We start from the raw sequence: 57,671 nt of genomic DNA, 5'->3' as shown, positions 1-57,671 counted from the left end.
TGCCACACCGGGCATTTGTCCGGATCGCCGGGATCGGTGCGGCGAACCCGCGCCGGATCGGTCGGCATGGTGCGCACTTTCTTCGCGATGGTCTCGGCATCTTCACGCAAGCCGATCGTGTTGCCATATGACTTCGACATCTTGGCGCCATCGAGTCCCGGCATCCGCGACGCTCCGGTCAACAGCACCTGCGGCTCGACCAGGATGATCTTGCGCGCGCCTTCCAGATAACCGAACAGCCGTTCGCGGTCGTTCATGGACAGGCTCTGCGATTCCTGCAGCATCGCACGCGCCTTTTCGAGCGCCTCGTCGTCGCCTTCCTGCTGATACGCGACGCGCAGTTCGTGATAGAGCTTCGCGCGTTTGCCGCCGAGTTTCTTCGCGGCGTCGAGCGCCTTCTCCTCGAAATCCGCCTCGCGCCCGTACAGGTAATTGAAGCGCCGCGCGATCTCTCGGGTCATCTCGACGTGCGGCACCTGATCCTCGCCGACCGGCACGAGCGACGCGCGATACAGCAGGATGTCGGCCGCCATCAGCACCGGGTAACCGAGGAAGCCGTACGTGGTCAGGTCCTTTTCCTTCAGCTTCTCGATCTGCTCTTTGTAGGTCGGCACGCGTTCGAGCCAGCCGAGCGGCGTGCCCATGCCGAGCAGCAGCGCGAGTTCGGCATGTTCGGGCACGCGACTCTGGATAAAGAGCGTGGCTTGCGCCGGATCGATACCGGACGCGAGCCAGTCGATCAGCACTTCCCACACGTTCTTCTCGATGACTTCGGGCGTTTCGTAGTGGGTCGTCAGCGCGTGCCAGTCGACGACCGCGAAAAAGCACGGGTACTCGGACTGCAGCCGCACCCAGTTCTTGAGCACGCCGTGGTAGTGGCCTAGATGCAGCGAGCCGGTCGGCCGCATGCCGGAGAAGATACGGTCAGGGAACATGGATTTATTGTAAAAGCGAGGCAAGGGGATTCAGGACGGCCGACACCGCGACATAGCCGGCGCTCACCAGCGGCCCGAGCCAGAAACGCGTCAGAGTGCCGGTCACGACAAGCGCCATCACGATGAAAAAACCGTAGGGTTCGAGCCGCGACAGCATGATCGAAGCGCGTACGGGCAGCAGCGCCATCAGCACGCGTCCGCCGTCGAGCGGCGGCAAGGGAAACAGGTTGAGCACACCGAGCACCAGGTTCACGCCAACACCGGCTGCGGCCATGCGCGTAAAAAACGGTTCGTTGACGCTGAACGACGCCAGCAGCACCGCGAAGATGCCCCAGATGAGCGCCTGCACGAAATTGCTCGCCGGTCCGGCGGCTGCGACCCACAAACTGCCCCAGCGCGGGTTGCGCAGATTACCGAATGCAACCGGGACGGGCTTCGCGTAGCCGAACATGAACGCGCCGCTCGTGACGAAATACAGGATCAGCGGGATGGCGAGGGTGCCGATCGGGTCGATGTGGCGCATCGGGTTGACCGACACGCGGCCGAGTACGTAAGCCGTGTTGTCGCCCAGCAGGCGGGCCGCGTAGCCGTGAGCAGCCTCGTGCAGCGTGATCGCGAAGATCACGGGGAGCGCGTAGACCGCGATAGTTTGTATCAGGGAGGAATCCATAGCTCGCTATTGTATCAAGCAGTTGTGGCGCCACTCGGTGGCGGACGGTTTGCGTTCGCCCAAGGGCCGTGGGGTTGCGAGCGTCGAGGCGAATGACATTGCGCTTGGGCGATTTCCCTGAGCGCAATGTCGTCGCCTCAATGTGCAATCGTACGTGAGCGCACGTGAGTGCGCTGCGTCATTGCGGATTTTCGGCGGTGAGGCCGAACGGTTCCAGGCTGCCTCGGCCGGGGCGCACCAGTACGGGCTCTTCGCCGGTCAGGTCGATCACGGTGGAAGGTTCCATGGCGCACGCGCCGGCGTCGATAACCAGATCGATCTGCTTTTGCAGCCGCTCGCGAATCTCTTCGGCGTCGTTGAGCGGATGGGTGTCGGGCGGCAGGATCAGCGTCGAGCCGAGCAACGGCTGCCCCAGCGCTTCGAGCAACGCCAGCGTGATCGCGTGATTGGGCACGCGCAGGCCGATCGTCTTGCGCGACGGGTGTGAAAGGCGCCGGGGCACTTCCTTCGTCGCCTGCAGGACAAACACGTAAGGTCCGGGAGTAACCGATTTAATCAGACGATAGTTGCGGTTATCGACAATCGCGAAATTCGCTAATTCCGATAAATCGCGTACCAGCAGCGAGAGCAATTGCTTCTCGTCGAGTCCGCGAATCCGCCGGATGCGTTCAACGGCATCCTTGTCGTCGAGGTGGCACGCGAGCGCGTAGCTCGAATCGGTTGGCAACGCGACAATACCGCCATCGTTGATGATCTGCACCGCCTGGTTGATCAGGCGCGGCTGCGGATTGTCAGGATGAATTCGAAAGAATTGAGACATGACCAGATGACGTAAGTGGGTTGTCCGGATTTACCTGCAAACCGGCGCCAATGCGTTTAGCGATTTACGTTTTTACGCGCCAGGCGCACTAAGCGCATCAAGCACACCAACCATTACGCCCGTGGTTTCAAGCTGGATACCAGATGAAAGGCGCCGGGCGGTTCTAATGCGAACACGCGAGAATACCCGCAAATGCGTGGAGTTGCGCGACAAACAGAGGTGGATGAATGCAAGGATCGTGCGCGGTTTTTTGCGTTTTCCAACGCTGCCAACTCTGAGCCGGAGAGGCCACCTGCTATTTAGAGCAGGGACTCCCACACGGGCTTGAGATCGGCGGGAAGCGGCGGCAGTTGGCCAAGGTCGATACGCCCCTCGCCCGCCGCGTGAAAATCCGAACCGCGCGACGCGTAGAAGCCGTATCGACGCGCTACTTCCGCATATTCGCGATATTGATCCGGCGTGTGGCTTCCCGTCACGACTTCAATGGCGCGGCCGCCGAGCTGAATAAATTCATCGAAGAAAGCGATGAATTCGACCGGCGAGAAATCGTAGCGGCCAGGATGCGCGATCACCGCCTCGCCGCCCGCCGCCTTGATCCATTTCATGGCGTCAGCGAGTTTGGACCAGCGATGGCCGACATATCCCGGCTTGCCGTCGCCGAGATATTTCGAGAACACGTCCGAGGTGGATTGCGCGTAGCCCTTCTCCACCAGATAGCGTGCGAAATGCGTGCGCGAGATCATGGCGGGATCGTTCACATACTGCAGCGCGCCTTCGTATGTGTCCGGGATGCCGACCGCGGCAAGCGCCTCGCCTATTGCTTCACCTCGAGCCCGGCGGCCGCTGCGCGTCTCCGCCAGGCCATCAATCAGCTCCTGATTGTCCACATCCACGTTCAGCCCGACGATATGCACCGTCCGCCCCGCCCACGTCACCGAAATCTCCACCCCGCTGAGATAGCCCATGCCGAGCGCTTCTGCCGCTGCACGCGCCTCACGCTGACCGCCAAGCTGATCGTGGTCGGTGAGCGCCCACAACGTCACACCGCCCGCGTGAGCACGCGCGGCGACCTCCGCGGGAGCGAGTTGGCCGTCGGAAACGGTGGAGTGGCAATGCAGATCGGCGTTCATCATCAGGCTCTAGGGGTTATCCGCCATTCTACTGCAACGCGTCAAAGCGGTTATGTCGCCGACCGATCGGTCGAACGCATAATTTCGGGCCGCCAACCTTACGCGCAAAACGCCTCGATCAGCGCCGCGACCCGCTCCGGCTGGTCGTGATGCAGCATGTGACCGGCGTGATCGACGATCTCTTCGCGCCAGTCCGCAAACGCCTTGAAGCGCTGCTTGAATTCATCGATAGGAACGTTAGCGGCAATCATCGCGAGGGTCGGTGAAGCCAGCGCTTCAACGTGCAGGACCTTCGCCTGCACCTTCGACCAAACGGCCATCACCTCAGCCAGCCGATACAGCAATGGTCCACGCATTTTGTGCGCTGGATCGGCTAACAGATGGTAACGGCCGGCATCGTCGAGCTTCGCCCAGTGTTGCGCCAGAAAATGCGCTTTCGCCATCGGCAGGCGCGGATTCGTGCGGATCAGCCGATGGGCGACATCGTCGAGCGTCGCGTACGTGTTGAGCGAAGGCGGTGCGCGCAAGTCGTCCAGCCATTGCGCGATCCGCGCGGGCGAACGCTTCGCTTCAGCCGGCGCCATGCCGAACCCCTCCAGATCGACCACGCGCCGCACCCGCTCCGGCCGCACGCCCGCGTACAGGCAAACGACGTTCGCACCCATGCTGTGGCCGACCAGGTTCACCGGCTCGCCATGTAGAGAAGCAGGCGCGTAGTGGTCGAGCAGCGCATCGAGATCGGCGAGATAGTCCTGGAACCAGTAGTGGCCGCTTTTACCCTCCGCCACGGGCCAGTCCGAAAGCCCGAAACCACGAGCATCAGGAGCGATCACCTGCCAGTCGCGCGTGAGGGCATCGACGACGAATTGGAACGACGCGGAAATATCCATCCAGCCATGCAGCATGAAGAGCGTGGGCGCGTCGGGCGATCCCCAGCGGCGGACGTGCAGTCGCGTGCCGCGCGTGGTAACGAATTCGGAAACGGGGGGTTTAAGAGAAGTCATCGGGGAATCGGCGCTGTTTCAATGGAATCGATGTCATCAAGGCCCGCGAGCGCGCGCAATTCGGCTTCATCGAAACCGGCGTCGCGGCGTGCTTCGAAGTTAAACGGGCCGCGTAATTTTGGCGCGTGATATTGCTCGGCGAGCTGCGCGTAGGTGGTGTGCGGATCGGCGCCGGCTTCGCTGCACAGGTGCCGGAACCAATGGTTGCCGATCAGCACGTGGCCGATTTCATCGCGGAGAATCACGTCGAGAATGGCCGCCGATGCGTGGTCGCCCGCTTGCGCGAGGCGCCGGCGAATGGGCGGCGAAGCGTCCAGGCCACGCGCCTCCAGCGTACGCGGCACGAGCGCCATGCGGGCCAGCACGTCGCCGCAGGTGCGCTCGGCCATCTCCCACAGGCCATCGTGAGCGGGAAAATCGCCGTACCGATGGCCAAATTCCGCCAAACGCGCGCTCAGCAACGAAAAGTGGCGCGCTTCCTCGGCCGCGACCTTGAACCAGTCGCGATAAAACGCCTCGGGCATCGAGGGAAAACGCCAGACCGCATCGAGCGCGAGGTTGATCGCATTGAACTCGATATGCGCGAGCGCATGCAGCAACACCGCCCGCCCCGCGTCCGACTGCATGCTGCGGCGCTTCAGCGACGACGGCGCAACGAGCTCCGGCGCCGCCGGGCGGCCGGGAAGATCGAGTGGATCGGGGATATCAGCGGTGGTGTCCAGCGTGGTGTCACCCGCTAGCAAACGCTCGTAGAACTGCCGGGCGGCGCTTGCCTTGGTCGCGGGATCGCGCTCCCGGAGCAGCGCAAGCGCAGTCGGCCGGACGCTGTTGGACGCTGAATAATCGAACTGTTCGGACATGATTCCAGGGTGCCTGTGAACGGCAAGGGGTAGAGGCGACGCCGCAGGTTGCGCCACGGCCCGCGCGAGCCGGTATGAAACCGCTAAATCAGGTCCATGAAACCCGGGGCGCGTGTCGCTTTTCCGCAACCGGCTAAAATAGCACTTTCCGCGGGCGATTTTTGGCTTGAGGCGCGCCGGGGCCGCAGTCTATAGCATCGGCACAACCGGCCTGACATCACCCGCGACTGCAATTTCAATCGATTGTACCGGCCACGCCTGCGGGCCAATCCGCGCGTCATGGCTCACGTCAAGCCCTCACAGGAGACACAGTGGCAATCTACAAGCTCGGCGATGCCGCCCCGACCATCCACGAAAGCGTCTTCGTCGCGGATACCGCGACCATCATCGGCCGTGTGACGCTCGAAGAAAACTCGAGCGTCTGGTTCGGCGCGGCCCTGCGCGGCGACAACGAGCCCATCGTGCTCGGCCGCGGCAGCAACATCCAGGAAGGCGCGGTGCTGCATACCGACCCTGGGTATCCGCTGACCATTGAAGCCAACGTGACGATCGGCCATCAGGCCATGCTGCACGGCTGCACGATCAAGGAAGGCGCGCTCATCGGAATTCAGGCCGTGGTCTTGAATGGTGCGGTAATCGGCCGCAATTGCCTGGTTGGCGCGGGCGCCGTGGTGACCGAAGGTAAAACCTTCCCCGACAACACCCTGATCCTCGGCTCGCCCGCGAAAGCCGTGCGCGAGCTCACGGAAGCAGATATTGCCCAGATGCAGGCGGGTACGCGTGGTTACGCGGAACGCCGCGAATTTTACAAGGCGCAACTCGTGCGTATCGGCTGAACGCCGGTTGACACGCGTTACGCCGTCGATGAAAGGACTCAAGCGTGGTTCAAGACCAGCTGCAAAAATTCATGTTCAACGCGGCGCCGGTGCGCGGCGAGATTGTCTCGTTGCGCGACACGTGGCAGGAAGTGCTCACGCGCCGCTCGTACCCCACGCCCGTGCGCAATGTGCTCGGCGAAATGATGGCCGCGTGCGCGCTGCTGTCGGCGAATCTCAAGTTCGACGGCACGCTGATCATGCAGATCTACGGCGACGGACCGGTGACCATGCTTGTCGTGCAATGCAATTCAGACCTGTCGCTGCGGGCAACCGCGAAGCTGGCTGAGTCCATAGAAGGCGCGAGCGAGGCACCCGTGCCGATCACCGACGACATGACCCTCCCCGACCTGCTCAACCGCAACGGCCAGGGCCGCTGCGTGATCACGCTCGATCCGCGCGACAAGAAGCCAGGGCAGCAGGCGTACCAGGGTATTGTGCCGCTGAGCGGCGAGCACGGGCCGCTGGCGTCGATGGCGGAGGTGCTGGAACACTACATGCATCACTCCGAGCAGCTCGACACGCGCATGTGGCTCGCGGCGAACACCGAGCGCGCCGTGGGCATGCTGCTGCAAAAGCTTCCCGGCGATGGCGGTATCGTCCCGCATCCAGGTGAACACGACGCCGATACGTGGCAGCGCGTGTGCCATCTCGGCGGTACGCTGTCCAATGAGGAGTTGCTGAAGGAAGACCCGGAAACGGTGTTCAAGCGGCTCTTCTGGCAGGAAAACGTGCAGCATTTCGAGCCGGCGCAAGCGCGTTTCGAATGCACGTGTTCGCGCGAGAAAGTGGGCGGCATGCTCAAGATGCTGGGCCGTGGCGAAGTGGACAGCGTGGTTGAAGAACGCGGCAGCGTAGAAGTGCACTGCGAGTTCTGCAACCAGCGCTACGAGTTCGATCCGGTGGACGTGGCGCAACTTTTTGTCGCTGGGGAAATCTCACAAGGTGTGAGCCCGGCGCCGGATCAACGGCATTAACAACGGCATTAAGTCCGTGTCGTCGCTGCCTCTGTAACAAGACGTCGCAGGATGGATGTTTGACGTCCTGCGACGTGGCATGATCCGTGTCCGCTTAGTGTCCGGCCCGCTGGAGGTCGAAATGAAACCCTTGGGATGTGTATCGAAGAAACTGGTCGTCGCGTTGTCCGGCGCGACGCTCCTCGCGCTCGGCGGTTGCATGATGGACCCGCCGGGGCCATCGCCAATTTATAGCCGGTTACCGGCCCCGCAGAATCAGGCGCCGCAGCCGCTGTCGAAGGACGAGCAGGAGCGTTACAACCAGATCGACCGGCAAGTGCTGGCCGAACAGCAACAGGCAATGGCCGCCGATGCCGCCGCACAGGCGTACTGGCAATACTATCGCGCGCCGGTCACGGTGTACGGCGGATACTCCAGCGGTGGCTGGGGCAACCGCTGGGGCACGGGCTTCGGCTACGGATACCCGGGATATTATTGGTAGCGTCCCGGACGCGTATTGTTTGGCAGCAAAGCCATGGCGCACAACAAAAAGCCGTTTCAACTCACGTTGCAACGGCTTTTCTACATGCTTTGCTTCGATTTTCGAACTGAACGCTAGCCACCCTGCTTCTTCTTGGCCGCGTCCAGTTTGTCCTGGGTCGCTTGCCGTTCGAACGCGCGCCGCTCTTCCTTCGAACGCGACACTGGATTTGGCACCACGCGCAGCGGCGCTGCAGACACTTGCCCCCGCGTGGACACAGCCGATTGCGCGTTCACCGAATTAGCAGGAGCCGGAGAGTTCGGCGAGACGAACTGCACGAATGCCTCGCTGTCTTTCATCATGCCCATCTCGTAACGCGCCCGTTCTTCAACAGCCGCAGTGCCGTTCTGCAAGTCCGCCACTTCGCCCTGCACACGTTCGTTCCGCAACTTCAGGTCGACATTTTTCTTCGTCTGGTTGAGCAGTTGCTGCTGCAGTTCGTGGACGCGCAACCAGCCACCGTGTCCCCACCACAGCGGATACTGGATCATCGCCAGCAGCAGCATCAGAACAAAGGTGACAATCCGCATTTAAGAGGCGAGAAAAACGCTAACACTTCAACTGAATTTGGCGCTGCCTCGCATTCATCTGAACACGAGGCAGCGGACTGAATAAATCGGCGGCCGTCCGGACTAACGTCCATTCCGACCGAAGCTTTAGCGCAGATTGTAGAACGCCGACTTACCCGGATAACTCGCGATATCGCCGAGATCTTCTTCAATACGCAGCAACTGGTTGTACTTCGAGATCCGGTCGCTACGCGACAACGAACCCGTCTTGATCTGGCCAGCGTTCAAACCAACCGCGATATCCGCAATCGTCGAATCTTCAGTTTCGCCCGAACGATGCGAAATCACGGCAGTGTAACCCGCGCGCTTCGCCATTTCGATTGCCGCGAATGTTTCCGTCAGCGTGCCGATCTGGTTGATCTTGATCAGGATCGAATTGGCGATGCCTTTATCGATGCCTTCTTTCAGGATGCGTGTGTTCGTCACGAACAGATCGTCGCCGACGAGTTGAATCTTCTTGCCGAGTTTATCGGTGAGAATCTTCCAGCCGTCCCAGTCGCTTTCATGCATGCCGTCTTCGATCGAAACGATCGGGAATTTATCGGCGAGTGTGGCGAGATAATCGGTGAATTCCGTCGACGACAACTGCAGGCCTTCACCCGCGAGTTGATATTTGCCGTCGTGGTAAAACTCGCTTGCAGCGCAGTCGAGAGCAAGCAGAACGTCTTCGCCCGCGCGATAACCAGCCTTTTCGATTGCCTGAACAATGGTCGACAGGCACTCGTCGTTGCTGCCGAAGTTCGGCGCGAAACCGCCTTCGTCGCCCACTGCCGTGCTCATGCCGCGGTCGCTCAGGATCTTCTTCAACGCGTGGAACACTTCAGCGCCGCAACGCAGCGCTTCGCGGAAGGTCGGTTGGCTGACCGGGACAATCATGAATTCCTGGATATCCAGGCTGTTATTCGCGTGCGCGCCGCCGTTCACGATGTTCATCATGGGAACGGGCAACTGCATGGCTCCCGAGCCGCCGAAGTAGCGGTACAGCGGCAAGCCGGCTTCTTCGGCTGCGGCCTTCGCGACTGCCATGGATACTGCCAGCATTGCGTTGGCGCCGAGGCGCGACTTGTTGTCGGTGCCGTCGAGTTCAAGCAGGGTCTTATCGAGGAAGGCCTGTTCCGATGCATCGAGACCCATGATGGCTTCGGAGATTTCAGTGTTGATGTGTTCGACTGCCTTCAGCACGCCCTTGCCGCCGTAGCGGCCGGCTTCGCCGTCGCGCAATTCGATCGCTTCGCGCGATCCGGTCGATGCACCCGACGGCACTGCGGCGCGGCCCATCGTGCCTGATTCCAGCAGGACGTCACATTCGACGGTGGGGTTGCCGCGCGAGTCGAGAATCTCGCGACCGATGATATCTACGATAGCACTCATGGTTTCCTCAAGAAATGACGATGAATCAAGTCAGACAGCAGGTCGGTTAACATCTTGCCGGCGCGCGAGCACGCGGCTTCAGAGGCCAACGACCACCTTCATGTTCAGTTCTGCTGCGCCCGCTCGCACGTGGCGCGCCGCTTCGTATTGTGCGAAGTGATACCATTTTTTGGCCGTCTCGTTGTCAGCACATTAGTCAGCACATTCGAGTACGACCGAGGGTGGGCACATTGATTCTTCGAGCGCCTCGCTCTGTGCGCGACGCACCAGAAACTTACCACCGTATGCTTCAATCGCCTGCATTGATAGTGGCTGATAAGCGGCAAATTTCTCGGGGCCGGTGACGTTCGCGTTCATGAAGACGTAACCTTCGTCATGACACTCCTCTTGGCCGATGCGTTGCGGATGTTGATGCTGAGCGAACGCTCACGCTTAAAAGCAAGCGGCGTTCGCAGCGTCCTTAACTGAAATCGTTCTCGAGGAACGGTCCGCGCTTCACGGCCCGATCCAGCGCGACGAGTGTCTCCAACAGCGCTTCCATTCTATGCAGCGGTACGGCATTCGGCCCGTCGGACTTCGCGTTCGCCGGGTCCGGATGCGTCTCCATGAAAACACCCGCTACGCCGGTGGCAATCGCGGCACGCGCCAGCACCGGCACGAACTCGCGCTGACCGCCCGAGCTCGTGCCCTGCCCGCCCGGCAACTGGACGGAATGCGTGGCGTCGAAGACGACCGGCGCGTTGGTTTCCCGCATGATCGCGAGCGAGCGCATGTCGGAAACCAGATTGTTATAACCGAACGACACGCCGCGTTCGCAGGCCATGAAACGGTCATCGGACAAACCGGCTTCGCGGGCGGCGTCGCGGGCTTTGTCGATGACGTTCTTCATGTCGTGCGGCGCGAGAAACTGGCCCTTCTTGATGTTGACCGGTTTGCCCGAGCGCGCGCACGCGTGGATGAAATCGGTCTGGCGGCACAGGAAGGCGGGCGTCTGCAACACGTCCACGACCGATGCAACCGCTTCGATCTCGTGCTCCGAGTGGACGTCGGTAAGAACCGGCAAACCGAGTTGCCTCTTCACTTCGCCAAGAATCCGCAGGCCTTCGTCCATGCCAAGACCGCGAAACGACTTGCCAGAACTGCGATTGGCCTTGTCGTACGACGATTTGTAGATGAACGGCACGCCCACTTTCGCGCAGATTTCCTTCAGGCGGCCGGCGACGTCGATTGTCATTTGCTCCGATTCGACCACGCACGTGCCCGCAATCAGAAAGAACGGCTGGTCGAGACCGACCTCGAAATCACACAGCTTCATGCTTGCGCTCCGACGGAAACCGCAACAGCCGGCGCGGGTGTAGCGTCGGCGGCAACTCCAGGTTGTACCGCTGCCTGACCGTTCGCCTTCAGCGCCAGATGATGGGCGCGCGCCGCTTCGACGAATTCCTTGAAGAGCGGATGGCCATCGCGCGGTGACGACGTGAATTCCGGGTGGAACTGCACGCCGACAAACCACGGGTGCATGGATTCCGGCAGCTCCATCATTTCAGGCAGATCTTCGCTCGGCGTACGCGCGCTGATCACCAGCCCGCCCGCCTCGAGTTGCGGCACGAAGCGGTTGTTCACTTCATACCGATGCCGATGGCGCTCGTTCACGTCCGTGCCGTAGATGCGTGCTGCCATGGTGCCCGGCTTGATCGGACATTTTTGTGAACCGAGGCGCATCGTGCCGCCCAGGTCCGACTCTTCCGTGCGCTTTTCAACGCGGCCCGCGCGGTCGTACCACTCGGTGATCAGCGCAACGACCGGGTTGGTAGTCGATGAATCGAATTCCGTGCTGTTGGCATCCGTCAGGCCGGCGACGTCGCGAGCGAATTCGATCACGGCCAGTTGCATGCCGAGGCAAATGCCGAGGTACGGTGTCTTCGATTCGCGTGCATAGCGGATCGCCTTCATCTTGCCTTCCGTCCCGCGCGCGCCGAAGCCGCCCGGCACGAGCACGGCGTCCAGATGCTTCAGGCCGGCAACGCCATCCGTTTCGATCTGCTCGGAATCGATGTATTCAATGTTGACCTTCGTCGACGTATGAATGGACGCGTGCTTCAGCGCCTCGATCAGCGACTTGTACGACTCGGTCAGCTCCACATACTTGCCGACCATGCCGATGGTGACTTCGTTCTTCGGGTTCTCGAGCTTCTGGACGAGGCCTGCCCACATGCTGAGGTCGGCGGGTTTCGCCGAGAGCTTCAGCTCTTCGCAGATGATGTTGTCGAGGCCCTGGTCGTGCAGCATCTGCGGAATCTTGTAGATGCTGTCCACGTCCCACACCGAAATGACCGCGTCTTCCGGCACATTGGAGAAGAGCGAGATCTTCTGGCGTTCGTCGACGGGAATCGGACGATCCGCGCGGCACAGCAGCACGTGCGGCGAGATACCGATTTCGCGCAGCTTCTGCACGCTATGCTGCGTGGGCTTCGTCTTGAGCTCGCCCGCCGTCGCGATGTACGGCACGAGCGTCAGATGCACGAAACACGCGCTGTTACGGCCGAGCCGCAGGCTCATCTGGCGCGCGGCTTCAAGGAACGGCAGCGATTCGATGTCACCCACCGTCCCGCCAATTTCCACGATAGCCACATCCGGCTCGCCGCACGTGGCCGCAGCCGCGCCGCGTTGCAGGAACGCCTGGATTTCGTTGGTGATGTGCGGAATAACCTGCACCGTCTTGCCGAGATACTCGCCGCGGCGTTCCTTGCGGATCACCGACTCGTAGATCTGACCGGTCGTGAAGTTATTGGCCTTGCGCATCTTCGTACTGATGAAGCGCTCGTAGTGGCCGAGGTCGAGGTCCGTTTCCGCACCGTCTTCCGTCACGAACACTTCCCCGTGCTGAAACGGGCTCATCGTGCCGGGGTCGACGTTGATGTAGGGATCGAGCTTTAGGAGGGTGACTTTCAGACCGCGCGATTCGAGGATCGCGGCGAGGGAAGCGGCGGCAATACCCTTGCCGAGGGAAGACACTACGCCGCCGGTGACGAATACATATTTGGTCATCGCTAGGTGCTCGCGGGAAAAACGGATTATACCCGAAAGGAGCCCCGGAACCCAGAGCCGGACGGGGCTGATTTACATCGCGCGGCGGGCCTCGATCGCGGGTTTATCGGCGGCTGGGATGTGGCTTAGACGTTCTCTTGTCGCGGTCCTCGCAGCCCGTTAAGCGTGCGCTGCAATGCGCGCGCCGTTTCCACCGGGTGTTCCATCGGAAACAAATGACTGCCCTCGATCCACTCGAGATGCCCGCCCGCAATACGCCGCGTCATGTCCAGCCCGACCTGCCGCACTTCCTTCGAATGCGTTCCCGCGATAAAACCAACCGGCACCGGCACGCCATGCGCGACCCGCGCACCGAGGGTGCGCGGCAATGTCTTGTAGATGCGGAATTCGACCTCGCGATCGAAAGCGAGCTTGCGGGGGCTATTGATCGGGCTCGCGGCTTCATGCATGCCGCTCATGTTGTTCAGGCCACCCCCGCTGCCCGCCTCCGCCGGAATCGCGAAGTCAATGTAATCCGACAGCATCCGCTCGTCCCAGCGGGCAAAGGCGCTTTTTGCGTGAAAGTGGCGCCACGCGTCTTCCCGGCTCGGCCAGTGCGTACGCCGGTTTTTAGTCGCGGCGGCGGGCGAAAGCCGCGTGTCGAGCCCGGTCCATTGCGATATGCGCAGCAAATTGCTGCGCCAGCCGGCAATCACCGGCGAATCCAGCATCACGACGCCCTTCACCCATTGCGGCCGCTTGAGCGCCGCCATCAGCGACAGATAACCGCCCAGCGAATGCCCGACGAGCCACACTTTCGCGTCGTCCGGGCGCCTGGCGTCGATGTCCTCGAGCAGTTGATCCACCAGATGCGGCCAGTCACGCGTCACCGGGAAGCGCGGATCGTGACCGAAACACTCGACCGCGCGAATCTCGTAGTCGTCGGCGAGTTCGGCGAAGATCGTCCGGTATGTCGATGCGGGAAACCCGTTCGCGTGCGAAAAATGCAGGATGTCTTTCAAGCGCCGTGCCCTCTCTTTCTTAATGTCTCGTGTTCCAAGTCCCGTCCACCGTCCCATCCAGTAGCGCGCGTGCGTCTGCCTGAAACGTTCGATGGAGACCTCCGCGGCGACATCCATACGCGCCGCACCGTCTTCGTCGCTGCGAGACAACTCGATATCACGCAGTCGATACCGCGCGAAAACCGTCGGGTGCGGATGGTTAAAACGGTTGCGGTAGCCTACCTGAAATACTGCGATGCGCGGCTTCGCGGCGTCGAGGAAAGCTTCAGTCGAGGACGTCTTGCTGCCGTGATGCGGTACCACCAGCACATCGGCCCGAAGTAGATCGGCGTCACGTTGCCCGAGTTGCTACAACTGGCGCTCGACGTCGGCTTCAATGTCAGCGGCCAGCAGCGCCGAGCGCCCCGCGGCGCTCGTCACGTTCAGCACGCATGAAGTCGCGTTCGGTTTGGGCGCGAGCGGTCCGCCCGGCGGCCACAGCACGTCGAAAACCACGCCGTCCCATTGCCAGCGCTGCCCCGCGACGCAGCGCAACAAAGCGCTGCCACTTTCATGTGCCGCTCTCCACAGCGCCTCGCGCGGGCGCAACGACGCCAGGAATTGCCGGACGCGAATACTCTCCAGCACCGCGGGCGCACCGCCTGAGTGATCGGAATCGAAATGGCTGACCATCAGGGTGTCGAGGGTGAAAAGGCCGCGGGCGAACAGGTATGGCACGACGATGCGTTCGCCCGCGCGGGTGGATTCGGGACCCGGGCCGGCGTCGAACAGCAAGGTGTGATGCATGGTTTCGACGACAATGGCAGAACCTTGGACGATGTCCAGCGCCGTCACGCGAAACGCGCCGTTTGGCGGCGCGTGTGACACAGGGAACGCCAGCGGCAACCACGTCAGCGGCGCGGCGAACCGCAGTGGCCAGCCGCGGGGAGCAAGCGCCCATATCACCCCGAACGCCGCCGCTGCAAGCGCAAAACCGTCCGGCTGCGGCAAACGCCAGAGGGTCCATGCCGGTCCCGACAAATGGGCGAGCGCGTCGAACATCGGGGTTAATAAGCCATGCGCGGCGCGGTACGCAAGTACGTCGAGCGGCGCTGGCAGCAAGACAGCCACGAGCACTACAGGCGTGACAAGAAAGCTGATCCACGGAATAGCGAACGCGTTGGCGAGCGGTCCCAGCAATGGAATCTGGAAGAACCAGTACGCGGTGAGCGGCGCAAGACCGATCGTTATTGCGTACTGCACGCGCGCGCTGGATGCGATTGCGCGGCCGATACGCCGGATCGTGCGTTTGAGCCACGCGAGCAGACGAATGCCGATTCGCCGGGTCACATCGCCAAGGCGATCGCGAATCTGGAGGCGTGGCCGAACTTCAGTTTCGTCGCCGGGTTCGCTCGAGGTTGGATCCTCGTTTGCCTGAGGTACCGCGAATTCCTCCGCGAATCCGACCGATGCCCTGCGTCCCCGCGATGCAATCGCGAACAGGATTGCCGCCACGGCGCAGAACGACAGCCAGAATCCCGCCGCCGTCACGGCCCACGGATCGGCGAACAGCACCAGCGCCACCGCCAGCGCCCACGCGAGCGCCAGAGAAGACGCAGGCCGCCGGCCGCTCAGTACCGCGAGCGCGACGAAACACAGCATCCACATCGACCGTTGTGCGCGGACGTTGAAGCCCGCGAGCGCTGCGTAGAACGCGGCAAATACCGCCGCGCCGGCCGCTGCCGCTTTTTGCGCGGACACGATCAGCGGTGCGGGCAACCCGCGCCAGCGGACACGTCGCCATAACCCGCCGCTCAAAAGCGCCGCGAGGCGCGCGACAAAGCCACTGTGCAGCCCGGAAATTGCCACGAGATGACTCGTGCCCGTCGCGCGCAGCAAGGTCCAGTCGGCGTCGCTGACGACGTCTTGCGCGCCGACCGCCAGCGCCACCACGATTCCTCGATGCGGCGCGCCGTCGAGCGACGTTAGAACCCTTTCGCGTAACCGCGCACGCCAGCGGTCGATCGTCAGCGCAAAGCCATGTGCGTCCGTGGGCAATCGCCGCGCCGCACCCGGCGCCGATACGTAACCGGTCGCGCGAATATTGCGGGCAAGCAGCGCCGCTTCGGCATCGCGGCCACGAAAATTTGCGTTGCCAAACGGACGTTTTAATCGTGCGACCAGCGTCCATCGCTGACCGGCACACAGAGCAGGCGGCGGCGCGGCGGCAGGACCGCGTTTGGATGCATCGACGGCCATCCACGACAGTTGCACGACACGCGCAAAGTTCGTCAACGCGGCATCGTTCGATTCGGCTTCAAACAGGAACCGTGTGCCGTCGGCGCCTTGTAGCGGCAATCCGCGCACGAACCCGGTCAGCTCGATATTGCGATTCTCGAACGCGACGGGCAACGCGCGCTGCAAGCGCGTGTCCGCTCGCCAGGCGGCATAACCGAAACCGACAACAAACGCAGCCGCAATCATCGATACCGCGCGAAACTGGTGGAAGCAAAACGCGAGCGCGCAGACAAGCCCAAGCATGAGCACAAGCGCGCACACAATACATATACGCCCGGCAACGCGGCCTGTTGCTGCAAGCACGCGATTCCCAGCGCAAAGCCGATCAAGATACCTCGCACGCCCGCTCCTCAAAAACCCGACGCGAGCGCAAACGCATCGAAGGGAGAAACGGTCCCTTCAATGCCTGCAATCGAATGAAAACGAGGAACTGATTATGCGGAAATAAGGCCGAGCCGCGGCAACGCGGCGTGCGCGTTAGCCGTTGTGCCTAGAGAAAGCGTTTCTCTGTCGATGCCGCGCAATTCTGCAAGCACCCGCGCGATACCGGGCACCTGATCCGGCGCATTGCGATGCTTGTAGAGCCATGAAGGCGCGATATCGGGTGCATCGGTTTCGAGCACGATCGCGGCCAGCGGCAACTCTGCGGCCAGACGTCGAATCTGGCGTGCGCGTTCGAAGGTGAGATTGCCGCCGAAACCCAGGCGCATGCCTTGTGCGATGAACGCTTCGGCCTGCTGAAAACTGCCGTTGAACGCATGCGCGATACCGAGCTTGACGGAAAACATGCGCAGGCCCTTGAGCACTTTGTCCTGCGACTTGCGCACATGGCAGATCACCGGCAAATCGAAATCACGCGCGAGCTTGAGCTGCTCAAAATAGAAGAAAGTTTGACGCGCATCGTCGAGGCCGGGTACGAAATAATCCAGCCCGATCTCGCCGATACCCACAAAACGCGGATCACCCATGCTCGCGGCAATCTGCTCGCGCAACACGCGCAGATCGTCGTCCTGCGCACGCGGCGTGAACAAAGGATGAATGCCGAGCGCGTAAGCCCCCCCTTCAATCCGGTGCGCAAGCTCGCGCACGCGGTCGAAGTTCTCGCGCTCCACGCCCGGAATCACGATCCGCTGCACACCCTCTTTCAACGCCGATGCCGCGACGTCATCGCGGTCGGCATCGAACTCGGATGCATCGAGATGGCAGTGGGTATCGATCCACATGAAACCTCCTCGGCGGTTAAACGGGAACGACCGGCTCCTCGAACAGCACGCCGTCGCGCAAGCGCATGATCCGGTCGCAACGCGCGGCGAGATCGGGATCGTGCGTGACGATCACGAAGCTCGTTTCCAGCGTCTCCGACAACTCCAGCATCAAGTTGAACACAGTGTCCGCGGTGGCGCCGTCGAGATTGCCGGTCGGCTCATCGGCGAGCACGCATGCCGGATGCGTGACCAGCGCGCGGGCGATTGCCACGCGCTGACGCTCGCCGCCCGACAGCTCGCCCGGGCGATGTTTTGCCCGATGGCCGATACCGACGCGCTCGAGTATCGTCATGGCCTGCTCGCGTGCATCGGCTTCGCTCAGGCGGCGAATCCGCAGCGGCATGGCGACGTTATCGAGCGCGCTGAATTCGGCCAGCAAATGATGGAACTGATACACGAAACCCAGCGCGCGATTGCGCAGCTCGTTGCGTTCGCGTTCGCGCAATGCGGTGAACGGTTTGCCCAGCAGTGAAACCTTGCCGGCGCTCGGTTCATCGAGACCGCCGAGCACGTGAAGCAACGTGCTTTTCCCCGATCCCGACGCGCCGACGATCGCCAGCTTCTCACCGCGCCGGACCTGCAGTTCCGCGTTGTCCAGCACTTGCACGTTGAAGCCGCCCTGCACGAAAGTCTTCGAAATCGCCGATGCTTCCAGCACGATGCCGTTGTTGTTATCACTCATAGCGCAACGCCTCCGCCGGACGAACCTTCGCGCCGCGCCAGCTCGGATAGAGCGTCGCGAGCGATGACAATACGAAAGCGATAAGGCCGATCCGCGCGACGTCGGCGGGGACGAGTTCAGACGGCAATTCGCTGATGAAATATACCGATGGCGGCAGGAACTGCACGCCGATCAAATGCTCGATCATGGGCACGAGCCACGGAATGCTCCACGCGATAAGACACCCCAGCGACACGCCGATCGCCGTGCCAATGAAGCCAATCGTCACGCCCTGGATCACGAAAATCTTCATGATCGAACCGGGCTGCGCGCCCAGTGTCCGAAGAATGGCGATGTCCGCTTGTTTGTCGGTCACGGTCATCACCAGCGACGACACCAGATTGAACGCCGCCACCGCAATAATCAGCGTCAGGATAATGAACATCATGCGTTTTTCGATCTGCACGGCCGAGAACCAGGTCTTGTTCTGCTGCGTCCAGTCGCGGATATAAAGGTCGCCGGAAAGCGTCCGCGACAGTTGCCGCGCGACTTCCGGTGCACGCTGCATGTCCTTCAGCTTTAAGCGCACGCCCGACGGCGCGGGCAGCCGGAACAGCGCCTGCGCATCGGCGATGGAAATCAGCGCCAGCGTGGAGTCGTATTCATAGTGTCCCGACTCGAACACGCCGACCACGGTGAACTGCTTGAGCCGCGGGAGCATGCCCGCCGGCGTGATCGTGCCTTCGGGTGCGACGAGCGTGATCTTGTCGCCCGTGGTCACGCCGAGATTGGTCGCCAGATCCGCGCCCAGCACAATGCCGAAGCTGCCCGGCACGAGATCGGTGAGCTTGCCGCCCCGCATCTCCTTGCCAATATCGGAGACTTGCGGTTCCAGCGACGGCTCCACGCCTCGCAACGCCACGCCGCTGACGGCGCCTTGCCGCGTCAGGAGGGCCTGCGCATCCACATACGGCGCCGCGCCAATCACCTGCGGATTCTTGCGCGCTTCCTGCGCGGTCAGTTGCCAGTTGGGCATGGACCCGGTCGGCGAGAATATCTCGACGTGCGCCAGCACGGACAGCATGCGGTCGCGGACCTCTTTCTGGAACCCGTTCATCACCGAGAGCACCACGATCAGCGCGGCGACGCCGAGAGCGATGCCGGCCATCGATACCAGCGCGATGAACGAGATGAAACCGTTGCCGGTGGTGCGTTTGCCGGCGCGGGTATAGCGCCAGCCGATCTGCCATTCATAGGGAAGTTTCAAGCGATTCCTTTTCAGCGTTCTAACGTTCTTCGATCTTTACATCGCGCAATCGACGCGCAGCTGAACCTTGCGACTTGCGCCATTTTTATAACCTGACCCTGTCGATCCAGGGTGGCAATAACAACGCCTTCTCAATCCATACCGCATCGATCAAGCGCGAGCCGGACACACCGGTCGTCTGCGATCAAGCGCGAAGTTTGCCACACAATTCTTAGCCACTCCTTTAGCCCGGATGACGTGGCGAAGCGAAGAACGACGGCGCAAGCCACCATGCTGGCCATTCGGACGATTTCGCGCGCGAATGTCGCAGTTCATACTCGCCAGACTCACCCACACGGCAATCTGCCTTCGAAAACACAGCCTCAGCCGTTGCAACGGTTCATCACACAACCCTTGACGTATTACGTCAAACGTTATACGATAAACATAATGATACGAACGTTCCGATGCAAGGACACTCAAGCACTTTACGAAGGCGGAGCGCCAAAACGGTTTCGGGCAATCGCTGATGTCGCGATCAGAAGGCTCAGTGCACTGGACGCCTCAGTAGAACTGCGCGATCTGAAATCGCCGCCCGGCAACCGGCTCGAATCCCTTTCGGGCGACCGGCGCGGTCAGCTCAGCGTCAGGATCAACGGCCAATGGCGCGTTTGTTTCAAATGGACGACGAAGGGTCCGGTCGACGTCGAAATCATCGACTACCACTGAATAGGGAAGCACATGTCCAAGAACGGCATGCGTCCGGTTCATCCGGGCGAGGTATTGCGGGAAGATTATCTGGTTCCGCTTGAAATGAGCGTGAACGCACTGGGGCTGGCGCTGAACGTGCCCGCTACGCGTCTGCATGAAATCGTGAAGGAACGGCGCGGCGTCACGGCCGACACAGCCTATCGCCTTGCACGCTACTTCGACTCAACGCCTGAGTTCTGGCTGAATCTCCAAGCCATGTATGACCTGAAAACATTGCCAACGCGCAGTGAAATCGATCGCAAGGTCGAACCGCGCGAGTTGTCGCGGACGTAATGCGCAATGCACGTAATGCATCAAACCGGCCTGTAGGAACGATGCGCGGCGCCCTGACTCCGGGTGTTGCGCAAGGCCTTCGGACCTGAATCGGCGACCTGTCCGCGAGCGCTGGAATTCGCACCGGCATGCAACAGGCGCACCTCGACCGCTACAGCGCGGCTTCCGCTTTGGAGGAGTCCGGCACCAACTTCCCGTTTCCGGCAGCTATCCGCGGATTACGCGTTACGCGTCGCTATGAGGCAAAGGGCAAGCACCCGGAAAACACCGGGTCTTTGCCATACAATGCCCAGCATCATGCCCACGCACAAGCTCCCCGATCTTCACCTTCTCTTACCGTTCGCGCTGCCATCGGCTGCGGATGCCGCCACTGCGCTGCACAAGCTGGACCGTCCCGCACTCGACCGCCTGCTTGCCCGCGCGACGCTCGATGAGCGCGTGATCGGCGAAGATTTCCAGCGCACGCTGCCGCACGAACGCTGGATTGCGCGGCAATTCGGCGTGGTGAATGAAGCTCCCGGGCGAGCCACCGACGAAGCGCCGCTCGCACCCTATATGTTGCTCGCCGACGGCGGGACGCCAGGCGACGCTATCTGGGCATGCGTCGAACCGGTGCACGTGCGGATTGCGCGGGACCATCTGGTGCTGATCGATCCGGCGACGCTGGGTATCGACGATCACGAAGCCCGTACCCTCTTCGATGTCGTCAAGCCGTTGATAGAAGACCTCGGATTGACCATCCAGGCGCCGCAACCGGTGCGCTGGTACGTCGCGGGGTCGAATCTCGGCACGTTGGCGGGCGCGTCGCCATTGCGTGCGAGCGGGCGCAACATCGAAATCTGGTTGCCGCATGAAGCCGGCACCGGCGAACGCTCGCGGGCCTGGATGAAGCTGCAGAACGAAGTGCAGATGGCGTGGTTCGAACATCCGCTCAACGAAGCGCGTGAAGCGCGTGGCCTGCCCGCGATCAATTCCATCTGGCTGCACGCGCAAGGCGCGTTGCACAGCGTGACGAGTCCGTTCGCGCGGGTGATGTCAAACGCAGCGGCCACACGCGGCCTCGGGCTCGCCGCCGATGTCGTCCCGGAAACGCCACCCGCATCGTTCGCGGCTTTTGGCGCCGGGCAACCCCAAAGCGAAGGCCCTGTGCTCGTCGAGCTCGATTCATTCTCCGCGCCGTTCATCGAACAGGACTGGGCGCGCTGGAACGACGCACTCGGCACGCTGGAGCGCGACTGGTTCGCGCCCGCCCTCGCCGCGCTCGAAAATGGCACGCTCGGCACGTTGCGCCTGACTTTGTGCAGCGACACCGGCTCGGTGTCGCTGACCGTCACGCGCGGCGCGTTGCGCAAATTCTGGCGGCGGCGTCCGATTGCTGCTTTATTTATCGAATGAGTTATCGAACAAAGCGAATGAAACGAATGCTCACCGGCCTGTCCGCATGACCCGAATCGTCACCCGTGCGCCCTCTCCCGCCGATGCCGCCGTCCTCGTGCGACATGGCGTTCATCCCGTCATTGCACGGCTGTATGCATCGCGTGGCGTGTGTTCGCCGGACGAGATCGAAACCGAGCTGAAGAAATTGCACGCGCCCATCGGGCTGAAAGGCTGCGATGAAGCCGCCGTCGTTCTCGCCGATGCGCTCGCGGCGAAACGCCGCATGCTGGTCGTGGCCGACTACGACTGCGACGGCGCAACCGCCTGTGCCGTCGCGGTGCGCGGCTTGCGGATGTTCGGCGCGCAGATCGATTACCTGGTGCCGAACCGTTTCGAATACGGCTATGGGCTGACGCCGGAGATCGTCGCGCTGGCGGCTAGCCGGGCGAGCGGGAAACCCGATCTGCTGATCACCGTGGACAACGGCATTGCCAGCGTGGACGGCGTCGAGGCGGCGAATGCGCTCGGCATCGACGTGCTGGTGACCGATCACCATTTACCCGGCGACGACTTGCCGCCGGCGCGCGCGATCGTGAATCCGAACCAGCCGGGTTGCACGTTTCCAAGCAAGTGCATTGCGGGCGTGGGCGTGATTTTCTACGTGCTGCTGGCATTGCGGGCGGAGTTACGCCGTCGCAATGCCTTCACTGATATCGCTCCCGAACCGCGTCTGGACGGTCTGCTCGATCTGGTGGCGCTGGGCACCGTCGCCGACGTCGTGAAGCTCGATCCGAACAACCGGATCCTGGTCGCGCAGGGGTTGAAGCGGATTCGCGCGGGGCGGATGCAGCCGGGGATCGCGGCGCTGTTTCGCGCGGCGGCGCGCGATGCGCGCGCCGCGTCGGGGTTCGATCTGGGTTTTGCGCTCGGGCCACGGCTGAATGCGGCGGGACGGTTATCGGATATGTCGTTGGGAATCGAATGTCTGATCACCGATGACATCGGCCGCGCGTGGGAATTGGCGCAGCAACTGGATTCGATCAATCGCGAACGACGCGAGATCGAGGCCGGGATGCAGGAGCAGGCGCTTGAAGAACTTGCCGATATCGATCCAGCAGATTCCGCCACGCTGACGCTGTTTAATCCGGCCTGGCACCAGGGTGTGATCGGGATTGTCGCGGGGCGGTTGAAGGAGAAGTTTCACCGGCCGTCGTTCACGTTTGCTCATGCCGATGAGAGCGGGGTTTTATCGAAGGGATCGGGGCGGTCGATTCCCGGGTTCCATCTGCGCGACGCTGTCGACCTGATTTCCAAGCGCGAGCCCGGGATGATCGTGAAATTCGGCGGTCACGCAATGGCCGCAGGGATGACGATCGTAACCGCCGATATCCCACGCTTTGCTGCGGCGTTTGAGGCCGTTGGGCGGGAGTGGCTGACATCGGATGCGTTGTCGCGGGTGGTCGAGACCGATGGCGAGCTCGAGGACGCCTATTTCACGCCGCAGTTTGTCGAACTGATCGATGGCGCGGTTTGGGGGCAAGGGTTTCCGGCGCCGGTGTTTTCCGGGGAGTTCGAGGTTGCGTCGCAAGCGCTGGTCAAGGACAAGCACCTGAAGCTGCAATTGCGGCGCGGGCAGCAGCGGTTCAACGCCATCTGGTTCAATCATACGGAAACGCTTCCGGCCCGCACGGTCGTGGCGTATCGGCTGGTTTCCGATACCTGGAACGGCGTGGCCCGCGTACAGATGATCGTCGAGCATGCGCTGGGGTAACGCCGGGGTAACGTGTAGCACCGCCCCCCAGCGCCCGCGGCCTTCCCCGCCCAGCGCGCCTTCCTCCTTAAGCTATAATTTCCCTCTTACTCAAAAAACCCAGAAAACGATCGAAATGGAAGCGGAACGTCTAAACGCAATCGAGAACCTCCTCGCCGACCTGCGCCGTCGCGCCGGCGAGCTCCGGGGGTATCTTTGACTACGACGCCAAGGCCCTGCGCCTCGACGAAGTCAACCGGGTACTAGAAGACCCGAACGTCTGGAACGACTCGAAAAACGCCCAGGCTCTGGGCCGCGAGAAAAAGCTGCTGGACAACGTCGTCACGACGATCACGGACCTCGATAACGATCTGCGCGACACGCAAGATCTCTTCGACATGGCCCGCGAAGAAAACGACGAAGACACGCTCGTCTCCTGCGAAGCGGACACGGCGGCGCTCCAAAAACGCGTGGAAGACATGGAGTTCCGCCGGATGTTCTCGAACCCGGCCGACCCGAACAACTGCTTCATCGATATCCAGGCCGGCGCCGGCGGCACGGAAGCGTGCGACTGGGCGGCAATGCTGATGCGCCAGTACCTGCGCTATTGCGAACGCAAAGGCTTCAAGACCGAAGTGCTGGAAGAATCCGACGGTGACGTCGCCGGCATCAAGAGCGCGACCATCAAGGTGGAAGGTGAATACGCCTACGGCTTCCTGCGCACCGAAACGGGCGTTCACCGCCTCGTGCGCAAGTCGCCGTTCGATTCATCGGGCGGACGCCATACGTCGTTTTCTTCGATCTTCGTGTATCCGGAAGTCGACGACTCCATCGAAATCGATATCAATCCGGCTGACATTCGCACCGACACATATCGCGCGTCCGGCGCGGGCGGCCAGCACATCAACAAGACCGATTCCGCCGTGCGCCTGACTCACGCGCCGACCGGCATTGTCGTGCAGTGCCAGAACGACCGCTCGCAGCACCGTAACCGCGCCGAAGCCATGCAGATGCTGAAAGCGAAGCTCTACGAGTTCGAAATGCGCAAGCGTCAGGTCGAACAGGACAAGCTCGAATCGAGTAAAACCGATGTGGGCTGGGGTCACCAGATCCGCTCCTACGTGCTCGATAACAGCCGTATCAAGGACCTGCGGACCAACGTGGAAATCAGCAATACGAAAGCCGTGCTCGACGGCGACCTGGACGATTTCATCGGCGCAAGCCTTAAACAGGGCGTATAAGCGAACGGCGCGGCTTCGGCCGCGGCGTCCTTAATGCGCCGCCGCGCCAGCCACGCCGTATCGTCTCGCTTGGACTCCCTTAGCAACGTATTGCAGCATTGCATCGCTAATATTTGCGACCATCCGTGTGGCCTGTGTTTCGCCGTTGTCGTTCACATCCCACGACCCAGCCGCATTCATCGCACTCACAGCCAAACACATCATGACCGAACCGACTCAGCCGGGCGCCGTTCCCGAACTGGAAGAAAACCAGATCCTCGCCGAGCGCCGCGACAAACTCCGTGCGCTGCGCGAGCAGGGAAACGCGTATCCGAACGATTTCCGTCCGACGCACCAGGCCGCCGCGCTGCAATCCGGCTACGCCGACAAAGACAAGGAAGCGCTCGAAGCCGAGCCGCTGCAAGTCGCCATCGCGGGCCGGATGATGTTGAAACGCGTGATGGGCAAAGCAAGTTTTGCGACGGTGCAGGACGGCAGCGGCCAGATCCAGTTCTTCATCACGCCCGCCGACGTCGGCCAGGACGTCTACGACGCGTTCAAGAAATGGGATCTCGGCGACATCATCGCGTCAAAGGGTGTCCTGTTTCGCACGAACAAGGGCGAGCTGTCGGTGCGATGCACGGAACTGCGCCTGCTGACGAAATCACTGCGCCCTCTTCCCGATAAATTCCACGGCCTCGCCGATCAGGAAATGCGCTATCGCCAGCGTTATGTCGACCTGATCGTGACGCCGGAAACGCGCCAGACCTTCCTCGCGCGCACGAAGGCGTTCGCCTCGATCCGCAGTTTCATGGCGAAGGCGGATTTCATGGAAGTGGAAACGCCGATGCTGCACCCCATTCCCGGCGGCGCTGCAGCGAAGCCGTTCGTCACGCATCACAACGCGCTCGACATGCAGATGTTCCTGCGTATTGCGCCCGAGTTGTATTTGAAGCGGCTGGTGGTCGGCGGCTTCGAGCGCGTGTTCGAGATCAACCGGAATTTCCGTAACGAAGGGGTGTCGCCGCGACACAACCCCGAGTTCACGATGATGGAGTTCTACGCCGCGTACACGGACTACACGTGGATCATGGACTTCACTGAAGAGCTGATCCGCCAGGCTGCCATCGACGCGCGCGGCAACGCGAACATCGTGTATCAAGGGCGTGAACTGGATTTATCGAAGCCGTTTCACCGGTTGACGATCTGCGAGGCCATTCAGAAATATGCGCCGCAATACACGAACGAACAACTCGCCGATGCCGCGTTCCTGCGCACTGAGCTGAAGAAGTTCGGCGTCGATGCTTCGCAGCCGCAGTTCCTGAATGCGGGCGTGGGCGCATTGCAACTCGCGCTGTTCGAGGAAACCGCGGAGTCGCAATTGTGGGAGCCGACGTTTATCGTCGACTATCCGCTGGAAGTGTCGCCGCTTGCGCGGGCATCCGATACGGTCCCGGGGATCACGGAACGCTTTGAGTTGTTCATTGTGGGACGTGAGATCGCGAACGGCTTCTCGGAGCTGAACGATCCGGAAGATCAGGCCGCGCGTTTCCAGAAACAAGTCGACCAGAAAGATGCCGGCGACGAAGAAGCCATGTTCTACGACGCCGACTATATTCGCGCGCTGGAACACGGCATGCCGCCGACGGGCGGCTGCGGGATCGGTATCGACCGCTTGGTCATGCTGCTCACCGACAGCCCGAGCATTCGCGATGTCATCCTGTTCCCGCATCTGCGCCGCGAAGACTGATTTTCGTGCGGTGATGGCGAGTTTGTAAAAAAGGCGCTTTCGCGCCTTTTTTACGTCCTGACGTGTAGCGCAGATTGTAACTTTTGGTAAAAACCGCCGGGCAAGGCTACCGGGCCAGGCGTATCCGGTCTGGAAAACCCTTACAAAACAAGGCCGCACGGTGCTGGTCTTTCCCGGTGCACTTCTTGCGTTGAATGGTTGCCTGAAAACGTTACAAATTGACAAACCTTACGCTTCGATTTGTCCGACACTGCTTTCGTGAAGCAACGTCACATCCAGTAACGTCATACTCTGCCTTGAGACGGAGGTCCAAAAATGGATAACAGCAACAACAATATGACCACACCAAATTCACCGAATCCTGGCGCTCCGCGCGACCGCAAGATTCATCCGCTGGTCGCGACCGCCGCGGGTGCGGTCATTATCGCGAGTCTCGCTGCTACGGCAGCCGTTACCGGCCTGTTTCCGAAAGCGTCAAGCACGTCGCCGCTGAACGACCAGACCCAGGCGGCACAAGTCGCCACGCAACCCGCGCAACCGGTTGCCCCCACAGCAGCTCAACAGCAGCAGGCGCAGCAGGATCAACTCGCCGAACAGCAAGCACAGCAGCAAGCACAACAGCGCGCGGCAGCTTTGGCAGCGCAGCAGCAACAACAGCAACAGCCGGCGCCTCAGGTGGCGCAACAGCCGCCTGTACAGCAGCCCAACTACGCACAGCAGCCACAACCGGCGCAACCCGCCTATTGCTCGACCTGCGGCACGGTAGAGGCAATCTCGGCTGTGAAGCATGAAGGCCAGGGAACCGGTATCGGCGCGGTAGGTGGCGCGGTGGCGGGTGGTCTTATCGGTAATCAGTTTGGACGTGGGGGCGGTCGTACCGGCATGACGATCCTTGGCGCGCTCGGCGGTGGTCTGGGCGGCAATGCGATCGAAAAACACATACGCAGCACAACCGATTATTCGGTGCGCGTGCATATGGAAAACGGCAAGACGCGTTACTTCACGTATCACGAGGCGCCGCCGTTTAGCCAGGGTCAGCGCGTGCGTATCGAAAACGGCGCACTGGTCGCGGGCTGAGTTGTAGTCCGGGTTCAAGCCAGGCCATAAAAGCAAAACGGCGATTCCTGACGGAATCGCCGTTTTGCTTTGTCTGCAGTAAGCTGCGCCAGACTTAATAATCCGCGTCTTCAATCCACGCCGCCTGGATCGCTTCGAGAATCTTCTCGTTGGACCTCTCGGGGTCGTCGTCAAAACCCGGCAACTCCATCACCCAGCGATGCAAATCCGTAAATCGCACGAATTGCGGATCGACGCTCTGATGCGCGTCGGTCAGTGCCATCGCGATATCCTGCGTGTCTGTCCACTTCATGGCAAGCGCTCCTGTCTCGTGGTCGCTGATTTAAGCTCAGTGATTCTCTTTGGCGTGGTTGATGGTGTAGCGCGGGATCTCGACTACCAGATCCTCGTCGGCGGGAACCATCGCCTGACATGATAACCGCGACGTCGGCTCAAGTCCCCAGGCCTTGTCGAGCAAATCGTCCTCGTCTTCTTCCGACGGCACAAGCGCGTTGAAACCCTCACGAATGATCACGTGACACGTCGTGCACGCGCACGATTTTTCGCACGCATGTTCGATCTCGATGCCGTTCTCCAGCAAGTTGTCGCAAATGCTCTTCGACATATCCGCGTCAATCACCGCACCATCCGGACACAACTCGACGTGGGGTAATACTACGATCTGAGGCATGAATTCTTTCCGTTCTTTGTACGTGAGGGGCTCGGCGAATGATCAGACTTCGTCCAGCCTGCGGCCGGCAAGCGCGCGGCGAATGCTTTTGTTCATGCGGCGGGCCGCGAATTCATCGGTGGCTGCGGCAAGTTCCTTCGTTGCCGCTTCGATGGCATCGACGCTGTCGCCGTTCGTGACGGCCGCAAGCTTGACGATCAGCGCCTCGATGTTCGCGCGCTCCGCTTCATCCAGCAGTTCGCCGTCCACGCCAAGCGCCGCCTGCGATGCTTCCACCAGACGCTGCGCGTCGACCTGCGCCTCGCGCAGCGCGCGGGCGCGCATGTCGACTTCGGCGGTCGTGAAGCTTTCCTCCAGCATGCGGGCGACTTCGTCGTCGGCGAGACCATAGGAAGGCTTCACTACCACCGACGCCTCTACACCCGACAGTTGTTCGCGCGCGAACACGGACAGCAAACCGTCCGCGTCCACCTGATACGTCACGCGGATGCGCGCAGCGCCTGCGGCCATTGGAGGAATACCGCGCAATTCAAAGCGCGCAAGCGAACGGCAGTCGGAGACAAGCTCGCGCTCGCCTTGCACGACGTGGATTGCCATCGCCGTCTGGCCGTCTTTGAACGTGGTGAAATCCTGCGCGCGCGCGACCGGAATGGTCGAGTTGCGCGGGATGATTTTCTCGGTCAACCCGCCCATGGTCTCAACGCCGAGCGACAGCGGAATGACATCGAGGAGCAGCCAGTCATCGCCCTCTCCGCGACGATTTCCCGCCAGCAGATCCGCCTGGATCGCCGCACCGAGCGCCACGACCTGATCCGGGTCGAGGTTGATCAAAGGCGGCTGGCCGAAATACGTTTCCACAGCGCGGCGGATCACCGGCATGCGCGTGGCACCGCCGACCAGCACCACGCCCTTGATCTCGGACGGCGAGACCTTGGCGTCGCGCAAGGCCTTGCGCGTGGGGGTCAGCGTGCGGGCGACCAGCGCCTCGGTCAGCGTGGCGAAATCGCCTTCGGTGATCGTAAAGTCGATCTGTTGGCCGTCCGACAACGTGAGCTGAATTGCAGCCTCTGGCGCATCGGACAGCGCCTCTTTCGCCGTTCGCACGCGGTCCAGCAGCAAACGCACGTCTTCCGGCGCGGCCGGCGTCACCTTCGCTTTGACCAATACGTGCCGATACAGCGCCGCATCGAAATCATCGCCGCCGAGCGCGGAATCGCCGCCCGCCGCGAGCACTTCGAACACGCCCTTCGTGAGCTTGAGAATCGACAGGTCGAAAGTGCCGCCGCCCAGGTCATACACGGCGTACAAACCCTCCGATGCATTGTCCAGCCCGTACGCAATCGCCGCGGCGGTCGGTTCGTTCAGCAAGCGCAACACGTTCAGACCAGCGAGTTTTGCCGCGTCTTTCGTGGCTTGCCGCTGGGCTTCATCGAAGTAAGCAGGCACCGTGATCACCGCGCCGACGAGTTCGTCGGCGAGCGTGTCTTCCGCGCGATACCGCAGCGTGGCCAAGATTTCCGCCGATACTTCCACCGGGCTTTTGACGCCATCGATCGTGCGAATCTGCACCATGCCCGGCGCATCGACGAAATCGTACGGCGCGTTCTCTGCCCCTTCCACGTCGCTCTTGCCGCGGCCCATGAAGCGTTTCACCGACACAATCGTGTTGCGCGGATCGAGCGCCGCCTCCTCCTTCGCCACGCGGCCGATACGCCGGCCGCCCTTCTCCAGATACCGGACCACCGACGGCAGCAGGTAATGGCCGTCTTCGTCGGGCAGCACTTCGGCCACGCTGTTGCGCACGGCGGCCACCAGCGAATTGGTCGTACCGAGATCGATGCCCACGGCTACCCGCCGCTGATGCGGCGCCGGAGCCATGCCGGGTTCTGAAATTTGCAGTAAAGCCATTGTTGATCTATTGGGGGTTGGTGTCGTCTGGTTTTGGTCGAACTTAATCGAGCCTCTCGATCTGCACGCCGATCTCGCTCGCCACGCGTTCGATAAACATCAGCTGGCGCACGGCTTCGCTCGCAGCCTGATCCGAGTGGCTATCGATCAACGCCGCCAGTTTCTCGAAGCGAATACGTTCCTGATCGCGGAGTTCATCGAGTAAAGCCTCCAGCGCGCCAAGATTCCTGGCGTCCGCCGCGTCCTCTATATTCTCGCGCCATTCCATCTGCTGCATCAGGAAAGCCGGCTCCATGGCGGTGTTGTTCTCCGCGTCGGCATGCACGCCGCGCAGCGACAACATATAAGTCGCCCGTTTCAGCGGGTCGCGCAGCGTCTGATACGCCTCGTTCGCGCGCGTGGCCCACTGCATCGCGATGCGTTTTTGCGCGTCGCCAGCGGCGGCAAAACGATCGGGATGGACCTGCGCCTGCACCGTGCGATACGCGTCGTCGAGCGTTTTTGCATCGATGGCGTAAGTCGGCGGAAGGTCGAACAGATCGAAGTGACTGTCGTTGAGCGTTGCCATAGGAACAATGAGCAGAAGCAGGAAATTAAGCGGAAGTCGGTAAAGTTCGAAGCAAACTTTGAAAAGCAGCGGCGCTAAAGAAAAAGGCGGCACGCGCCGCCTCTTTTCTGTTCTTGTGCAACGCTATACGCGAAACGATTCGCCGCAACCGCACTCGTCTTTCACGTTCGGGTTATTGAACTTGAAACCTTCGTTGAGCCCTTCGCGCGCAAAATCCAGTTCGGTGCCATCGATATAAGCCAGGCTCTTCGGATCGACAATGATCTTCACGCCCGCCGACTCGAACACCTGGTCTTCAGGCGCGAGTTCGTCCACATACTCGAGCTTGTAAGCCAGGCCCGAGCAGCCGGTCGTGCGCACGCCAAGACGCAGGCCGACGCCCTTGCCGCGTCGAACCAGATACTTCTGCACGTGCTGTGCTGCCTTGTCCGTCAACGTGATTGCCATAGTCTCTCTTCAGCAGCCGCTCGTCCGGAGTCAATCTCTTCTCCGGTCGCGTGCTGCAACCTTGCTTTGAATCGAAAACCAGAGCGCTCGAGCCAACTATTGCCGAAGCGCCCTTCCCAAATACTGCGGATCCCTGGATCCCTATTCCAAATACTGCGGATCCCTGGATCCCTATTTACGCGGCGTGTTGCTTCGCTTCAACCGGAGCAGCTTCTGCTGCGCCCGCGCCATGACGTTGCTTGTAATCGGCAACGGCGGCCTTGATTGCGTCTTCAGCCAGGATCGAACAGTGGATCTTCACCGGCGGCAGCGCCAGTTCTTCAGCGATATGCGTGTTCTTGATGGTCAACGCCTGATCCAGTGTCTTGCCCTTCACCCACTCGGTCACAAGCGAGCTGGAGGCAATAGCCGAACCGCAGCCGTACGTCTTGAACTTCGCATCTTCGATCACACCATCCGCGCCTACGCGGATTTGCAGCTTCATCACGTCGCCGCATGCCGGCGCGCCGACCATGCCGGTGCCCACCGTGTCGTCGTCCTTGCCGAACGAACCGACATTGCGCGGGTTTTCGTAGTGGTCCAGAACCTTGTCGCTATAAGCCATGATCAAACTCCTTCAATTCGTATGCGTGTGCGTTCGCGTGTGTGTTCTAACGTGAGCGCAATTGAGCCGCCATCAAGCGGCCCGACAAGCGCTTAATGCGCAGCCCACTGGATCGATGAAATGTCGATACCGTCTTTATGCATTTCCCAAAGCGGCGACAGATCGCGCAACTTCTGGATCTTGCCCTTCAGCAAGTTGATCACGTAATCGACGTCCTGTTCGGTCGTAAAGCGGCCAACCGTAAAACGGATCGAGCTGTGCGCGAGTTCGTCGTTGCGGCCGAGCGCCCGCAGCACATAAGACGGCTCCAGCGAAGCCGACGTACATGCCGAACCCGACGACACCGCCACGTCCTTGACCGCCATGATCAGCGACTCGCCTTCCACGAAGTTGAAGCTGATGTTGAGGTTATGCGGCACACGGGCTTCCATGTCACCGTTCACATAAACCTCTTCCATGTCCTTCAAGCCGTTGAGCAAGCGATCGCGCAACATGCGCACACGCTCGTTTTCGACGGCCATTTCTTCACGCGCAATCCGGAAAGCCTCGCCCATGCCGACGATCTGATGCGTGGCCAGCGTGCCCGAACGCATACCGCGCTCGTGACCGCCGCCGTGCATTTGCGCTTCGATACGAATCCGCGGCTTGCGGCGTACGAACAACGCGCCGATACCCTTCGGACCGTAAGTCTTATGCGCCGAAAACGACATCAGGTCGACTTTCTGCTTTTGCAGATCGATCTCGATCTTGCCGGTGGCCTGCGCTGCATCGACGTGAAACACAATGCCCTTCGCACGCGTGATCTCGCCGATCGCGGTCACGTCCTGGATCACGCCGATCTCATTGTTCACGCTCATCACCGAAACCAGGATGGTGTCCGGACGGATAGCTGCCTGAAGCTTGTCCAGGTCGAGCAAACCGTCGTCCTTCACATCCAGGTACGTGACTTCAAAGCCTTCGCGTTCGAGTTCACGGCAGGTGTCGAGCACAGCCTTGTGCTCGGTCTTCACCGTGATGATGTGCTTGCCTTTGCTCTTGTAGAAATGCGCCGCGCCCTTGATGGCGAGGTTGTCCGATTCGGTTGCACCCGACGTCCAGATGATTTCGCGCGGGTCGCAATTGACCAGCTTCGCGACGTTCTCACGCGCTTCCTCGACCGCCCGCTCCGCGTCCCAACCGTATTGGTGGCTACGCGACGCCGGATTGCCGAACTGCTCGCGCAAGTACGGAATCATCTTATCCACCACGCGCGGATCGACAGGAGTCGTCGCGCTGTAGTCCATGTAAATGGGCAGGTGGGGAATGTCATTGTTCATCAGTTGCTCCGGGGATTTAACTCAATTGGCTCGTTCAAGGCGAGACGGCCGCGTCTAACCAGCTACGCGGCAGCCGTCAGCCGGCCAGGTTGAAAACGGAATTCGGTCCTTTCGGCGCCACGCGCACAGGCTCCACGCCCGCCGATTCGGCACGGCGATCGCGCAATACCGCCGGCGATCCATCGCGCGCACGCTGCTGGTCGACGAGGTCTTTCAGCGAGACCGAGTCGAGGTACTCGACCATCTTCTGATTGAGCGTGGACCAGAGTTCGTGGGTCATGCAGTGGCCGTCATGCTGCTTGGTGCCTTCGCAAGCACCCTTGCCACCACATTGCGTGGCGTCGATAGGCTCGTCCACCGCAATGATGATGTCCGCCACCGTCACGTTCTCGGCACGGCGAGCAAGATTGTATCCACCGCCCGGACCGCGCACCGACTCGACAATCTCGTGCCGGCGCAACTTGCCGAACAATTGTTCGAGATAGGACAACGAGATATGCTGGCGCTGGCTGATTCCTGCCAGCGTCACCGGGCCCTGCTCCTGGCGCAATGCCAGGTCGATCATCGCCGTGACAGCGAAACGGCCTTTCGTGGTGAGTCTCATAATTTGTAAGCTACCGGGGGCTACCGCTAATACTTGATGAGTTTGCTCAAGTATAAATAGCCTACGGATTTAGTCAAGTATCCGCAGGCATTTTCTTAGGAATTTGCTGAGAACATTGCACCTATTGAAACTTGCTGGCGAGCGCGGCGCATCAGGTCACCAACTGCGTACGAAGTGCCTTCAGCAAGCCTTCGCAGGCATCCTCACACTGGTCGAGCACACGCTCGAAACCTTCGTCGCCGCCAAAATACGGGTCGACCACCACGCGGCTGTCGTCGCGGGTCGCGAATTCCATCAGCAACCGGATCTTGTCGCGATATTCCGGCGGACACGCTTCGGTCAGCGCGACAGCGTTGGCGTCGTCCATCGCGATGAGCAGATCGAAGCGCGCGAAATCTTCAGCACCGATCTGCCGCCCGCGCAGCAGCGACAAGTCATAACCCCGCTTCCTTGCGGCGCGCTGGGCACGCTCGTCGGGCGGCTGGTCGATATGCCAGTTGCCGGTACCGGCCGAATCCACAACGATCTTGTCCGAGAGCTTCGCCCGGCTCACCTGATGCAGCATCACGGCTTCGGCGCTCGGTGAACGGCAGATGTTGCCAAGACACACGAAACATACGGCGATAGTGTTCATCGGGTTCCAGACATCGTTTGGCTTGAGCGCGGCTGGGTTCCGCCGGCTCGACCAAACGAATCCGCGCGAAGCAGTCCCGAATTATACAAAAGACGGCGTTTGCGCGCCCGGACGGCTCCTTTTAGAACGTCTGCGAAACAGCCGTCGCCGACGAGCCGTTGGGCTGCCGATAAGCATTGGCGCCGTTATCGAAGTCGACAAATCCCAGCGAAATCGCACGCGCAAATTCGGCGCTGACACTCGCGGCACTTTGCGGATGGGGTGCGCCGGCGCCGGAAACCGGGTGGATCGCGTGGCAGTAGCCGGCGAGTACGAGCGGCACGAGCATCGCAACGGGCCAGTAGGTCGATATTGTCTTTTTCATTTTCAAACCCCTTCTCAGGTCCTGTGGACTGACGGGCCCACTTGCGGACACTCAAATTTTAAGGGTTTGCCCGAAGCTCATAAAGGTGCCGCAGCACAAAGCATTGTTGCAGCCCTGTCAACAGCGCATACCGCGTCAACGTTGTATGCGCAGCCAATGAGCGATTTCTGCCACTTTCACTCTGTTACTCCGGAGATAAAACTTTACAAACTTCTTGCGACATCCGGTCCGCGAAACTGTCAGATACGGTAATCAGTCAACGAACGCCTTCTCGCTCATTATGAAACTCGCAGTTACAGGTTTGATCCTCGCGTCGTCCGCCCTCGTGGCGGGCTGTGCCGTCTACCCGGACGGCACGCCCGCTTACGCGAATGGCGGCTACTACTCCGCGCCCGCCTACCCCGCTGGCTATGAACCAGCCTACGGCTATGGAGGTCCGGTGGTCCAGTCGGGCGTGATCATCGGTGGAGGCGGCGGATATTACGGCGGTCCCGGCCCTCGTTATTGGAACGATGGCCCCGGTTATTATCGTGGCCGGGGTGATCGGGACGGCGACCGCGGTCACGGTGGTGATCGTGGTGGTGATCGCGGCGGCAATGGGGGCGGCGATCGCGGCGGCCACGGTGGACAACAAGCTGGCGGTCCGCAAGGCGGCAGGCCGCCGCAGCAGCAGGCGGGCAATCCGGGCGGGCCACCCGCACCCGCGCCGCAAGCGCAGGCACGCGGGTCCTCGCCGTATATCGGCCGTTCGAACTGGGGCAAGGCGTCGCCGCAACAACCCGAGAATAACCACTGAGGCCGCTACCGCGGCTTCGTTGACGCTCTCAAAGCCGTCCGCAATCTTTCGGATTCCGGGCGGTTTTTATCGTCTGCGGAAAACCGGAATTACGCAGCCGAGCATGAGGCCGGATCTTTCGCACTTTTCACAATACGAGATACAATCATTATTCCGCTGATTGACGTATCAACTGATTTTCTCCAATGAGCGATACGAACCCGGAATCCAGAACGTCCATACAGGTGATCGAGCGCATGATGCGCCTGCTCGACGCGCTCGCTGCGCACACCGACCCCGTCAGCCTGAAAGAACTCTCGCAGAGCACGTCGCTGCATCCGTCCACCGCGCATCGCATCCTGAATGACATGGTGACGTGCCGTCTGGTCGACCGCTCCGATCCCGGCACGTACCGGCTGGGCATGCGCCTGCTGGAGCTCGGCAACCTGGTGAAGGCTCGGCTCTCGGTGCGCGAGGCCGCCATGCCGCCCATGCGCGAACTGCATCGGCAAACTGGCCAGACGGTCAATCTCTCCGTGCGCCAGGGCGATGAGATCGTCTATATAGAGCGCGCTTATTCGGAACGCTCCGGCATGCAGGTCGTGCGGGCGATCGGCGGACGTGCGCCGCTGCATCTGACGTCGGTGGGAAAGCTCTTTCTCGCCGCCGATGAATCCTCCCGCGTACGCGCCTACGCTACGCGGACAGGCCTGTCCGGGCACACGCAGAACAGCATTACGGATATCGGCAAGCTCGAGCGCGAATTGTCGTTCGTACGCAGCCAGGCGTGCGCCCGCGATAACGAAGAACTGGAATTGGGCGTGCGCTGCATCGCCGCAGGTATCTACGACGACACCGGGCGGCTCGTTGCGGGCCTGTCTCTTTCGGCACCCGCGGACCGGCTGCAAGACTCATGGCTGAATCAACTGAGCGGCACCGCGCTGGAAATTTCGCGCTCGCTCGGATATCGCCCGGAACCCAGTGCCGATTCGCAGCAGCGCTAGATTTTTGTTTTGAACGGGCAACAAAAAGCCGGCTTTATCGTTTTGATAAAGCCGGCTTTTTTAATGCCCTTCGATACTAATACTCAAACGATCCTCAGGTACCGCCACCGCCGGCATCGGCGCTGGTGATATGCGGCTCGCCAGCGGTTTCGGTCTCGAGGAAACCGCGCAAACGGCCGGCATCGGCGAAACGCGAGTACTTGCCCGACGAATCCAGCAAGACCATCACGACCGGACGACCATGAATGGTCGTCTGCATCACCATGCATTCGCCTGCTTCGTTAATGAAGCCGGTCTTCTGCAAGCCGATTTCCCAGCTCGGATTGCGGATCAGCGCATTCGTGCTGTTGTAGGCCAGATTCCGCTTGCCAGTGAACACGTCATAGCTGCGATCGGTCGAGAACTTGCGAATCAGCGGATATTGATAGGCCGCGTTCACCATCTTCACGAGATCGCGGGCACTCGAAACATTCTGACTCGTCAACCCGGTCGAATTCTCGAAGTGCGTATCGGTCATGCCGAGCATCTTCGCTTTGGCGTTCATTGCAGCGATAAAGCCAGCACGCCCATTCGGGTAATAACGCGACAACGCCGCGGCCGCGCGATTTTCCGACGCCATCAGCGCGATATGCAGCATGTCTTCGCGGTTGAGCTCAGAGCCGACCGAAAGACGCGAACCCGTGAATTTCTCGTAGTCGCGATCTTCGTCGGTGACGGTGATGTCTTCGGTCAGCGGCGCCTTCGAGTCGAGCACGACCATGGCAGTCATCAGCTTGGTGATCGAAGCGATGGGCACGACGGCGCGCGAGTTTTTATCGAACAGCGTTTCCGCCGTATTCTGGTCCACCACGTACGCGACGCTCGAGCGCAACGCGAGACTGTCCGGCGTGTCGTGCAGGCCGAAAGCCTGGCCGACGGTCGGCTGACGCGGCTGGAAAGCCACCGAACGCACTGCAGCACGGCGGCCGTGCGCGTCCATCCGGTAACTTACGCGATGCCGGCGCGCGGCGCGCGGCACCTCTTCATCTTGCGCAGCGGCGACGGGAGCAAGCTTGGCTGAGCGTGCCGAAACTTTCGATGACTTAACGGTTTTAGGCTGCGGCGCCACAGCGGCGCCCTTGGCCAGTTTCTTGGTGGATTTCGAGGTTGTGGTCTTGGCAAAAGCGTCGACCGGTGCGACCGCGAAAGACGTCGCGAGCGCCACCGACACGGCGACCGACAGCGCGGTGCGGACCGCAACGCCGTGGATCACCCTGAGCGACGAAAACATTTCGGTTTTCATTAGTGTTCTGTTCTGGACCGGCGAAAGAGTGTCGCCAGTGTAGTAAAGCTTCGAAAAATTAGCAATATTAAGCACTTATCCGCACTACTTAAACCGCTTTGTAAGCCGCGATTTATGAGAACGAACAAGTTCTGAGTTCCGATCGTAAAAAATCATCGCCGATGCCGCAATCGTTTTGATTGCCACACGCTGTTGCCGGACTCTGCCTATCAACGTGATATCGGCAATAGTTGGTAAGACTTGAGGGTGGGGTTTTGATCCCTTCCTCAAGAAAAAAATTTCACTAATGGCGTGGACGACGACAGGAAACGATGCTTTTCGGCAAGACATGCCGATTCTCAACCGACATTTCGACCGGCCTCGAAAGTTTTTGTTCACGCAAACTTTGACGAAGTCAGTCGATCTGGAATGTTAACGTCGGGTTAACACATTTGGTTTACTGAGTTTCAAACCGTTTCAAATGAATTTCGCCGAAAAGTGCGCGCCGGGCACCGTTGCGCTGCGTCCGGCGGCGTATGCAACGGCAACGTCGATATCACGTCAGTTCGACATCGGGCAGTTCAGCCGGCGCCCTCTCGCGAAGAAGGTAATATTTTTGCGCCGGAAACCGGTGGTCATCCGGCAGCGGCAACATCAAACGGTCATCATAAAAAGCTCTCATTCGAAACGAAATTCCACTTTTCCGGAACCGGGTTCGGTACTTCGGAACCGTTTGCGTCCTTCGCCCCAAGCTGGTGCAGCTTATCTCGAAATGTAGTTCCACTACACAGAAGTCGGCCCATAAGCCTTTGTTTAATAAGCAATCGTACAATGTTGCGGCGCACAAAAATGTTCTTGACATCTATCGGAATATGCCTAAAATAGGTTCCATGTTGCGACGCACCAACGGCTGATCGCCTCATACGGTTTCCGGATTTCCGGGCGCCGCCAAAAACCCACGACCCGCGCTGATGATGGGTCGATTCTTTCAGGAGCTGATATGACCCTTTTGACCCCGGAACAATTCGCCGCCGCTAATAAAGCTCAGTTCGACACCCTCTTCGGTCTGACGAACAAGGCATTTGAAGGCATGGAAAAGCTGCTTGAGCTGAACCTGCAAGTCGTGAAGTCGACGCTGGCCGAAAGCCAGGAAAACGCGCAGCGCGTGTTGTCGGTGAAAGATGCGCAAGAACTGCTCGCACTGCAAGCTAGCCTGGCTCAGCCGGTCGCAGAAAAGGCGCTGTCGTATGGCCGCCATCTGTATGAAATCGCATCGTCGACGCAAGCTGAATTCGCCCGTGTCGCTGAAGAGCAGTACGAAGACCAGAACCGCAAGGTGCAAACGCTCGTCGAAAACGTCGCGAAGAACGCACCGGCAGGTTCGGAAACGGCTGTCGCCGTGATGAAGTCGGCCATCACCGCCGCCAACACCACGTACGAAACGATCCACAAGGCAAGCAAGCAAGCTGTCGAGATCGCGGAAAGCAACTTCAACGCAGCCGCTACGGCCGCCACGAAGGCTGCATCGCAAGCTACGGCTCAAGCTTCGCGCGCCACCAAGAAGACTGTTTAAGCGTATTCGCTTGACGCGGCAACGCCGGGAAATCGGCGTAGTTGTGTAGCAGTCACGCAGGACTGGAAAGCCGTTCCAACTCACGTTGGAGCGGCTTTTTTTCGCACTTTCGCGGCCGGAATCTCGCGATCTGAGCGCTCTGAATAGCGCAGGCATAGCAAAAGCGGCGCGTTCCTCTCGGAACGCGCCGCTTTTTTACCGACAATTCAACCGTTACTTCTTCCGCTGCGGCGGCAAATCCGTACACACGCCTTCGTACAGTTCGGCCGCCATGCCGATCGACTCGCCGAGCGTCGGGTGCGGATGGATCGTCTTGCCGATATCCTCCGCGTCCGCGCCCATTTCGATCGCGAGACACACTTCGCTGATCAGGTCGCCCGCGTTCAATCCCACGATCCCGCCACCGATGATCCGGTGCGTTTCTTCGTCGAAGATGAGCTTGGTGAAACCTTCGTCGCGACCGTTCGCAATCGCCCGGCCCGATGCGGCCCACGGGAACGCGGCCTTGCCGTACTTGATGCCTTCGGCCTTGCACTGGTCTTCAGTCTTGCCGGCCCACGCCACTTCGGGATCGGTGTAGGCCACAGATGGGATCTGCATCGCGTCGAAGTAGGACTTTTCTCCGTGCGCCACTTCCGCCGCGACGTGGCCTTCATGCACGGCCTTGTGCGCGAGCATCGGCTGCCCGACCAGATCGCCGATAGCAAAAATATGCTCGACGTTCGTGCGCATCTGCTTGTCGACGTTGATGAAACCGCGATCGGTCACGGCCACGCCAGCCTTGTCGGCGCCAATCTTGCCGCCGTTCGGGCTGCGGCCGACCGCCACGAGCACGAGGTCATAGCGCTGCGCTTCGGCGGGCGCTTTTTCGCCTTCGAAGCTCACGTAGATGCCGTCGTCCTTCGCTTCCGCCTTGGTCGTTTTGGTCTTGAGCATGACGTTCGCGAAGCGCTTGGCGTTGAACTTCTCCCACACCTTCACGAGGTCGCGATCCGCGCCGGCCATCAGGACATCGAGCATTTCGACGACATCGATTTCCGCGCCCAGTGACGCATACACCGTCGCCATTTCCAGCCCGATAATGCCGCCGCCGACCACAAGCATGCGCTTCGGGATCTGGCGCAATTCGAGCGCGCCGGTCGAGTCGACAACACGCGGGTCTTCCGGCATGAACGGCAGCTTCACGGCCTCCGAACCCGCCGCGATGATCGCGTTCCTGAACTGCACGACCTTTTTGCCGCCCTCGCCTTCGATCTCCATGTGGTTCGGGCCAACGAACTTGCCGACACCCGTCACTACCTGGACCTTGCGCATCTTCGCCATGCCGGCCAATCCACCGGTCAGCTTCTTGACAACGCCCGACTTGAAGTCGCGGAGCTTGTCGAGATCGATCGTCGGTTCACCGAAGGAAATACCATGGTGCACGAGTTCCTTCGCGGCGTCGGTGATCGCAGCGGCGTGAAGCAAGGCTTTCGACGGAATGCAGCCGACGTTCAGGCACACGCCGCCGAGCGTTTCATAACGTTCGACGAGAACCGTGTTCATGCCGAGATCGGCTGAGCGGAAGGCGGCGGAATAGCCGCCGGGGCCTGAGCCGAGCACGAGCATGTCGCATTCGATATCGGCGGAACCGGAGAACGAAGCGGCCTTCGGCGCGGGCGTCGCCTTTTCGGCGGGTTGGGGCGCAGCGGCCTTCGGCTTCTCCTCAGCCTGGCTGACGCCGCTGCCCTGGCCTTCGAGCGTGAGGATCACCGAGCCTTCGGAGACGTTATCGCCGAGCTTGACCTTGATTTCCTTGACCGTGCCCGCTGCGGGCGACGGTACATCCATGGTCGCCTTATCGGATTCGAGCGTGACGAGCGATTGCTCCTTCTCGACCGTGTCGCCCACTTTCACGTGGATCTCGATGACGGGAATGTCGGTGAAATCGCCGATATCCGGCACTTTCACGTCTTGCGATCCTCCGCCTGAGGGTTTTTGAGCAGCGGCTTCCTTGGGCGCGGCGGGCTTTTCAGCGGGAGCAGCAGGCTTTTCGCTGCCGGCATCAGCTGTTTCCACCAATGCGATCACGGTGCCTTGCGAGACTTTATCGCCGGCTTTGATCTTGACTTCCTTGACCGTACCCACGAGATCGCTCGGCACTTCGATGGACGCTTTATCCGATTCGAGCGTGAGGACGCCTTGTTCTTTTTCGATGGCGTCGCCGGGTTTGATGCTGACTTCGACAACATCGACGTCTTGAAAATCGCCGATATCGGGTACTTTAAGTTCGGTGAGACTCATGTTGTCCCCTAAGAAGGAAGCGGGCAGAACCGGCGAAAACGCTTAAGCGCAGCGATCGGTTCTGCCGTCGGCAGACTTGCCTTTCTTTGCTCAAATGCAGTGCAACGCAAGTTCAATGGAGCGGCTGGCGGACCAAAATAAAGCGGCCCGCCGAGCCACGAAAAATCAAAGACTCACGCGACGGAAATCCGCCAGCACAGCAGAAAGGTAGGCATTGAACCGCGCGGCCTCGGCGCCATCGATAACCCGATGATCGTAAGACAGCGACAAAGGCAGAATCAGGCGAGGTACAAACGCCTTGCCGTCCCATACAGGCTTCATCGCGCCCCGCGACAACCCGAGAATTGCCACTTCAGGCGCGTTGATGATCGGCGTGAAATGCGTCCCGCCAATGCCGCCCAGCGACGAAATCGAGAAACATCCGCCTTGCATCTGGTCGGGCTTAAGCTTCCCTTCGCGCGCCGCCTTCGACAGATCCGCCATTTCGCGGGCGACATCGACGAGACCCTTCTTGTCGGCATCGCGAATCACGGGAACCATCAAACCGTTCGGCGTATCGGCGGCAAAACCGATGTTGTAATACTGCTTGAAGACGAGGTTGTCGCCGTCGAGGCTCGCATTGAACGTCGGGAATTTCTTCAACGCGGCAACCACCGCCTTGATCACGAACGCGAGCATGGTGAACTTCACGCCGGCCTTTTCGTTTTCCTTGTTCAGCGTCACGCGCAGCGCTTCGAGGTCGGTGATATCGGCTTCGTCGTTGTTCGTGACGTGCGGAATCATCACCCAGTTACGATGCAGGTTCGCGCCCGAAATCTTCTTGATGCGCGACAGCGGCTTCGGATCGATCGGACCGAACTTCGTAAAGTCGACCTTCGGCCACGGCAGCAGGTTCAACTCGCCGCCACCGGCCGGTGCAGCGGCAGCCGCCGCCGGCGCCTTGCCCTGACCGGTCATCACGCCCTTCACGAACGCGGTGACGTCAGCTTGCGTGATGCGGTTCTTGTGGCCCGAACCCGTTACCTTCGAGACATCGACGCCCAGTTCGCGCGCAAACTTGCGCACGGACGGCGACGCGTGGCTCGAAGTACGCGCCCCCTCGCCGGCAGGAATAGCCGGTGCGAGAGCGAGTGCGGACGGTGCTTCTTTCTGAGCCGGCGCGGATTTCGCTGGCGCAGCCTCCGAAGGCGCGGCAGCCTTCGGCGCTTCCTGCTTCGGTGCTGCAGCAGGCGCCGATCCGGCACCACCTTCCAGCACAAGAATCAACGTCCCTTCCGAGACGTTGTCGCCGACCTTGACCTTGAGTTCCTTGACCGTTCCCGCTGCGGGCGACGGCACGTCCATGGTGGCTTTATCGGATTCGAGCGTGACGAGCGATTGCTCCTTCTCGACCTTGTCACCAACCTTCACGTTCACTTCGATAACCGGAATGTCCTTGAAGTCGCCGATATCCGGCACCTTCACTTCAACCGATCCGCCACCCGAAGCGGCGGCCGGCGCAGCGGCCTTCTCTTGAGCAGGCGCTTCAGCTGTAGCAGGCGCAGCAGCAGCCGCGCTCGCTCCAGCCGCTTCCAGCACAACGATCAACGCACCTTCCGACACGTTGTCGCCCACCTTGACCTTCACTTCCTTCACGACGCCGGCTGCCGAACTCGGCACGTCCATGGTCGCTTTATCGGATTCGAGCGTGACGAGCGATTGCTCCTTCTCGACGGTGTCGCCCACTTTCACCAGCACTTCGATCACCGGAATGTCCGTGTAATCGCCGATATCCGGCACCTTGACTTCGATCGCTTGACTCATTGTTTATTGTCTCCTGGGTCGCGACGCGAAAATCGCCCTGCTTTTCGGCAAGGCGACTTCGCGCAACAACACTCGGGGGCCGATGCGTTAGACCGTCATCGGGTTGGGTTTGGCGGGGTCGAGCGCGTACTTCTTGATCGCGTCGGCGACAAGCTTGCGGTCGATCGTGCCTTCGTCGGCCAGCGCATTGAGCGCCGCGACGGTGACCCAGTAGCGGTCGACTTCGAAGAAATGACGCAGTTTTTCGCGCGTGTCCGAACGGCCGTAGCCGTCAGTACCGAGCACGACAAACTTGTTCGGCACATAACCGCGAATCTGGTCGACGAGCGCGCGCACATAATCCGTCGATGCAATCACCGGACCCTTCGCGTCCTTCAGCAGCTTGGTCACGTGCGAGACTCGGCGCTCTTCGGTCGGATGCAGCAGGTTCCAGCGATCGACATCCATGCCTTCGCGTGCCAGTTCCGTAAAGCTCGGGACGCTCCAGAGATCGGCGGCGACGTTCCAGTCGTTCTTGAGCAAATCAGCAGCGGCGATCACTTCATTGAAGATCGTGCCCGCGCCCATCAGCTGAACGCGCGGCGCCTTTGCGTCGGCATCCGACTTGCGGAACGAGTACATGCCCTTGATGATGTCAGCGGCTACGCCATCGCCCTGCGGAATCGCCGGGTGTTCGTAGTTCTCGTTCATCACCGTGACGTAGTAATACACGTCTTCCTGATCTGCCACCATGCGACGCAAACCGTCCTGCATGATCACCGCGAGTTCGTAGCCGAAGGTCGGGTCGTAGCTCACGCAATTCGGCACCGACGCCGCCCACATCAGCGAATGACCATCTTCGTGCTGCAGGCCTTCGCCGTTGAGCGTTGTACGCCCAGCCGTGCCACCCAGCAAGAAGCCGCGCGAACGCATGTCGCCCGCGGCCCACGCCAGGTCACCGATACGCTGGAAGCCGAACATGGAGTAGAAGATGTAGAACGGGATCATGATCTCGTTGTGCGTCGAATACGACGTCGCAGCCGCGATCCAGTCACACATTCCGCCGGCTTCGTTGATCCCTTCCTGCAGGATCTGGCCGGTTTCCGATTCACGATAAAACATCAACTGATCGGAATCTTCCGGCACGTACTTCTGGCCGTCCTGATTCCAGATGCCGATCTGACGGAACAAACCTTCCATACCGAAGGTACGCGATTCATCCGGCACGATCGGCACGATGCGTTTGCCGAGCGCCTTGTCCTTCAGCAGGATGTTGAGAATCCGCACGAACGCCATGGTCGTGGAGATCTCGCGGCCCGGCCCCGTGCCCTTGAGCACCGGTTCGAACGCCGACAGATCCGGCACCGGCAGCGACTCGGCCCTCTGACGGCGAGCCGGCAGATAACCGCCGAGTTCCTGGCGGCGAGCGCGCATGTACTCGAGTTCCTTCGAACCTTCTTCGAACGTCAGGTACGGCACGTCTGCGATCTGGTCGTCGGGAATCGGCAGCTTGAACTGGTCGCGGAATTTCTTCAGCTGATCCGTGTGCAGTTTCTTCTGCTGGTGCGTGATGTTCATCGCCTGACCGGCTTCGCCCATGCCGTAACCCTTGATGGTCTTGGCGAGGATGACGGTCGGCTGACCCTTCGTCTTCGATGCTTCCGTGTATGCCGCGTAAATCTTGTGCGGATCATGGCCGCCGCGATTCAGGTTCCAGATGTCTTCATCGGACCATTCCGCCACCATCGCCTTGAGTTCCGGCGTGTTGAAGAAATGCTCGCGCACGTAGGCGCCCGACTCCGACTTGTACGTCTGATATTCGCCGTCGACGACTTCCATCATCCGGCGCATCAGTGCACCGGTTTTATCGCGTGCGAACAGCGAGTCCCAGCGGCTGCCCCACACCACCTTGATCACATTCCATCCGGCGCCGCGGAATTCGCTTTCGAGTTCCTGGATGATCTTGCCGTTGCCGCGCACCGGGCCGTCGAGACGCTGCAGGTTGCAGTTGATCACGAAGACGAGGTTGTCGAGCCGTTCACGGCCGGCCATGCCGATCGCGCCGAGCGATTCCGGTTCGTCCGTTTCGCCGTCGCCGAGGAATGCCCAGACCTTGCGGCTGCCTGCCTTGATGATGCCGCGCGCGTCCATGTACTTCATGAAACGCGCCTGATAGATCGCCATGATTGGGCCGAGGCCCATGGACACGGTCGGGAACTGCCAGAAGTCTGGCATCAGCCACGGATGCGGATACGACGAAATGCCTTCGCCGCCCACTTCCTGGCGGAAATTATCGAGCTGGCTCGCTTTCAGGCGGCCAAGCAAGAACGCGCGCGAGTACACACCCGGCGATGAGTGACCCTGCACGAACACGAGATCGCCACCGTGTTCGGGGGACGGTGCGTGCCAGAAATGGTTGAAACCGACGTCATACAGCGTGGCCGCCGACGCGAACGAAGCAATATGCCCGCCCACGTTCGTGTCCTTGCCGGCGCGCAGCACCATGGCAATGGCGTTCCAGCGCGTGTACGAGCGGATCTTGTGCTCGATGTCCTGGTCGCCGGGAATCTTCGACTGGGCGGCAACCGGAATGGTGTTGATGTAAGGCGTGTTAGCGGAAAACGGCAGATGTTCGCCGTGCACGCGCGCGAATTCGATCTGCTTTTCGATCAGGTAGTGGGCACGATCCGGGCCTACTGCCGAAATCACGCCGTCGAGGGCTTCTAGCCACTCAGCAGTTTCCTGGGGATCTTCGTCGTCCTTGGCGTTGGCGACATATTTCATCACTTCGTCGGGTACAGCGGACATGCTCGTCTCCTGGTTTTGAGGAACGCTCTATGAACAGACGACGCGAGCCTTTAAGCCATCCGCAAGACACAATCGCGGAAAACAATGAGGGACAAGCGCGCGTGCGGCAATTCTAAAGAGGCTCCGAACGGTAGCGCAAGCAATTTTTCGAATCATGAGAGTCAATCTCATAATGCGGAAAATTGCTGCAACGCACCGTGGGATAAGGACTTTTTGATAGACTCGTTGGTGTCCTTGCGATCAATAGCAGGCCTTTTCCCGTCTTTTTACGCCATTTAACAGTCGAGCGCTGCGTTACAATTGCGCGCATGTTGACCGAACGGCTTTTCGCACGCTCGGCGCGTTCGTCGAAGAAATTTAACGACACGACGCCGACCCGCTGGCACCACGGACCGTGGTGGTCAAACTCGTACTTGCTGACCCCACTCATCTCGATCCTGGTTTTTCTGGTCGTAATGAGCCTGATTTTATGGAGTCTCAACCGGCGCGAGCAGCAGCAGCAGGAAGACACGCTCTACCGTAACGTCGCTTGGGCACAGCAGCAAATCCGGCTTTCCATGACTGGCGCGCAGGAACAAATCCAGGCATTGGCGCGCGACATTGCGACCGGTCACGGCGACCCGCAGTCATTCCAGAGTTCCACCGGCGACATCATGCAGGGGCATCCCGAGATCCTCTACATGAACTGGTACACGGCGCAGCACAAGCCGCGCTGGCCAAATACGCCGCTGCCCGTGCTGGGCTCCCGGCTCGCCAAACCCACCGACGCGCAGATGGACGACGCCGTCCAGGCCGCCTTCGACGAAGCACGCACAACCCGCCGCCAGATTTACTCCCCGCTTCTCTACGACGACCTCGGCAACGGCTACATCACGTTGCAGACACCGGTTTTTCGCGACCGCGAGTTTCTCGGTTCCATAGCGGCGGTGTTTTCCATCGAAGGGATTCTCAAGCACGACATCCCCGGCGAGCTCTCCGCGAAGTACAAGATTTCCATCACCGATCTGAACAATCGCGAGCTCGCGACGACCTCGAGCCGGCCGCGCCTGCCGCGCGACATGTTCTACGATCTGCCGCTCGATCCGCCGGGACAGGGGGTATCGGTACGCGTTTATTCGTATCCGCAACTCACCAATTTCACCAATAACACGCTCGTCTGGCTCGTCGCCGGCTTGTCGTGCTTTGTGTTGTGGAGCTTGTGGAGTCTTTGGAAACACACGCGGCAACGCTTCGAGGCGCAACAAGCGCTCTACGCCGAAGCCTTCTTCCGCCGCGCGATGGAAAATTCTGTGCTGATCGGCATGCGCGTGCTCGACATGCACGGCCGCATCACGCACGTGAATCCGGCGTTTTGCCGGATGACCGGCTGGGATGAAAGCGATCTCGTCGGCAAAGTGGCGCCGTTTCCGTACTGGCCGAAAGACGCGTATCCGGAGATGCAGCGGCAACTCGACATGACCTTGCGTGGCAAGGCGCCCTCGTCCGGTTTCGAATTGCGCGTGCGCCGCAAGGACGGTTCGTTCTTCCACGCGCGGCTTTATGTGTCGCCGCTTATCGACAGCTCGGGACGGCAGACGGGCTGGATGTCGTCGATGACGGATATCACCGAACCACGCCGCGCCCGCGAAGATCTCGCCGCCGCGCATGAACGCTTTACCACCGTATTGGAAAGCCTCGACGCGGCCGTGTCCGTGCTCGCCGCCGACGAAGCCGAATTGCTGTTCGCGAATCGCTATTACCGGCACTTGTTCGGCATTCGTCCGGACGGTCATCTGGAACTCGCGGGTGCGGGTTTCGATACGGCGCAGGCGTCGTCCGATTCCATCGATATGGTCGATACCTACGCCGGCCTCCCCGCTACTGCACTGACCGAAAGCACCTCGGATGCGCAGGAAGTGTATGTGGAAGGCATCCAGAAATGGTTCGAAGTGCGTCGCCAGTACATTCAATGGGTGGACGGCCATCTCGCGCAGATGCAGATCGCGACCGACATCACCACGCGCAAGCAAGCACAGGAACTCGCCGACCAGCAGGAAGAAAAGCTGCAGTTCACGAGCCGTCTGATGACGATGGGCGAAATGGCGTCATCGCTGGCGCACGAACTGAATCAGCCTTTGGCCGCGATCAATAATTACTGTTCGGGTTGCGTCGCACTGGTGAAATCGGGCCGCATGACGCAGGACGCGCTCTTGCCCGTGCTCGAAAAAACGGCGCAGCAAGCGGTGCGCGCGGGCATGATCATCAAGCGTATTCGGGAATTCGTGAAGCGCAGCGAGCCGAAACGCCAGCCCACGCGTGTTGCCGATATCGTCGCCGATGCAGTCGGCCTCGCCGAAATCGAAGCGCGCAAACGCAAGATCCGCATTCTCACCGAAATCCGCTCGCGCATGCCCGTGATCCATGTGGATCCGGTGTTGATCGAACAAGTGCTCGTGAACCTATTGAAAAACGCCGCCGAAGCCATGCACGACGCCAAGCCGAACGCCGTTGATCCTGTAATCCGCGTGATCGTGCAGCGCGTGGACGGCGGTTTTGTCTGCGTGAGCGTGGTGGATCAGGGGCCGGGCGTGGACGAAGCCACGGCTGAGCGCCTGTTCGAGCCTTTCTACAGCACCAAGTCCGACGGTATGGGCATGGGGTTAAACATTTGCCGATCGATCATTGAATCGCATCGTGGACGTCTTTGGGTGGTGAACAATATCGATGCCTCGGGCAACGTGACGGGCGCCACATTCCATTGCAGTTTGCCAATCGGAGAAGCCGATGGTCCGGGTAATAGCGGACCGGAAGTTCTCAGCCACCAACCCACACAACAAACTGTTACGGGAGAGCTATGAGCACAGTCACCACTCAGGAAACGGTGTTTGTCGTCGACGACGATGAGGCCGTGCGTGATTCTTTGCGCTGGCTGCTTGAAGCCAATGGCTATCGCGTCTCGTGTTTTGCGAGCGCGGAAGCGTACCTCGATGCATACCTCCCGATCGCCCATTCCGGCGCGATCTCGTGCCTGATACTCGACGTGCGAATGTCCGGCATGAGTGGTCTCGAATTGCAGGAAAAGCTGATCGCGGAAAATTCGCTGCTGCCGATCATCTTCGTGACGGGTCACGGCGACGTGCCGATGGCCGTGTCGACCATGAAGAAAGGCGCGATGGATTTCATCGAGAAGCCGTTCGATGAAGCCGAGCTGCGCAAGTTGGTTGAACGCATGCTGGATAAGGCGCGTACCGAAAGTTCGAGCGTGCAGCAGCAACGTGCCGCGGCTGAACGGCTGGGCAAGCTGACGGCGCGGGAGCATCAGGTGCTGGAGCGGATCATTGCCGGACGCCTGAACAAGCAGATCGCCGATGATCTCGGGATCAGCATCAAGACGGTTGAGGCGCATCGCGCGAACATCATGGAGAAGCTCTCCGTGAATACCGTCGCCGATTTGTTGCGGCTGGCGCTTTCTAACAAGCCGCAGACGCAGGCTCAGTAAGCTTTTTAGCTTTTCTCGCTGGCATGCCGGAGGCTTGGTTCTTCCGGCATGGTCAGCGGGCAGTTCGCTGGCGCTCAGGTTTGACTGGGTTCTGCCAACGGCCAAGGTTTCGTTGCGTTCGCACCAGAGTTTCACAGGCTGGATTCTGCCCCCGGCAGAATTGCCCCGAAGCGCCAGCAATCACCCCGTCCGGTATAATTCAAGACCGACCGCAAAGCCGCGCCTCACCGGCGCAAACAGGCCTCCTGCGACCCTGCGCCCTCAAGAAAAGCAGCGGGCTTTCCCCCGCCCAAACCTCCTATGACTGCCCAAATCATCGACGGCAACGCCCTCTCCAAGACTCTTCGCGCCGATGTCGCCGCACGCGCCGCCGCCCTGACCGCCCGCGGCCAGCAACCCGGCCTTGCAGTCATCCTCGTCGGCGACAATCCGGCCAGCGAGGTCTACGTTCGCAACAAAGTGAAAGCCTGTCAGGACAACGGCCTGCATTCGGTCTTCGACCGCTTTCCCTCCACGCTGACCGAAAGCGAATTGCTGACGCGGCTCGACGACCTGAACAACGATCCGAACGTGCACGGTATCCTCGTGCAACTGCCGCTGCCGAAACATATCGACAGCCACAAGGTCATCGAAGCCATCGCTCCGGCCAAGGACGTGGACGGCTTCAACGTCGAGAACGCGGGCGCGCTGATGACTGGCAAACCGCTGTTCCGCCCGTGCACGCCCTACGGCGTGATGAAGATGTTCGAAGCGCACAATATTGCGCTGGAAGGAGCGAATGCGGTCGTGATCGGACGCTCGAATATCGTCGGCAAACCGATGGCCATGCTGCTGCTCGGAGCCGGCGCCACCGTCACCATCACGCACAGCAAAACGCGCGATCTGGCCGCGCTGACGCGCAATGCGGATGTTGTCGTCGCGGCGACCGGCCGGCGCAACATCCTGACCGCCGACATGGTCAAACCGGGCGCAACGGTGATCGACGTGGGTATGAATCGCGACGACAACGGCAAACTCTGCGGCGACGTGGATTTCGCGGGCGTGAAGGAAGTGGCCGGTTTCATCACCCCCGTGCCGGGCGGCGTCGGGCCAATGACCATCACCATGCTGCTGGTGAATACCATCGAAGCCGCCGAGCGCGCGATGCAGCAGGACCGGGATTAAAAGCCAGGCAAGGCAGCGCTGAAACGCGCAACCGCAACGCCGATCGCGTAAATCGCCGCCTTAGCCAGAATCGATTTGAGAATCGGCAGGGGCGTCCCCACAATAGTGAATAGCCCAACCGTCGAAATCGCGTGCTGTGCCGGGCGCGGCTTCACATCCATCTTCGCATTCATTTTTATCCGAGACCGGGAGAGTCATGTCCAGTTCGACACCATCGAATACCGCGAATTCAGCGAATCAGGCTCAGACCCAAGCTCAGGGCAACCCCCTGCTCGATTTCTCCGACCTGCCCCGCTTCGGCGACATCAAACCGGAACACGTCACGCCAGCGCTCGACGTCCTGCTCGCCGATGCCAAAGCCGCCGTCGATCACGCCAGCGCACCTGACACGCCCGCTACCTGGCGCGACATCGTGGAAAGCGTGGAGCGCGCGAGCGAACGGCTGTCGCGTGCGTGGGGTGTGATCGGTCACCTGAATGCCGTCGCCGATACCCCCGAATTGCGCGCCGCCCACGCCGAGAATTTGCCCCGCGTGACCGAATTTTCAGCGAGCGTCGGGCAGAATCTGGCGCTCTACGAGAAATACAAGGCGATTGCGGCGAGCGAAGAACACGCATCGCTTTCAGTCGAACAGAAGAAAATGCTCAGCAACGAGCTGCGCGGTTTCCGTTTGTCGGGCGCTGAGTTGCCCGAAGATAAAAAACCCCGTTTTGCGCGTGTGCAGGAAGAACAGGCGGCGTTATCGAAGGCATTCTCCGATCACGTCCTCGATGCCACCAACGCATTCTCGTACATCGTTACGAAGGAAAGTGAGCTTGCAGGTTTGCCGGAAGACGTGATCGAAGCAGCACGCGAAGCCGCGCAGAAAGAAGGCAGCGAAGGCTGGAAGTTCACGCTGCACTTCCCTTCGTATTTCCCTGTGATGCAGTACGCCGAACATCGGCCGCTGCGTGAAGCGATGTATCGCGCGTATGTGACGCGAGCATCCGAGCTGGGCGCGAACTACGGCAACGGCAAGCCAGAATGGGACAACACGGCGAATGTCGTCGAGCAGTTGAAGCTGCGCGCTGAAGAAGCGCACGCGCTCGGTTATCAGAACTTCGCCGAAGTATCGCTGGCGCCGAAGATGGCGGAATCGCCGGCCCAGGTGATCGCGTTCCTCGAGGACCTGGCCGTGCGCGCGCGTCCGCATGCCGAACGCGATTGGATGGAGTTGCGCGCGTTCGCCGCGACCGAACTCGGTATGCCGGAATTGCAGCCATGGGATTCGACCTTCGCCGCCGAGCGCCTGCGCCAGCAGCGTTATTCGTTCTCGGAAAACGAAGTGAAGCAGTATTTCCCGCAAGAAGCCGTGCTGAAGGGCTTGTTTAAGGTCACGGAGACGTTGTTCGGCGTGTCCATTCGTCGCGATGAAGCCACCGTCTGGAATCCGGACGTGCGCTTTTTCCGCGTCGAAAACAAGGACGGCTCGCTGGTCGCGCAGTTCTATCTGGACCTGTATGCACGCGAAGGCAAGCGTGGCGGTGCGTGGATGGACGACGCCCGCTCACGGCACAAACGCCGTGAAGGCGGCGTGCAGACGCCCGTCGCGTATTTGACCTGCAATTTCTCAGCGCCCGTCGGTGGAAAACCCGCTTGCTTTACGCACGACGAAGTCATCACCCTGTTCCACGAATTCGGGCACGGCTTGCATCACATGCTGACGCGCGTCGATGAACTGGGTGTATCCGGTATCAACGGGGTGGAATGGGACGCGGTCGAACTGCCGTCGCAGTTCATGGAGAATTTCTGCTGGGAGTGGGACGTCCTCACCGACATGTCCGGCCACGTGGACACCGGCGCCACCCTGCCGCGTGAACTTTTCGACAAGATGCTCGCCGCGAAGAACTTCCAGAGCGGGCTCGGCACGTTGCGCCAGATCGTGCTCTCCATGTTTGATATCCAGCTCCACAGCGACTACGACCCGGCTGGTTCGATCAACGTCAACGACTTCGCGCGCGAGATCAACGAGCGTTTCCACGTCGTGCCGCAAGCGCCCTTCTCGCGTTGGACCAATACCTTCACGCATATTTTTGCCGGTGGGTACGCCGCGGGGTACTACAGCTACAAGTGGGCGGAAGTGCTGTCAGCGGATGCTTATGCAGCATTCGAGGAAGCCGCGAAACTGGCCGGTGGTTCGGTGCTGGATGCGGCAACGGGGATTCGGTACAGGCGCGAGATTCTGGAAGTGGGCGGCAGCCGGCCCGCGATGGACTCGTTCAAGGCGTTCCGCGGCCGCGAACCGAATATCGATGCGCTGTTGCGGCATAACGGCATGTCGCCGGAGGCGGCGCATTGATGCTGTGACAGCAGCGTCGATGTTGTTTGCATGATCGAAGAAGGCCGTTCCAGCGTGAGTTGGAACGGCCTTCTTCATGAGCTTCCCGTCTTATCGATCCAGGCGGAAATTCACTTCATCGGGACGCCCTTCCAGGCTGAGTTTCGCCCGCATTGCCGGCGCCCGGCTGATCACCTTTCCACGACGAAGCACTGCCGTACGCGCCGCCCGCAATCGAATTGCTTCCACAGGATCGCGTGCGTCGAGCACCACGCAATCCGCATTGTTACCCACGGCAATTCCATACCCTTCGATACCCAGAATCTTCGCTGGCGTGCTTGTCACGGCTTCGAAGGCCGCGCGCATTGCGTCGATGCCCGTCATCTGCGCGACGTGCAAACCCATGTGCGCCACTTCGAGCATGTCGCCGGAGCCCAGGCTGTACCACGGGTCCATCACGCAATCATGGCCGAACGCCACGTCCACGCCTGCCGCCATCAGCTCCGGCACACGCGTCATGCCTCGGCGTTTAGGGTAGGTATCGGCGCGACCCTGTAGCGTGATGTTGATCAGCGGGTTCGCTATTGCGGCCACGCCGGAATCGCGTATCAACGGGATCAGCTTGCTCGCGTAGTAGTTGTCCATGGAATGCATCGAGGTAAGGTGCGAACCCGCGACGCGCCCCTGCAACCCCAGCCGATGCGTTTCCGACGCCAACGTCTCGATATGGCGCGACAAAGGATCGTCGGATTCGTCGCAATGCATGTCCACGCGCAGGCCCTTCTCTGCCGCGAACTCGCACAGCAGGCGCACGGACTCGGCGCCATCGGCCATCGTGCGTTCGAAATGCGGGATCCCGCCGACCACATCGACGCCCATCGAAATCGCGCGCTTCAAATTGTCGAACGCACCCTTGCTGCGCAAAACGCCGTCCTGCGGGAACGCGACGAGTTGCAGGTCCAGATACGGCTTCACGCGGCGCTTCACTTCGAGCAGCGCTTCCACGGCAAGCAGACGCGGATCGCAGACATCGACGTGCGAGCGAATCGCGAGCAAGCCACGAGCGACGGCCCAATCGCAATACTGCATCGCCCGGTCGACCAAGGCCTCCTGCGTCAGTTCGGGCTTCAACTCACCCCACAATGCGATACCTTCGAGCAGCGTCCCCGATGCGTTCACCCGTGGCAGGCCGTAGGACAGCGTGGCGTCCATATGGAAATGCGCGTCGACGAACGGTGCGGTAACCAAAGAGCCCGCGGCATCGATTTCCTCAGGAGCGACGGCCGCGAGATGCGGTTCGATCGCGGCAAAACGCCCGCCTTCGGTGCCAATGTCCACGAGCTCGCGAGAAGAACCGAGCGCCGCGCGTCGAATGATCAGGTCCATGGGGTGTCCTTTTGCTTGGTGTGTCAGGGATTGTAGCGGGACAGAACGCACGATTTTCTGAGTACTGGCCACGTTAGCCATTCGGTCGACTGCAGCAAGCTTGGGCGACCGATCACAGTAACAACTCCACTCGGCGGCGTATGGCCTGTGTCACTACGCTCGAGTCAATCCGATGCTGATTTCCGAGTGATCAAGATCAGATCACGACATTCAATCGATGCCTTGAATTGTCGTATCCAATAGGATACACTTCAACAAGGCATCCCACTTAACGTTATCTGGGATCCGCGCGCATGACGAACACGATCAATCAAACGCACGACTTTTCGGTCTGGCTGTTGGGCGTGAATGATGTGTTAGCAAGAGCCGCCATCTTGATTCGGATCAAACGCGCCGCGTTGAGAAATTTCGGCGATTATCACGACGTTGGCGGGAGTGTGTGGGAAATGCGGATTCACACGGGCGCGGGCTGTCGTGTGTATTACGTGCGAGACGGCTTGACCGTTTATCTGCCGTTGGCCGGGGAAGTAAGCAAGGGCAGATATCGGATATCGCCCGAGCGAAGGCCATGTGGCAGCGAATTGGACGGGAACGGAAATGAACTCGACTCACATCTCGGCTTTCGATGCATCCGACTATCTCGATAGCGAAGAGGCCATCGCGGCATATCTGAATGAGGCGCTCGCCTCGGGCGATTCGGACATTCTCCTTTCTGCGCTTGCCGATATCGTGAAAGCGCGCGGCATGTCGAAAGTCGCCTCCGACGCGGGCGTGCAACGCGAGAGCCTTTACAAGTCGCTGGCCGAAGGCGCAAAACCCCGATTTGAAACCATCCAGAAAGTTGCCGCTGCGTTGGGGGTAAAACTCGTAGCCGTGCCGGTGCATCACTGACGCCTTCGCGCCTTGAAGGCCTATGGCCGATGGCTCAGGTAAGCTGCGCCCACGGTTCAATCAATCGCGGCGATAACGCCTACTGGCCAACAAACGGCTATGCATTCCTACCCAACCAAGCTGTCGGACGCCGTGTGCAAGAACGCGAAGCCGCGCGAGCGCACCTACACACTGGCAGTTGGCGGCGGACTTCACCTGCTCGTCAAATTCAATGGTGCACGTCTGTGGCAATACCGCGCCACCGTGTTGGGCAAGCCCATTTTGGTGTCGCTTGGACAGTACCCAGATGTCGGACTATCGGAGGCACGCCGCAAGCATCAGGACGCCCGCAAACTAGTGGCCCTTGACATTCATCCGACTGAGGATCGCAAGCGCCGAGAAGCGGACCTGAAAATAGCCGAACTGAAGCGCCAGGCCGGCTCATTCCGAACTGCATGCACCACCTGGCGCGCACGTACGGACGGCTCGTTGCGTCCCGCTTCCATCGCTCAACGCGAGCGAGAGATAAACAAGCACCTGATGCCGAAGCTGGGCGACCGCTTGATGGCAGACGTTACGCGATTTGATTTGGCGGAATTGCTGCGGGACATATCCGCACGCACGCCCGAAGTGGCACACAACCTGCGCACGTATCTGAGTGCGATATGGGAGCACGCCGCCGACCACGGGATTGTGGCCGCCAACATCGTCCCGCTGAAGCTGACCGGCAGAGGGCCGAAGGTAAGCCACGCCGCGCTAAAGACTGCACGCCTGGGAGACTTCCTGCGCGCACTGAACGCCGACCCCGCCGACTTACAGGGGAAGATCGCAATTAAGCTCATCATTCTGAACGCCGCGCGCAAAAGCGAGGTAATTGGCGGTCAGTGGGCGGAAATCGATTTTGACGCTGCCGAGTGGCACATCCCATCTGAACGCATGAAAAGTGGGAGGGAACACGTCGTGCCATTGTCGCTTCAGTCCGTTGCGCTTCTGCGCGAGCTGCGCGCCCTATCTGGTGGGGACGTAATGTTTCCGAACAGGCGTGACCCCAAGCGCCCAATGGCAGGCCGGAGCATCAACAATGTAATCGACCGCATGGGCTTCACGGAAGAAGCAAAGCCACACGGTTTTCGCGCGCTGTTCAGCACATACTGGCACGAAGCCTTGGCACCGAACGACGTAATCGAACTGTGCCTGGCGCATAGCGTCGGCTTTACGGTAAGTCGCGTTTACAATCGCGCGCTGCTGTTAGACGAGCGTCGCGAGTTACTACAGCGCTGGGCCGATTTAATCGATAACTTGGCGCAGGCGTCCGTGTAATCCCTCAGCACATACTTGAGCGCACCGATGCTGACATCGAGCCCGTTACCCCCGGCCTCCTGGACAATCTCTTCGAGCGTATAACCTTTCGCCTGCGTGGCAGTGATATGCGCTCAGATCTCCTTCATCGCATCGCTGACTGTGACGCGTTGTTCGTTCCGGGATTTCTCCGCTAGCCCGAACTTTGACTCGATCACAAACATAAGCCATTGATTTCACGCTGTTATGCGTGCGAGCGCAGGATGGCTACTGGGTACAGGCGGCGTTGACGTTCAGAAGGCGGAAGGCTTTTTCTTGAACGGGTGTGGGCCGAGTGGTCATCACGATCTTGGCGTCTGGATTGAGTGGTGTGTGACAGACGTTGTAGCTGAGCGTAGCCAGATCGTCGAGTAAGGTGCGAAAGCTGTGGACCGGCAAGCCATCCTCGGTGAGCTTGGAGGCGTCCTTGGCTTTCGCCTGTTGCGAACGTTGCGCCTTGGCCACTGGCGAAGGCCGGGCCGCCCGCGCTTGCTCGACGTATTCATCGTCAAACAGCATCGGCTTTAACTTCTCGCGCATGTGCCACTCGACGTAGTAAGCGAGCATGCACAGAAAGACATGCGCGCGCACGCGTTGGGTATTCCAATGGAATACCGGACGGACCTGCAAATCGACCGTCTTCAGCGAACGGAAGGCCCGCTCCACGACCGCCAGACCCTTGTAGGCCGTCACGGCCGCCTCGGCTGACAGAGCTGCTGCCGGCAAACTCGTACGCACAACATACAGACCATCAAGCGCGGCCTCTTGCTGGATCTGCTCGGTCTTGCGCTGCCAGCTCAAGCCCGAGTCGGTGATGTTCAATTCGAAGTGCTTGGCCATTTTGAAGTGATCGATGATACGGCCCACGCGCAAGGCAATTGCCTCGATGCCCTTGAGCCGGTTGCGTACGCGCGTGCTCGCTTCGGCGATCTGGGTCAGTTCCTGTTCGGTGGCCTGTAACAGCGCCTCGCGTTTGCGGGTGCGCTCCTCGGCCAACAACGGATTGCGACACACTACCAGCCGCTCGCCGGGGAACGCTTCACTCGTCACTTCGAGCAGGTTGCGCTCAT

Annotated in this window: 50 protein-coding genes and 4 pseudogenes (1 of these 54 running past the window's edge); 20 read left to right on the top strand and 34 right to left on the bottom strand. The window is 60.6% G+C overall.

What is annotated here, in order from left to right:
- The 6 genes from M0D69_RS12570 to M0D69_RS12545 form a co-directional block, all read right to left on the bottom strand.
- On the bottom strand, window positions 1-935 hold the 5' portion of the coding sequence (locus M0D69_RS12570; RefSeq protein ID WP_301782333.1) for a tryptophan--tRNA ligase. Its footprint begins 268 nt before the window's first position; 935 of the gene's 1,203 nt are visible here — the first part of the coding sequence; it begins with the start codon at window positions 933-935; the stop codon falls past the left edge of the window.
- Between the two features lie 4 nt (window positions 936-939).
- Complete coding sequence (locus tag M0D69_RS12565; RefSeq protein WP_301782332.1) at window positions 940-1,605, bottom strand: site-2 protease family protein; 666 nt, start codon at window positions 1,603-1,605, stop codon at window positions 940-942.
- Window positions 1,606-1,783: 178 nt separating this feature from the next.
- Window positions 1,784-2,425: an L-threonylcarbamoyladenylate synthase gene (locus M0D69_RS12560; RefSeq protein WP_301782331.1), complete on the bottom strand. Its 642-nt coding sequence runs from the start codon at window positions 2,423-2,425 to the stop codon at window positions 1,784-1,786.
- Between the two features lie 299 nt (window positions 2,426-2,724).
- Window positions 2,725-3,555 (bottom strand): 3',5'-nucleoside bisphosphate phosphatase, encoded by an 831-nt coding sequence (locus tag M0D69_RS12555; protein WP_301782390.1) that lies wholly within the window; start codon window positions 3,553-3,555, stop codon window positions 2,725-2,727.
- A 98-nt stretch (window positions 3,556-3,653) separates the two neighbouring features.
- A complete protein-coding gene (locus M0D69_RS12550; protein ID WP_301782330.1) occupies window positions 3,654-4,559 on the bottom strand; it encodes an alpha/beta fold hydrolase in 906 nt (301 codons plus the stop codon).
- On the bottom strand, window positions 4,556-5,419 hold the full coding sequence (locus tag M0D69_RS12545; RefSeq protein WP_301782329.1) for a ferritin-like domain-containing protein: 864 nt from the start codon (window positions 5,417-5,419) through the stop codon (window positions 4,556-4,558). Before M0D69_RS12545 ends, M0D69_RS12550 begins: the two co-directional genes overlap by 4 nt.
- A gap of 311 nt (window positions 5,420-5,730) precedes the next feature.
- On the opposite strand from M0D69_RS12545, the gene M0D69_RS12540 reads away from it, so the two are divergent.
- From M0D69_RS12540 to M0D69_RS12530, 3 genes are all read left to right on the top strand, one after another.
- Complete coding sequence (locus tag M0D69_RS12540; RefSeq protein WP_301782328.1) at window positions 5,731-6,255, top strand: gamma carbonic anhydrase family protein; 525 nt, start codon at window positions 5,731-5,733, stop codon at window positions 6,253-6,255.
- A 44-nt stretch (window positions 6,256-6,299) separates the two neighbouring features.
- Window positions 6,300-7,271: an Hsp33 family molecular chaperone HslO gene (gene hslO / locus M0D69_RS12535; RefSeq protein WP_301782327.1), complete on the top strand. Its 972-nt coding sequence runs from the start codon at window positions 6,300-6,302 to the stop codon at window positions 7,269-7,271.
- Between the two features lie 121 nt (window positions 7,272-7,392).
- The gene (locus M0D69_RS12530) at window positions 7,393-7,752 is read left to right on the top strand and encodes a hypothetical protein (RefSeq protein WP_277045802.1); all 360 of its coding nucleotides are present in this window, start codon (window positions 7,393-7,395) and stop codon (window positions 7,750-7,752) included.
- Window positions 7,753-7,865: 113 nt separating this feature from the next.
- Here the strand turns inward: M0D69_RS12530 and ftsB are convergent, their stop codons facing one another.
- The 10 genes and pseudogenes from ftsB to M0D69_RS12480 form a co-directional block, all read right to left on the bottom strand.
- Entirely contained in the window at window positions 7,866-8,321 is a 456-nt protein-coding gene (gene ftsB / locus M0D69_RS12525; protein ID WP_301782326.1) for a cell division protein FtsB, read from the bottom strand.
- Window positions 8,322-8,447: 126 nt separating this feature from the next.
- Window positions 8,448-9,731 (bottom strand): phosphopyruvate hydratase, encoded by a 1,284-nt coding sequence (gene eno / locus M0D69_RS12520; RefSeq protein ID WP_047896481.1) that lies wholly within the window; start codon window positions 9,729-9,731, stop codon window positions 8,448-8,450.
- A gap of 78 nt (window positions 9,732-9,809) precedes the next feature.
- A pseudogene (locus M0D69_RS12515) lies at window positions 9,810-10,088 on the bottom strand (DUF1330 domain-containing protein).
- Between the two features lie 103 nt (window positions 10,089-10,191).
- Window positions 10,192-11,046 (bottom strand): 3-deoxy-8-phosphooctulonate synthase, encoded by an 855-nt coding sequence (kdsA, locus tag M0D69_RS12510; RefSeq protein WP_301782325.1) that lies wholly within the window; start codon window positions 11,044-11,046, stop codon window positions 10,192-10,194.
- Window positions 11,043-12,779, bottom strand: coding sequence for a CTP synthase (locus M0D69_RS12505; RefSeq protein WP_301782324.1), 1,737 nt, complete (start codon window positions 12,777-12,779; stop codon window positions 11,043-11,045). Before M0D69_RS12505 ends, kdsA begins: the two co-directional genes overlap by 4 nt.
- A 125-nt stretch (window positions 12,780-12,904) precedes the next feature.
- On the bottom strand, window positions 12,905-13,780 hold the full coding sequence (locus tag M0D69_RS12500) for an alpha/beta fold hydrolase (RefSeq protein ID WP_301782389.1): 876 nt from the start codon (window positions 13,778-13,780) through the stop codon (window positions 12,905-12,907).
- A 48-nt stretch (window positions 13,781-13,828) separates the two neighbouring features.
- Window positions 13,829-16,398, bottom strand: a pseudogene (locus tag M0D69_RS12495) (ComEC/Rec2 family competence protein); the annotation flags it as partial.
- Window positions 16,399-16,491: 93 nt separating this feature from the next.
- Entirely contained in the window at window positions 16,492-17,280 is a 789-nt protein-coding gene (locus M0D69_RS12490; RefSeq protein ID WP_301782323.1) for a TatD family hydrolase, read from the bottom strand.
- 16 nt (window positions 17,281-17,296) lie between these two features.
- Entirely contained in the window at window positions 17,297-18,004 is a 708-nt protein-coding gene (gene lolD, locus M0D69_RS12485) for a lipoprotein-releasing ABC transporter ATP-binding protein LolD (RefSeq protein ID WP_301782322.1), read from the bottom strand.
- Window positions 17,997-19,250: a lipoprotein-releasing ABC transporter permease subunit gene (locus M0D69_RS12480; protein WP_301782321.1), complete on the bottom strand. Its 1,254-nt coding sequence runs from the start codon at window positions 19,248-19,250 to the stop codon at window positions 17,997-17,999. The genes lolD and M0D69_RS12480 overlap by 8 nt, the downstream gene beginning before the upstream one ends.
- Before the next feature lie 429 nt (window positions 19,251-19,679).
- On the opposite strand from M0D69_RS12480, the gene M0D69_RS12475 reads away from it, so the two are divergent.
- The 7 genes from M0D69_RS12475 to M0D69_RS12445 all read left to right on the top strand — a co-directional run bounded on the left by M0D69_RS12475 (window position 19,680) and on the right by M0D69_RS12445 (window position 27,447).
- Window positions 19,680-19,958, top strand: coding sequence for a type II toxin-antitoxin system RelE/ParE family toxin (locus M0D69_RS12475; protein ID WP_301782388.1), 279 nt, complete (start codon window positions 19,680-19,682; stop codon window positions 19,956-19,958).
- 12 nt (window positions 19,959-19,970) lie between these two features.
- A complete protein-coding gene (locus M0D69_RS12470) occupies window positions 19,971-20,273 on the top strand; it encodes a HigA family addiction module antitoxin (protein WP_301782320.1) in 303 nt (100 codons plus the stop codon).
- A 285-nt stretch (window positions 20,274-20,558) separates the two neighbouring features.
- Window positions 20,559-21,668 carry a regulator gene (locus M0D69_RS12465; RefSeq protein ID WP_301782319.1) on the top strand — a complete coding sequence of 370 codons (1,110 nt, stop codon included), beginning with the start codon at window positions 20,559-20,561 and terminating at the stop codon, window positions 21,666-21,668.
- Window positions 21,669-21,714: 46 nt separating this feature from the next.
- Entirely contained in the window at window positions 21,715-23,421 is a 1,707-nt protein-coding gene (gene recJ / locus M0D69_RS12460; RefSeq protein WP_301782318.1) for a single-stranded-DNA-specific exonuclease RecJ, read from the top strand.
- 115 nt (window positions 23,422-23,536) lie between these two features.
- A protein-coding gene (prfB, locus tag M0D69_RS12455) for a peptide chain release factor 2 (RefSeq protein WP_301782317.1) occupies window positions 23,537-24,641 on the top strand; the annotation gives its coding sequence in 2 pieces (ribosomal slippage) (window positions 23,537-23,617 and window positions 23,619-24,641; 1,104 coding nt in all).
- A gap of 202 nt (window positions 24,642-24,843) precedes the next feature.
- Entirely contained in the window at window positions 24,844-26,370 is a 1,527-nt protein-coding gene (gene lysS / locus M0D69_RS12450) for a lysine--tRNA ligase (RefSeq protein WP_301782316.1), read from the top strand.
- Between the two features lie 315 nt (window positions 26,371-26,685).
- Window positions 26,686-27,447, top strand: a complete 762-nt coding sequence (locus tag M0D69_RS12445; protein WP_301782315.1) for a glycine zipper 2TM domain-containing protein — start codon at window positions 26,686-26,688, stop codon at window positions 27,445-27,447.
- A 94-nt stretch (window positions 27,448-27,541) separates the two neighbouring features.
- Here M0D69_RS12445 and iscX read toward each other — a convergent pair whose 3' ends face one another.
- The 10 genes from iscX to M0D69_RS12395 all read right to left on the bottom strand — a co-directional run bounded on the left by iscX (window position 27,542) and on the right by M0D69_RS12395 (window position 34,562).
- A complete protein-coding gene (gene iscX / locus M0D69_RS12440; protein WP_301782314.1) occupies window positions 27,542-27,739 on the bottom strand; it encodes a Fe-S cluster assembly protein IscX in 198 nt (65 codons plus the stop codon).
- Window positions 27,740-27,775: 36 nt separating this feature from the next.
- Window positions 27,776-28,117, bottom strand: a complete 342-nt coding sequence (gene fdx / locus M0D69_RS12435; RefSeq protein WP_301782313.1) for an ISC system 2Fe-2S type ferredoxin — start codon at window positions 28,115-28,117, stop codon at window positions 27,776-27,778.
- A 42-nt stretch (window positions 28,118-28,159) separates the two neighbouring features.
- A complete protein-coding gene (gene hscA, locus M0D69_RS12430) occupies window positions 28,160-30,025 on the bottom strand; it encodes a Fe-S protein assembly chaperone HscA (RefSeq protein WP_301782312.1) in 1,866 nt (621 codons plus the stop codon).
- Window positions 30,026-30,068: 43 nt separating this feature from the next.
- On the bottom strand, window positions 30,069-30,593 hold the full coding sequence (hscB, locus tag M0D69_RS12425) for a Fe-S protein assembly co-chaperone HscB (protein ID WP_301782311.1): 525 nt from the start codon (window positions 30,591-30,593) through the stop codon (window positions 30,069-30,071).
- Between the two features lie 123 nt (window positions 30,594-30,716).
- Complete coding sequence (gene iscA / locus M0D69_RS12420) at window positions 30,717-31,040, bottom strand: iron-sulfur cluster assembly protein IscA (protein WP_047896463.1); 324 nt, start codon at window positions 31,038-31,040, stop codon at window positions 30,717-30,719.
- 175 nt (window positions 31,041-31,215) lie between these two features.
- A complete protein-coding gene (gene iscU, locus M0D69_RS12415; protein ID WP_047896462.1) occupies window positions 31,216-31,644 on the bottom strand; it encodes a Fe-S cluster assembly scaffold IscU in 429 nt (142 codons plus the stop codon).
- A 92-nt stretch (window positions 31,645-31,736) separates the two neighbouring features.
- A complete protein-coding gene (locus M0D69_RS12410; protein ID WP_301782310.1) occupies window positions 31,737-32,960 on the bottom strand; it encodes an IscS subfamily cysteine desulfurase in 1,224 nt (407 codons plus the stop codon).
- A 76-nt stretch (window positions 32,961-33,036) separates the two neighbouring features.
- Complete coding sequence (iscR, locus tag M0D69_RS12405) at window positions 33,037-33,564, bottom strand: Fe-S cluster assembly transcriptional regulator IscR (RefSeq protein ID WP_301782309.1); 528 nt, start codon at window positions 33,562-33,564, stop codon at window positions 33,037-33,039.
- A 151-nt stretch (window positions 33,565-33,715) separates the two neighbouring features.
- Complete coding sequence (locus tag M0D69_RS12400) at window positions 33,716-34,198, bottom strand: low molecular weight protein-tyrosine-phosphatase (RefSeq protein ID WP_301782308.1); 483 nt, start codon at window positions 34,196-34,198, stop codon at window positions 33,716-33,718.
- Between the two features lie 121 nt (window positions 34,199-34,319).
- A complete protein-coding gene (locus M0D69_RS12395) occupies window positions 34,320-34,562 on the bottom strand; it encodes a hypothetical protein (protein WP_301782307.1) in 243 nt (80 codons plus the stop codon).
- Between the two features lie 280 nt (window positions 34,563-34,842).
- On the opposite strand from M0D69_RS12395, the gene M0D69_RS12390 reads away from it, so the two are divergent.
- Window positions 34,843-35,358 carry a hypothetical protein gene (locus M0D69_RS12390; RefSeq protein ID WP_301782306.1) on the top strand — a complete coding sequence of 172 codons (516 nt, stop codon included), beginning with the start codon at window positions 34,843-34,845 and terminating at the stop codon, window positions 35,356-35,358.
- 185 nt (window positions 35,359-35,543) lie between these two features.
- Window positions 35,544-36,341 carry an IclR family transcriptional regulator gene (locus M0D69_RS12385; RefSeq protein WP_047898287.1) on the top strand — a complete coding sequence of 266 codons (798 nt, stop codon included), beginning with the start codon at window positions 35,544-35,546 and terminating at the stop codon, window positions 36,339-36,341.
- A gap of 94 nt (window positions 36,342-36,435) precedes the next feature.
- Here the strand turns inward: M0D69_RS12385 and pbpG are convergent, their stop codons facing one another.
- Together pbpG and M0D69_RS12375 are read right to left on the bottom strand one after the other, a co-directional pair.
- Window positions 36,436-37,623, bottom strand: a complete 1,188-nt coding sequence (gene pbpG, locus M0D69_RS12380; RefSeq protein ID WP_301782305.1) for a D-alanyl-D-alanine endopeptidase — start codon at window positions 37,621-37,623, stop codon at window positions 36,436-36,438.
- A gap of 541 nt (window positions 37,624-38,164) precedes the next feature.
- Window positions 38,165-38,284, bottom strand: a pseudogene (locus tag M0D69_RS12375) (histone deacetylase); the annotation flags it as partial.
- A 318-nt stretch (window positions 38,285-38,602) separates the two neighbouring features.
- Between M0D69_RS12375 and M0D69_RS12370 the strand changes: the two are divergent.
- The gene (locus M0D69_RS12370; RefSeq protein WP_301782304.1) at window positions 38,603-39,175 is read left to right on the top strand and encodes a phasin family protein; all 573 of its coding nucleotides are present in this window, start codon (window positions 38,603-38,605) and stop codon (window positions 39,173-39,175) included.
- A gap of 213 nt (window positions 39,176-39,388) precedes the next feature.
- Here M0D69_RS12370 and lpdA read toward each other — a convergent pair whose 3' ends face one another.
- From lpdA to aceE, 3 genes are all read right to left on the bottom strand, one after another.
- On the bottom strand, window positions 39,389-41,458 hold the full coding sequence (lpdA, locus tag M0D69_RS12365) for a dihydrolipoyl dehydrogenase (RefSeq protein ID WP_301782303.1): 2,070 nt from the start codon (window positions 41,456-41,458) through the stop codon (window positions 39,389-39,391).
- 165 nt (window positions 41,459-41,623) lie between these two features.
- Window positions 41,624-43,261: a dihydrolipoyllysine-residue acetyltransferase gene (gene aceF / locus M0D69_RS12360; protein ID WP_301782302.1), complete on the bottom strand. Its 1,638-nt coding sequence runs from the start codon at window positions 43,259-43,261 to the stop codon at window positions 41,624-41,626.
- 87 nt (window positions 43,262-43,348) lie between these two features.
- Window positions 43,349-46,048, bottom strand: coding sequence for a pyruvate dehydrogenase (acetyl-transferring), homodimeric type (gene aceE / locus M0D69_RS12355; RefSeq protein ID WP_301782301.1), 2,700 nt, complete (start codon window positions 46,046-46,048; stop codon window positions 43,349-43,351).
- Between the two features lie 308 nt (window positions 46,049-46,356).
- Between aceE and fixL the strand changes: the two genes are divergently transcribed.
- From fixL to folD, 3 genes are all read left to right on the top strand, one after another.
- Window positions 46,357-48,885, top strand: a complete 2,529-nt coding sequence (gene fixL, locus M0D69_RS12350) for an oxygen sensor histidine kinase FixL (protein ID WP_301782300.1) — start codon at window positions 46,357-46,359, stop codon at window positions 48,883-48,885.
- Window positions 48,882-49,526: an oxygen response regulator transcription factor FixJ gene (fixJ, locus tag M0D69_RS12345; protein WP_301782299.1), complete on the top strand. Its 645-nt coding sequence runs from the start codon at window positions 48,882-48,884 to the stop codon at window positions 49,524-49,526. The genes fixL and fixJ overlap by 4 nt, the downstream gene beginning before the upstream one ends.
- Before the next feature lie 300 nt (window positions 49,527-49,826).
- Entirely contained in the window at window positions 49,827-50,690 is an 864-nt protein-coding gene (gene folD / locus M0D69_RS12340; RefSeq protein WP_301782298.1) for a bifunctional methylenetetrahydrofolate dehydrogenase/methenyltetrahydrofolate cyclohydrolase FolD, read from the top strand.
- Here folD and M0D69_RS12335 read toward each other — a convergent pair.
- Window positions 50,687-50,863, bottom strand: coding sequence for a hypothetical protein (locus M0D69_RS12335; RefSeq protein ID WP_301782297.1), 177 nt, complete (start codon window positions 50,861-50,863; stop codon window positions 50,687-50,689). The two genes, folD and M0D69_RS12335, sit on opposite strands and share 4 nt — an antisense overlap.
- A 23-nt stretch (window positions 50,864-50,886) precedes the next feature.
- Between M0D69_RS12335 and M0D69_RS12330 the strand changes: the two genes are divergently transcribed.
- Window positions 50,887-53,028 carry a M3 family metallopeptidase gene (locus M0D69_RS12330; protein WP_301782296.1) on the top strand — a complete coding sequence of 714 codons (2,142 nt, stop codon included), beginning with the start codon at window positions 50,887-50,889 and terminating at the stop codon, window positions 53,026-53,028.
- Window positions 53,029-53,118: 90 nt separating this feature from the next.
- Here the strand turns inward: M0D69_RS12330 and M0D69_RS12325 are convergent, their stop codons facing one another.
- Window positions 53,119-54,393, bottom strand: coding sequence for an amidohydrolase family protein (locus tag M0D69_RS12325; protein WP_301782295.1), 1,275 nt, complete (start codon window positions 54,391-54,393; stop codon window positions 53,119-53,121).
- Window positions 54,394-54,686: 293 nt separating this feature from the next.
- Here M0D69_RS12325 and M0D69_RS12320 point away from each other — a divergent pair, with 293 nt between their 5' ends.
- The 3 genes from M0D69_RS12320 to M0D69_RS12310 all read left to right on the top strand — a co-directional run bounded on the left by M0D69_RS12320 (window position 54,687) and on the right by M0D69_RS12310 (window position 56,583).
- On the top strand, window positions 54,687-55,040 hold the full coding sequence (locus M0D69_RS12320; RefSeq protein ID WP_301782294.1) for a type II toxin-antitoxin system RelE/ParE family toxin: 354 nt from the start codon (window positions 54,687-54,689) through the stop codon (window positions 55,038-55,040).
- A complete protein-coding gene (locus M0D69_RS12315; RefSeq protein ID WP_165088420.1) occupies window positions 54,991-55,284 on the top strand; it encodes an addiction module antidote protein in 294 nt (97 codons plus the stop codon). The genes M0D69_RS12320 and M0D69_RS12315 overlap by 50 nt, the downstream gene beginning before the upstream one ends.
- Window positions 55,285-55,383: 99 nt before the next feature.
- Complete coding sequence (locus tag M0D69_RS12310) at window positions 55,384-56,583, top strand: integrase arm-type DNA-binding domain-containing protein (protein WP_301782293.1); 1,200 nt, start codon at window positions 55,384-55,386, stop codon at window positions 56,581-56,583.
- A 246-nt stretch (window positions 56,584-56,829) separates the two neighbouring features.
- On the opposite strand, the pseudogene M0D69_RS12305 reads toward M0D69_RS12310, so the two are convergent.
- A pseudogene (locus M0D69_RS12305) lies at window positions 56,830-57,671 on the bottom strand (IS1634 family transposase); the annotation flags it as partial.

The organism is Caballeronia sp. SEWSISQ10-4 2 (assembly GCF_030464885.1).
GTDB lineage: Bacteria > Pseudomonadota > Gammaproteobacteria > Burkholderiales > Burkholderiaceae > Caballeronia.
The sequence above is the reverse complement of the archived record's forward strand: the minus strand, read 5'-3'. Positions and strand labels throughout refer to the sequence as shown.

Coding starts and splice junctions, on each gene's coding strand:
- M0D69_RS12565 (WP_301782332.1), bottom strand. CDS start 1,605: ATGGATTCCTCCCTGATACAAACTATCGCGGTCTACGCGCTCCCCGTG.
- M0D69_RS12560 (WP_301782331.1), bottom strand. CDS start 2,425: ATGTCTCAATTCTTTCGAATTCATCCTGACAATCCGCAGCCGCGCCTG.
- M0D69_RS12555 (WP_301782390.1), bottom strand. CDS start 3,555: ATGAACGCCGATCTGCATTGCCACTCCACCGTTTCCGACGGCCAACTC.
- M0D69_RS12550 (WP_301782330.1), bottom strand. CDS start 4,559: ATGACTTCTCTTAAACCCCCCGTTTCCGAATTCGTTACCACGCGCGGC.
- M0D69_RS12545 (WP_301782329.1), bottom strand. CDS start 5,419: ATGTCCGAACAGTTCGATTATTCAGCGTCCAACAGCGTCCGGCCGACT.
- M0D69_RS12530 (WP_277045802.1), top strand. CDS start 7,393: ATGAAACCCTTGGGATGTGTATCGAAGAAACTGGTCGTCGCGTTGTCC.
- ftsB (WP_301782326.1), bottom strand. CDS start 8,321: ATGCGGATTGTCACCTTTGTTCTGATGCTGCTGCTGGCGATGATCCAG.
- eno (WP_047896481.1), bottom strand. CDS start 9,731: ATGAGTGCTATCGTAGATATCATCGGTCGCGAGATTCTCGACTCGCGC.
- kdsA (WP_301782325.1), bottom strand. CDS start 11,046: ATGAAGCTGTGTGATTTCGAGGTCGGTCTCGACCAGCCGTTCTTTCTG.
- M0D69_RS12505 (WP_301782324.1), bottom strand. CDS start 12,779: ATGACCAAATATGTATTCGTCACCGGCGGCGTAGTGTCTTCCCTCGGC.
- M0D69_RS12490 (WP_301782323.1), bottom strand. CDS start 17,280: ATGTGGATCGATACCCACTGCCATCTCGATGCATCCGAGTTCGATGCC.
- lolD (WP_301782322.1), bottom strand. CDS start 18,004: ATGAGTGATAACAACAACGGCATCGTGCTGGAAGCATCGGCGATTTCG.
- M0D69_RS12475 (WP_301782388.1), top strand. CDS start 19,680: ATGATACGAACGTTCCGATGCAAGGACACTCAAGCACTTTACGAAGGC.
- M0D69_RS12470 (WP_301782320.1), top strand. CDS start 19,971: ATGTCCAAGAACGGCATGCGTCCGGTTCATCCGGGCGAGGTATTGCGG.
- M0D69_RS12465 (WP_301782319.1), top strand. CDS start 20,559: ATGCCCAGCATCATGCCCACGCACAAGCTCCCCGATCTTCACCTTCTC.
- recJ (WP_301782318.1), top strand. CDS start 21,715: ATGACCCGAATCGTCACCCGTGCGCCCTCTCCCGCCGATGCCGCCGTC.
- lysS (WP_301782316.1), top strand. CDS start 24,844: ATGACCGAACCGACTCAGCCGGGCGCCGTTCCCGAACTGGAAGAAAAC.
- M0D69_RS12445 (WP_301782315.1), top strand. CDS start 26,686: ATGGATAACAGCAACAACAATATGACCACACCAAATTCACCGAATCCT.
- iscX (WP_301782314.1), bottom strand. CDS start 27,739: ATGAAGTGGACAGACACGCAGGATATCGCGATGGCACTGACCGACGCG.
- fdx (WP_301782313.1), bottom strand. CDS start 28,117: ATGCCTCAGATCGTAGTATTACCCCACGTCGAGTTGTGTCCGGATGGT.
- hscA (WP_301782312.1), bottom strand. CDS start 30,025: ATGGCTTTACTGCAAATTTCAGAACCCGGCATGGCTCCGGCGCCGCAT.
- hscB (WP_301782311.1), bottom strand. CDS start 30,593: ATGGCAACGCTCAACGACAGTCACTTCGATCTGTTCGACCTTCCGCCG.
- iscA (WP_047896463.1), bottom strand. CDS start 31,040: ATGGCAATCACGTTGACGGACAAGGCAGCACAGCACGTGCAGAAGTAT.
- iscU (WP_047896462.1), bottom strand. CDS start 31,644: ATGGCTTATAGCGACAAGGTTCTGGACCACTACGAAAACCCGCGCAAT.
- M0D69_RS12410 (WP_301782310.1), bottom strand. CDS start 32,960: ATGAACAATGACATTCCCCACCTGCCCATTTACATGGACTACAGCGCG.
- iscR (WP_301782309.1), bottom strand. CDS start 33,564: ATGAGACTCACCACGAAAGGCCGTTTCGCTGTCACGGCGATGATCGAC.
- M0D69_RS12400 (WP_301782308.1), bottom strand. CDS start 34,198: ATGAACACTATCGCCGTATGTTTCGTGTGTCTTGGCAACATCTGCCGT.
- M0D69_RS12395 (WP_301782307.1), bottom strand. CDS start 34,562: ATGAAAAAGACAATATCGACCTACTGGCCCGTTGCGATGCTCGTGCCG.
- M0D69_RS12390 (WP_301782306.1), top strand. CDS start 34,843: ATGAAACTCGCAGTTACAGGTTTGATCCTCGCGTCGTCCGCCCTCGTG.
- M0D69_RS12385 (WP_047898287.1), top strand. CDS start 35,544: ATGAGCGATACGAACCCGGAATCCAGAACGTCCATACAGGTGATCGAG.
- pbpG (WP_301782305.1), bottom strand. CDS start 37,623: ATGAAAACCGAAATGTTTTCGTCGCTCAGGGTGATCCACGGCGTTGCG.
- M0D69_RS12370 (WP_301782304.1), top strand. CDS start 38,603: ATGACCCTTTTGACCCCGGAACAATTCGCCGCCGCTAATAAAGCTCAG.
- lpdA (WP_301782303.1), bottom strand. CDS start 41,458: ATGAGTCTCACCGAACTTAAAGTACCCGATATCGGCGATTTTCAAGAC.
- aceF (WP_301782302.1), bottom strand. CDS start 43,261: ATGAGTCAAGCGATCGAAGTCAAGGTGCCGGATATCGGCGATTACACG.
- aceE (WP_301782301.1), bottom strand. CDS start 46,048: ATGTCCGCTGTACCCGACGAAGTGATGAAATATGTCGCCAACGCCAAG.
- fixL (WP_301782300.1), top strand. CDS start 46,357: ATGTTGACCGAACGGCTTTTCGCACGCTCGGCGCGTTCGTCGAAGAAA.
- fixJ (WP_301782299.1), top strand. CDS start 48,882: ATGAGCACAGTCACCACTCAGGAAACGGTGTTTGTCGTCGACGACGAT.
- folD (WP_301782298.1), top strand. CDS start 49,827: ATGACTGCCCAAATCATCGACGGCAACGCCCTCTCCAAGACTCTTCGC.
- M0D69_RS12335 (WP_301782297.1), bottom strand. CDS start 50,863: ATGAATGCGAAGATGGATGTGAAGCCGCGCCCGGCACAGCACGCGATT.
- M0D69_RS12330 (WP_301782296.1), top strand. CDS start 50,887: ATGTCCAGTTCGACACCATCGAATACCGCGAATTCAGCGAATCAGGCT.
- M0D69_RS12325 (WP_301782295.1), bottom strand. CDS start 54,393: ATGGACCTGATCATTCGACGCGCGGCGCTCGGTTCTTCTCGCGAGCTC.
- M0D69_RS12320 (WP_301782294.1), top strand. CDS start 54,687: ATGACGAACACGATCAATCAAACGCACGACTTTTCGGTCTGGCTGTTG.
- M0D69_RS12315 (WP_165088420.1), top strand. CDS start 54,991: ATGAACTCGACTCACATCTCGGCTTTCGATGCATCCGACTATCTCGAT.
- M0D69_RS12310 (WP_301782293.1), top strand. CDS start 55,384: ATGCATTCCTACCCAACCAAGCTGTCGGACGCCGTGTGCAAGAACGCG.